Source organism: Thauera terpenica 58Eu, from assembly GCF_000443165.1.
Classification (GTDB): Bacteria; Pseudomonadota; Gammaproteobacteria; order Burkholderiales; family Rhodocyclaceae; genus Thauera; species Thauera terpenica.
Window position 1 is genome coordinate 1 of sequence record NZ_ATJV01000058.1, and the last position, 41,319, is coordinate 41,319.

Consider the following 41,319-nt stretch of genomic DNA (forward strand, 5'->3'; position numbering starts at 1 on the left):
GTTGGGTGAAGGGTTCGGATGCGTAATTATACAATTACATCAATGCGTTAGGATGGAATCCGGGCTGAGCGAACACGGATTCAGGTTAGTCATCTGCAGTTTCCTCAAGGTGACGGAATCGAGCCAATCCAACGTATTGACGCCGGGCGATACGAACATAGGTCGCCCACTGGGTACCAGGCATGACCACTCGCGTGATTCCACACTTGGCAGCACGAAAAAGTCGTCCTGCTGCCAGCTCACGCTCAGGCACGAGCATGGAGGCATCCACAACCACACCTGCTGGGAGGAGCAGCAGCCCGTCCTGCTCGATGTCGAGGGTCGGGGAATTCCAGTGCTGATCCGCGACTGTGAGCGGCATGGAAGTGACCTCGCCTAGCAGTTCCGTGCGGATCATCTTTGGCGTAATCCGTCCAAGGCGATCACGCTGCACCTGGTTGATCATGTTGATACCGTAGGCGAGGTGATTCACCAGAGTCGCCTGCCCTACTCCGAAGTTGCAGGCGATGGCGTACATATCGAGGGCTGTTGCGCGGTTCGGGTCCAAGCCCCGCTTCGCGAAGGCCTCCCGTAGGCCAAGCGTGGGCATTAAAACAAAAGCCGCGAAAGCGTCAGCCAGAATTTCGTTCGGAGGGCGATCGGCGCTGCTGGCCTGATCTTCCCGCAGCTCGTCGATGGTCGAGCCGTGCCCAAAAACGTGATGCCCCAATTCATGCGCGCACGTGAAAGTTCGTCTCGCCAAAGGCCTGAGTACAGAAACATGAATGCGCGGCTTCGGCGTCCGGTCGTACATGCCCTCCATATTGATATCGTTGAAGCGCACTGCGACGTTGTGCGCCTCGCACAAGCCATAAATGCAGGTGGGACTCTTGAGATCCACGCCCGCCTTGACGCGCGCCGCGATTGAAGCCTGCATGCCTTGCATCACCAGGGCTTTTCGGCCGGGGGCCGACGTAACCGAGAGCTGAGCGCTCATTTACTCACCCCTCCCTCTTCGGCATCCGAGCTGCGCATCGACGCCAGCAGCCGCAGCAGTCGATCCAAATCGTCCGGCTTCAGCTTGCTCAGTTCGCGTGCGGCAAGCTGGAGTCGCGGGTCGTTCATCTCGAGCTGATCGGCTGTTTCTCCGAGCAGCCATGAAACGGTGACATCGTAGGTCTCCGCAAATCTCGTCAGTTCTTCTGCAGAAACACGGCGATTGCCGGCCTCGATCTCAGAAACCGTCGGCCGATGCATCTGCAGCACCTTGGCCACCTGGCCTTGCGACAGGCCTGCGGCTTTTCTGGCCTCTCGCAGACGTTCGGCGAGCGCCGAACGATGCGTGTCCGGGCTGTCTGTCATTGCGCGCTCGCCTGCTTAGGTTCAACGACCGCCTGGGCTTCTACCAGGGCTACGACCTTTGCCACGATCTCGTCAATCGTCAGCGCAATGCTGGAATCGTCCTGCCGGAAGATGTTCACATCATTGGCGATGCTGATTCCGAGCTTCGCGCCCAGCATGCCAATGGCGACGGGCCATATCTTGCTGTCGAACTTCGGCAGTTCCTCAATAGGCTTCGTCGCGCCGCCAAGCGGTGGGCACTCAAGCTCACTCGTGGCTTGTATGTTCTGCAGCACTTCCACCAGTGTCGTCTGAACCAGAGCAGCATCCATTTGAACCTCCATGCACGCCATTACGGCCGGTAAGAATATCTTACCACCGCACTGGAATTGCTGCAAGCGGCAACGTGGATGCGTGGCGACGGTCGCAGGTATCCGACTCCGCCCCTGTGCCGCCTGCGCTACGCTTGGCTTGAGGAGATGGGCGCGGCACGCACCCCTTGAGGCGTTGCGTGGCGCTGCTGCCTGCCGCTCAAATCGCGCCGATCGGCCCTAAACCGATTTCCAGAACGTTGGGCGGTAGCTACTTGGCTCCATCGCGTCCACGCTGACGGAGCCGCTTCACGTAAGGGCCATCGACCAGGTCTTCGACGCCCAAGTCCAGCGCGCAGCTCGCGAAGGAAGCGAGAGTGTTATCGGTGGCTTTGAAATCGTTGGGCAGTTGGCCGTGGTTGCGCCCCCTGTTCTCGTCAATGGCTGCGAGCAGCGCCTTGATGAAATCGGCGCGGGACGGACGCGACGCCATGGTAGCGGCGGCGGTCAAGGGGTCTGTGGCTTCCATGACTGCGTCCTCGGCATCGGAGGCCAGCTCTTGCAGGAAGTCGCTCAGCGATGGCCAGTACTTCAGATCGAACTGACCGTGAAGAGCATCGAGGCGCTCCTGGACATACGACGTGAAAAGGTAATTGCTCTTGGCCGCCGCCTCGATCACGTCGCACACGTGGTAGTGGGTGTCGGTGCTGAAGCCGGAGGTGTTGTGCAGATCGGAGCGCTGCTGCAGCAGGTCGGCCAGTTCTGCCGCCCTCCTCGCAATCTGCTGGTTGACGTTGCCGAGAGCGCCGCGTGCGGCACGCGCCTGCGCGATCTTCTCTGGGCTCCAGAACGCGGCGGTGCTGAGGACAAGCCCTAGAAAGACCTGCAGCGCGTGTGGATGCGCGTGGAGCTTGCCGTGCAGTTCGTCGTAGGCCTCGGTCAGCTCAATGCCACGAGCGAGGAGCCGGTTGGCAACAGCGTTCTCGCTGGGCAGGATGCGGTGCTCGATGTTGTAGCGCTTCCCCTCGATGAGGATGTTTTCGCAGATCTGCTTCGGGTTATCGGATTGGGGTGCGCTCATGGCCTGTCTTTGATGGTGACGATGCCTGGCAGCGTATTTGACCAAGCCAGTTCTGTCGGTACCCCGGAGTCCGCCATCGAACAGGTGCTCAGGTACCCGAATGCCAATTCAGGTCTGGGCGTCCCCGGCCAAGAAGCACGGCCGGTCGCGCTGTCGTGCTGCGCATCGAGCCTCGCTGCGCGAGTCTCGCCCCTGGCGGGCTTCCATCGTTCCCTCGCTCCGCTCGGCTGACGCCTTCGGCCCGGCTTCCAGCTTCGGGCCTGCGCGCTTCGCTTGCATGCGGTCGGCACAAAGGGATGGCCGTTGCCTGTCCAGCCATCTTTCCTGACTCCATCACCTTGCTCGCGACTGTAGCCCGCGGCCGTGTGCCGTCAAGGCGCGCAGGGCCGTGTCCTCGGCTGCGCCTGCGGGCCGCACCAACCCTGCGCTTGCCTCCTTGACGGCCCCCGTCCACGAGCTCCCTTCCGTCGCGGGCGATGAACTCAGGGAAGACGGTGGCAACGAGGCCAACCGGGTTCTTCGTGCCGACCGCACCGAACAGCCGAAAGGCTGGGCTCCGAATCTAGGAATCCGGTGTGCGGTTTCTTCAACAGCCACTTTGTCAGGAGAAAGACCATGCAACTCGCATCCCGTTTCGCTTCCCATTCCCCGACGCTGCGCAGCGACTACCCACTGTCCGACGACCAAATCCGCCGCGTAGCCCCGTCCATCTTCGCGGACGCCCCTCACGAAAGCCGTTCCGAACGGTACGCCTACATCCCCACCGCCGCCGTGCTGGCAGAACTGCGCAAGGAAGGGTTTGAACCCTTCATGGCAGCGCAGACCCGCGTGCGCCATGACGAACGCCGCGACTACACCAAACACATGCTGCGCCTGCGCCATGCCAGCCAGATAAACGGCGCGGAAGCCAATGAAATCGTGCTGTTGAACTCCCATGACGGCACGAGCAGCTATCAGATGCTGGCCGGGATGTTCCGGTTTGTGTGCAGCAATGGCCTTGTCTGCGGCGACACGGTGGCCGATGTGCGCGTGCCCCACAAAGGCGACGTGGCCGGACACGTCATCGAAGGCGCTTACGAAGTGTTGAGCGGCTTCGACCGGGTGAAGGAATCCCGCGATGCCATGCGCGCCCTCACCTTGAACGATGGCGAATCCGAAGTGTTCGCCCGTGCCGCGCTGGCCCTCAAGTACGACGACCCCGACAAGCCCGCGCCCATCACGGAATCGCAAATCCTGATGCCGCGCCGCCACGACGACCGCTGCCCGGACCTGTGGAGCGTGTTCAACCGCACGCAAGAGAACCTGACACAAGGCGGCCTGCGCGGGCGCAGCGCCAACGGACGCCGCCAGCAAACCCGCCCGGTGCAGGGCATCGACCAAAACATCCGCCTCAATCGTGCGCTTTGGCTGCTGGCGGATGGCCTGCGCCAGTTGAAGGCCTGAACCCCCACGCGGCAGGGGCAGGCAGCAGCCCTTGCCGCTTCTCTCGCTGCTGCATCCCTAACCGCAAGGAGTTATCACCATGAACGCCGTTACCCAAACCGAAACCCGCGCCATCGAAGCCGCCGCGCCGCTGGAAGTGGCCGACCCGACCAAGAACCTGATTTTGGTTCCGCTCTCGCAGTTGCTGCCGCGCCGCTCCAAGCGCAACGCACGCAAGACCCCGCGCCTGTCCATCCCTGAACTGGCCGCGAGCATTGCTCGCATCGGCCTGCTGCAAAACCTCGTCGTCATCCTCGCCGCCGATGGCGAGCAATACGAAGTGGTGGCCGGCGACCGCCGCCTGACCGCGTTGAAGCTGCTGGCGAAGAAGAAGCGCATCGTCGCCGACTACGAAGTGCCGTGCCTGCTGGTGCCCGATGCCTCGGCCCGCACCGTGAGCCTTGCCGAAAACCTGCTGCGCGAACAGATGCACCCCGCCGACCAGTTCGAGGCGTTCGCCGCGCTGGTCAAGGAAGGCCGCCCCATCGAAGACATTGCCGCCGACTTCGGCGTGTCCCCGCTGGTAGTGCAGCGCCGCTTGAAGCTGGCCAACGTCTCGTCGCGTCTGCTGGCCGACTACCGCAGCGGCAATCCGGGCGCGGTGACGCTGGAACAGTTGATGGCCCTGACCATCACCGACGACCACGCCGCGCAGGAAGCCGCGTTCTACGGAGCGCCCGAATGGCAGCGTGGCGCATCCGCGCTGCGCGAACGCCTGACCGAACGCGAAATCGACGCCACGCATCCGCTGGTGCGCTTCGCTGGGCTGGACGCCTACACGGCGGCGGGCGGCGGCATCCGCCGCGACCTGTTCGCGGAAGGCGATGCCGGAACCTACCTGACCGACGCAGCGCTGCTGGAAACGCTGGTGCGCGGCAAGCTGGATGCGCTGGCCGGGAACGTGCGCGCCGAGGGTTGGGCGTGGGTGGAAGCCGTGCCGCACATGAGCTACGCCGAGCGGCAGGCATTCCAGAACGCGCCGCGCCAGCGCCGCGAACCGACCGCCCGCGAAGCCCGCCGCATTGCCTCGCTGCAAAGCCGCCTCGACAAGATCGACGCCGAACTGGAAGAAGCCTACGACGCCGAGGACGAGGACAAGACCGAAGCGCTGGAACCGCGCCGTGAACAGGTCGCCGGGGAACTGCAAGCCGTAGAGGAAGCCTTGCAGGGCTACGCCCCGGACGTGCGCGCCGTGGCCGGTGCCATCGTCACGCTCGACCGTGAGGGAGAAGCCGTGATTCATCGCGGGCTGCTGCGCGAAGCCGAAGCCAAGGCGCTGCGCACGCTGGAGCGCTTGCGGCAGGGTTTCGGCAGCGCAGAAGGCGAAGCCGGGAACGACGACGAAGGCGAGGACGCCGAGCAGCCCAAGGCCGCGAGCCTGTCCGACCGGCTGGCGCAGCGGTTGAGCGCCCACCGCACCGCCGCGCTGCAAATCGAAGTCGCCCGGCATCCGCACGTCGCGCTCGCCGCGCTGGTGCATGGCATGGTGCAGACCGTCTTGCAGGACAGCCACTACGGCCACGACCTGCCGCTGGGCGTGCGCCTCACGGCGCAAGACCGGCTGGAAGGCATGGCCCCGGACTGGCCGGAATCGCCTGCCGCCGTGGCGCTGCTCGAACTGCAACAGGTAGCCGGCGAAGCCTTGCCGGAGGACAGCGCCGAACTGTTCGCCGCGCTGCTGGCGAAGTCGCAAGACGAACTGGTGCGGCTGCTGGCCGTGTGCGTGGCTTCCACGGTGGACGTGGTGACGCCCCGTGCCACGCCGCACCAGCCCGGCGAGGAACTGGCGCAGGCCGTGGGCCTCGACATGGCCGCATGGTGGAAGCCGACCGCAGAAGGCTACTTCAAGCACGTTTCCAAGGCTGTGATTCTGGATGCCGTGGGCGCGTTTGCACCGGAATCCGTCACCCGGCTGGCGAAACTCAAGAAGGCCGACATTGCCAGCGAGGCCGAGCGGCTGGCCGATGGCACGGGCTGGATGCCCGCTATCTTCAAGGCCGCAAGCCCGCAGGATGCCGCGCAGGAGGAAAGCTCGGAGCAGGAAGCCCCGGAGGATGCCGAAGCAATGGCGGATGAACCCGCCGAGGCGCTGGCCGCTTGACCCGCGCTGAAGGCAAGCGCCCCGGCCTCGACCGGGGCGCTTCGCTTTGTGTGGTGGCGCACCGAGACGAAGGAATAACCGCGATCAGCACCGCGCCCTGGGCGCGGTGGACGCGAAATCCGGGTGCGACAGTGGCCGCGCCCGGTGTTCAAGGCCCAATAGCCGAATTAAAACGCCGCCGCCTTCGCGCTGGCTCAGGCGGCGGCGTTGAAGGCATCGCTGTAGTGCGCGATGCCTTCCGGCACTGTCCCATGCAGGGCCAGCGCCATGAAATAGCCGGGCAGCACGCCCGGCAGTTGCAAGCCCGCATGGGCCTGGAAGCCAAAGCGCGTGTAGTACGTTGGATCGCCCAGCAGCACGCAGCCTGCGGCCTGCATAGCCCGCAGTTCAGACAGCGCCTGTTCCATCAGGCGCGAACCGATGCCTTGCCCCTGCCTTGGCAGCAGGACGGAGATCGGCCCCAACCCATACCAGCCCTCGGTCTTTCGCCCGTGCTCATGGGTGATCGTTACTGGCGACAGCGCGACGTGACCGACGACGCGCCCATGTTCTTCGGCCACGATGGAAAGCGTCAGTTCGTTGGCGGCACGCAAGGCGCGCACGATGAATTGCTCGGTGTGGCTGGTGTGTGGTGCATCAGCGAACGCGGCGATGGTCACGGCCTCGATGGCGGCAATGTCGTCCGGGGTTTCGTGTCGGAGCTGGAGGGTCATGGGCTTGTCTTCGATTGCTTCCTGAAAATATAGAACAGCCTGGGCGTGTCGGCGCACTGCGCCGCCGGGCTTTCGGGCTGCGCCCCGTGCCGCCTTTGCCGTCACGGCCATTCGGCTTCAATCCCTCACGCCTTCGCGCCTGCGGCGCTGCGCGCTTCGCTTGCCTCCAGGGGAAAGTCCTGCGGGCTATCCCCGCCGCGCGATGCTTGGCGCCCCTCGATGACGCCGAACCGGCTGCGCCGGATCGGCCCGGCCAGCGCCCCGCCGCGATGGGCGGGGCGCTGGCGAACACGCTGGCGCTCGCTGCGGCAGGTTGTGCAGGTGCGTGCCGTCCTCAACGCTGGCGGTTCCTGCCCATCACGTCACGAAGGACGGTTCACGGACAACCCGCCCGGCATCGCTATGGAGCTTCCACGCCACGCCTCAAGAGCGGCGCCGCAAGGTGCGGCGGGGGCGTTCTCGCCTGTCGTCGGGTGGTTGACCTGGCCCGCGTCAGTGGGCGAGCCGGAGAAGCCTTCGTGCGGGGATGCCGAGCCGGCCCCATCTCCTTTCGGAGCGGTCCGGCCCAAGGCGTCCTTGTCTCGTTGTGAATCCTGGCGGTGGCGCGGCTGCGCCTCGGGCTTCATGGCTGCAACCGTCCGGCGAAAACAATTTCCCCTGCGCTGCGCGCATTCCTCGCGGGCCAAATTCTTTTCGCCTCCCGGCTCTCCACTGCGTTGCGACCGCAAGCGGTGCAGCCAGCCCGTCCCCCGCCGGCCGGATCACAACAAGGACGCGATGGGCGCGAACCTTGTTCAACCGAAAGGAGAAAACATCATGGCCAACATCGGCACCTTCACCACCGACAAAGACGGCTTCACCGGCACGCTTCGCACCCTGACGCTCAACGTCAAGGTCAAGCTGGTTCCCAACGACAAGGGCAGCAGCGAGAACGCCCCCGATTTCCGCCTCCAGGCCGCCAGCCACGACATCGGCGCGGCGTGGAAGAAGACCAGCGAGGCTGGGCGCGAGTACCTGTCCGTGACCCTCGATGACCCTTCGTTCCCGGCAGCGGTCTATGCCCGCCTGATCGAAGGTGAGGACGGCACGCACGACCTGATCTGGTCGCGCAGCAAGCCCCAAGCGGCGTGACCGCCGCAGCGCCCCGCCCATCGCGGCGGGGCGCTGTGCTGCTAATAGCAGCACATCACCGCATCACGCGCGCGGCTCCGCCGCGTCGCGTTCGCTCAACACCGCCTCCAGCTCTTGGCGCACCTGCGCCAGCAGCTCGTCGGCCTTGCGCGGGCTGTCGCCCGCGTAGGCCAGCGTCAGCAGCGTGAGCGGATGGATCTCCATCACCTCGCACAGCTCGGCCAGCTTGTTCAAGGTGGGGCTTTTCAGGTCGCGTTCGAGGGTACTCATATAGGTGCGGCTGGACACGTCAGAGAAGGCTTCCTGGCTCAAGCCACGCGCCTTTCTGACTGTCTTCAACGCCTTCGCCAATGAGTTCCCAGCCGCCACCTATGGTTTCCTCTCAAAAACCAAGATGACATCCCATTGCACCCTATAGGGCTACAATCTATAGTGTTCATTTGGTGCTCTCCGTTTTTGTGCCTCTACGGAAATCCGTATCGGCGGATTCCGGCAAAGCCATAGAACCGCATCCGTGCTTGCGCACGAAGGCGCAAATCCGGTTTCGTGGTTCTGCGCTTCGACGTGAAACCGCATTCGTGCATCATTGGATTTGTGGGATTGCCGACCATGCCCCAGCCATTCGCCACCGCCCCGGAGCGCGCGCAATTGCTCGCCAACGGCGAGGCCCGCGCCGCTGGCCGGGCCATCGACCCGGTGCCCGTGGTGCGGCTGTTCACCCCGGACGCGCACGTGACCTGGCTGCTGGCCGCACTCGATCCGGCCGATGGCGACACGGCCTGGGGCCTCATCGACCTGGGGATCGGGATGCCGGCACAGGGCACCGTCAAGCTGTCCGAGCTGGCCGGCATCGTTGGGCCGCGCCAGCAGCCCGTGATGCGCGACCTCTATTTCCGTCCCACGCGCACGCTGTCGGAGTACACCCGCGCGGCCGAGCGTGACGGCGCCATCCCGGACTGAACACAGCCTACTGTGACTTTTTCAGTCTGATGTCATGCCGGGCAGGTCTCAATCGGCATTCTTGCAGCGTAGCCCCACCAGTCTGATCCAAATAGACATGATGGCTGGCGCGGGCTGCGGCAGGCTGGCCTGTGCAGCACTCCAACTCGGGGCGCTGCCGCCGCAGCATTGAGACGAATACCGCAACGCATCGGAGCCAATCGGTCTTGACAACCCGATCCATCTTTTTGACCCATAACCTTTTGACGATGGCGATGTAGCGCGTAGTTCTTCCGTGGTGGCGAGTCCTGTTCGCAGGAGGAGGCGTCATGGTCGATCACAGCGCCGAGCCTTGGTATCCGACTGCCGCGTATCTGTACGTGCTGCATCTGGACGGCCTTGCGCTTGCCTGGGAATACCTGCGCCGGCATCCCGACTACCGGCTCGACTGGCTGCGCCGTCATCGTCGGCCACAAGCAGCCCAGCAGGCGGCGCATCACTGGGGCTTGCGCCTGCTGGAAGACCCGGCCCTGGATGCGCGCGACGCGCATCCGGCCTGGCTGCCCGGCCATGCCGCCGTGGTGCAGCTCTACCCCGATGCCGATCCGCCGCTGGACGCGGCGACGTTCGCGTTCTGGCGTATCCCCGGCCACAAGCAACTGCTGCATGACGGCAAAGGGCTGGCGCTAATCGCGCGCAGCCCAGGCCACTGCCTGCGCTTCGCGCTCGCGGCCGGCCTGGAGGACGGCATGGCTGTCGCCTATGCCTATCGCGGCGGCGCTGCCGCGCCTGCACGCGGACAGGTGCCCGGCGCCGCTCTGGCCGATGCCAAACCCAGGCCAACACCTACCGCGCTGCTGGAACTGCACAGCTTGCAGGCGCTCGACGCGACCCTGGCGGGCGCGTCCTTGCGTGAAGTCGCGGAAGGACTGTTCGGCGTGGATGCCGCAGCCGATTGGTACAGCGATGGCGGGCTGCGCTCCAAGGTGCGCCGCCTAGTGCGTCGCGGCGATGCGCTGATGCGCGGCGGCTACCGCCACCTAGCACAGCTTCCGCCGCTTGAGAAGGGTCGTTTTGAAGACCAAGAAAAACGACCCTGAGCAGGAGAGCTTCGTTTTCTGAGACTGCCTCCATCCCGGTTGCGCTGGTGCAGCCGGCGTTTTCAACCGATGGAGGTTCACACCATGCGTCCCGCTCCCTTGCGGCCTGCCGCCACTGTCTCGACCGCTGCTGCGCAGCCCCAACGCTATCTCACCAACGACGAAGCCGCCGAGTACCTGCGCCTGTCGCCGCGCACGCTGGAAAAGCAGCGCGTGATCGGCGGCGGCCCGCGCTTTCGCAAGTTCGGCCGTCGCGTCATGTACGCCGTGGCCGACCTCGATGCCTGGGCTGCCGACCGCAGTTTCGAGACGACTTCCGATCCCGAATACGCCGAGCACCACTCGGCCGACAGTCGTGCGCGCTGATCGGCGGCGCGCGGCAGGCCATCGCCATGTCCAGCACTGCGCTGCCGCCCCGGCAGCGGCCGTTGCAGGAGCGCGAACAGCTCGACCTGTTCCGCGCCTTGCCCGGCGACATGGCGCCGCGCGACAGCCAGGACTTGATGGCCTATCCGTTCTTCTCGCTCGGCAAGTCCAAGCGGGTCAAGCCCATCGACTTCCGTGCGGGCAACGTGACGATCCGCGTGGAGGGAACAGCCGAGCACGGCATCGCCACGATTTGGGATGCGGACGTGCTGATATGGGCGGCCTCGCAGATCGTGGAAGCGAAGGACGCGGGCCTGCGGCCGTCGCGGCTGATGCGCGCCACGCCTTACGAGATCCTGCGCTACATCGGGCGCGGCAAGTCGCTGCGCGACTACCAGCGCCTCAAGGCCGCGCTCGACCGGCTGCAATCGACTACGGTGGCCACGTCCATCCGCGAGACGACCGGGCGGCGCCTGCATCGCTTCTCGTGGATCAACGAATGGAAAGAACTGGCCGATGCCAGCGGCACACCGCTGGGCATCGAGCTGATCCTGCCGGACTGGTTCTATGCGGGCGTGCTCGACGCCGCCCTGGTGCTGACCATCGACCCGGCGTACTTCCGTCTGACCGGCGGCATCGAGCGGTGGCTGTACCGCCTAGTGCGCAAGCATGGCGGCAGGCAGGCGCACGGTTGGCAATTCGACTTCCGCTACCTGCACCGGAAATCCGGCAGCACTGCGAAGCCCTACGACTTCGCCTGCGACCTGCGCGCGCTGGTCGCGCGGCAGTCGCTGCCCGGCTACGTCCTGGGCATCGAGCGGATGCCGGACAGCGGCATGGAGCTGCTGACGTTCCGACCCGTGCCGCATACGGCACGGGGATAACTCCGGGAAAGCCTGTGGATGGTGTCGTGCTATCAGGCGTGCGGGGTATCGTGCTATCAGGCGTGGGACTATCGTGCTATCAGGCGTGCCGATCGGCCGCAAACCCGCTCCAGCATTGGGTTTGCGCGCTCTCTAACTTCCCTAACTTAATTTCTCTAACTTTTAGTAGAGAAACGCCGCTGCGGTGGACAACCACCACGCGGCCACAAGCGCAGCAGCAAAAGCCAGGCTTTCCAACACGGAGGGCCGCGCCATGATCGTCGCTCTGCTCAACCAGAAAGGCGGCGTGGGCAAGACCACGCTCGCCACCCACATCGCCGGCGAGCTTGCGATGCGCGGTCAACACGTCGTCCTGCTGGACGCCGACCCGCAGGGTTCATCGCTGGACTGGACACAGCGCAGAAGCCAGCAAGGCTTGCCAAGGCTGTTCAGCGCCGTGGGCCTCGCACGCGAAACGCTGCACCAAGAGGCGCCAGAACTCGCCAGGCGAACCGATCACGTCATCATCGACGGCCCGCCACGCATCGCGGCACTGGCGCGCTCCGCGCTGCTGGCGGCCGAGCGCGTGCTGATCCCCGTGCAGCCCAGCCCCTACGACCTGTGGGCCAGCGCCGAGATGGTGGCGCTAATCCGCGAGGCGCAGGTGTTTCGGCCTGCGCTGCGCGCGGCTTTCGTCATCAATCGGCGCGTCAGTACCACCGTCATCGGGCGCGAAGCGCGCCAGGCGCTCGCCGACCAACCGCTTCCTGCGCTGCGCTCGGAAGTGCATCAACGCATCGTGTTCGCCGACAGCGTGGCTGCTGGCCGGCTGGCACGCGAGACGGCGCCGGACAGCGCCGCCGCGCGTGAAATCACCGCCCTGGTGGACGAACTGCTGCGGTGGCCGACATGACCGAGAAGCCGCCACCGAACAGCAGAAGCACGGCAAAGCGCGTCGGCATCGGCGCGCGTCCGCCCGCGAATCCGCACGCCGAGGCGTGGATTCGCCAAGGCGACGTCGATGCGCTCAACAAGGGCGACCTCTACACCGCCCGCCTGACCCTCGACATCACGCCCGCGCTGCGCGCGCGCATCAAGGTGTCGGCCTTCACGCAGGGCGTGACCGTGGCCGATCTGCTGCGCGGCCTGCTGGAGCGTGAGTTTCCAGAGCATCGCAGGGAGAACGCACCATGACCGCATCCGCTTCGCCTGCCGCTGGCGCGGCTACGGCTGCGCTCGCAGCGCCTTCCGGCCAGCTTGCCAGCGCGCCGTTGACGCGCGTGGCACTGGCCTACATCGAACCACGCTTCAAGCTCTACCTGCGCTTCGGCGAACCCGCGCGCATGCATCAGCTCGATCGCTGGCGGCGCTGCGCGGTGTTCCAGCCGGGCGCCATGTTTTGCCGCATCCGCTGGCAGGCCAACGACTACGGCACGATTCGCTGGCAGCTCATGGTGATGCAGGCTTGCACGCCGCTCGATGCGGCGCAGCGCATTCCCGGCGTGCAGCCGGGCGCGCGCCTGCTGCTGCACGCCGAGGGCGAGAATCAGGTGCGCGCCGTGCTGGAGCGCATCGACGCCATCGAGGCGCTGGGCATCGCGCCTGCCGCTGCCTCGCCCGTGTACTGGCGCACGCTCGCCAACCGGCTCGCTGCGCGCCTACCGCTGCCCGAATACAACGCCGAGCGGCACGCCGCCTGGCTCATCGGGAGGGCGCTGCCATGACCACCGTTTCGACTGCCGGCACCGCGCCGCGTCCTCGCTCGCCCCGCGCACGTTTGCGCGCTCGCATCGTGCTGGCGGGCCTGTCCGCCTGCGGCCTCGCTGCGTTGGCCTGGGCGTCCTTCGTGCATCCGCTGCCGCGCCTGATCTACAACCCGTCCGACAGCGTGGCGGTCGGCTGGTATCGCGTTGATCCGCTGGGCCACGGCACCGGCTCGCTGCCACGTCCTTTGTCTGTGGACAGCATCGTCCTGACCACGCTGCCGCCAGATGCCGCCGCGCTGGCCGCGCAGCGCGGCTACCTGCCGGCGCGCGTGCCGCTGCTCAAGCGTGTGGGTGCCGTCGCGCCGCAGGAAGTGTGTATCGCGGGCGGCATCGTCCGCATCGACGGCGTGCCTTCGGCCGCCGTGCTGCCTGCTGACCGCTGGGGCCGGCCGCTGCCATCCTGGCAGCGATGCCGCCGCCTCGAACCCGGCGAACTGTTCCTGCTCAGCGTGACCAACCCGGCGTCGTTCGACAGCCGGTATTTCGGGCCGGTCAGCACATACGCCGTGATCGGCGTCGCGCATCCGGTCTGGCTGGATTCCCGCCCATGAAGGCCGTTGATTCGCTGCACGTCGCCGTGCGTCTCATCGTGCCATCGGGCGTGTCGTTCTGCTGTTCGTCGCCGTGTCGTCGCGCGTGCAGTGCTGGTGCATTCGCACCGCACTTCGCGCTGCCTTCGGCGCAGCCGTCCAACGTGCAGGCGTCTTGCCTCGAACGCGCCCGGCCTGCGGCCGTGTCCGCGTTCGCCGGCGCGCTGGCTGCTCGCGCAGCAGCGCCGCCGGGCCGCCGACGCCCGGAGCGTCAGCGAGGGGCAAAGGCGGAAGGCAAGACAAAAGGACGCGGCACCGGGCCGCGTCGAAAGCCAGTCTGCACATGGTGGTGGCGCGGCACACAGCGGCTTCGCCGCCGTGCCGCTTGTGGCGCGAGGCCCGCGCCAATGCGGGTGTGTCCGCGTGCTTTGCACGACCGGACACGCCAGAGCTTGCAGGGAGCACAGCCATGAGTGACCGCCGAGACGACGATTTCCGTATCCGCCCGAACCCTCCAAAGGCCCCGAAGAACCGGGGCCAGGGCTTCGTCTCGAAGGTGCTCAAGCAGGCGGGCAAGGCCAGCGGCGGCAAATCGGCGATGCGCCGTCCTCGCACTGGCGGCAACGGACAGCACTCCGGCCAGCGGCCCGGCTCGCGCCTCGGGCGCGGCCACACGGCGGCGCGCTTCGCGGGCGCGAAGCTCACTCCCATGTCGCGGCGCGTAACCATCAAGACGCTGCTGGTCAATCAGCGCCAGGCCAGCCCGCAGTCGCTCGCCAAGCACCTTCGCTACATCGAGCGCGATGGCGTAGGCCGCGATGGCGAGCCTGGCCAAGCCTACGGGCCACAGACCGATGCTGCCGACCTCGACGCCTTCACGGAGGGCTGCGCCGACGACCGGCACCACTTCCGCTTCGTCCTCTCGCCTGAGGATGGCGCGGAGCTGGAAGACCTGCGCACCTATACGCGGCACCTCATGGGTCGCATGGAGGCCGACCTGGGCACGGGCCTCGATTGGGTAGCCGTCAACCACTGGAACACCGACAACCCGCACACGCACATCGTCGTGCGTGGGCGCGACGACACCGGCAAAGACCTCATCATCGCGGGCGACTACATCGCCGATGGCTTCCGCCATCGCGCTGCTGAGCTGGCGACCGAATGGCTGGGGCCGCGCACGGAGCTCGAAATCCAGCAGACCTTGCAGCGCGAGGTGGAACAAGAGCGGTGGACGAGCCTGGATCGCACCCTGCAACGCGAGGCCGGCGAGGACGGCCGAGTGCAGATCGAACGCTTCAACGAACCGCGGCTGCAACGCCAGCGCCTGTTGCTGATCGGCCGCCTGCAACGCTTGCAGCGCCTGGGCCTGGCCGACGAAATGCAGCCCGGTACCTGGGCTGTCCATGCCGATGCGGAAAAAACCCTGCGCGCCCTGGGCGAGCGTGGCGACATCATCCGTACCATGCAGCGGGCCATGCGCGGCGAGCCGCGCGAGCTGGCGGTGTTCGAGCCTGGCCCGAATGCCCACGGAAGCGGCCACACCATTCTCGGCCGCGTGGCCGCGAAGGGGCTGGCCGACGAGCTGCGCGACCGGGGCTATCTGGTCATCGACGGGGTGGACGGCAAGGCCCACTACGTCGCGCTCAACGCCCATGACGAGCTGGCGAACTACCCGACCGGCGCCGTGGTGGAGGTGAAGGGCTCGGCCGACGTGCGCGCGGCCGACAGCAACATCGCTGCGCTGGCGAGCGATGGCCTGTACCGCACCGACCATCACCTGGCGATTGAGCAAGGTCGGGCCGTGCCCGACCGCGATCCGCGGGAAGTCGTCGCGGCCCACGTCCGCAGGCTGGAAGCCCTGCGCCGGGCCGGCATCGTGGAGCGCGTGGCCGAGGGGCTGTGGAAGGTGCCGGACGACCTACCCGAGCAAGGCCGCCGCTACGACGCGCAGCGCCTGGGCGGCGTGGCGGTGGAGCTGAAATCGCACCTACCCATCGAACGGCAGGCCCACGTGATCGGGGCCACCTGGCTCGACCAGCAGTTGATCGGCGGCGGCTCGGGCCTGGGTGACCTGGGCTTTGGCAGCGAGGTCAAGGATGCGCTGCAAAAGCGGGCCGACTTCCTGGCCGAACAGGGTCTGGCCGAGCGGCGCGGCCAGCGCGTGATCCTTGCACGCAACCTGTTAGGCACGCTGCGCAGCCGAGAGCTGGCGCAGGCCGCGAAGGACATTGCCGCCGACACCGGCCTAGAGCATCGCCCGGTGGCCGATGGGCAGCGCGTGGCCGGTATCTACCGGCGCTCCGTCATGCTCGCCAGCGGGCGCTACGCCATGCTCGATGACGGCATGGGGTTCAGGTTGGTGCCGTGGAAGCCAGTGATCGAGCAACGACTGGGACAGCAGATCGCCGCGACGATCCGGGGTGCCGGTGTGTCGTGGGATGTAGGGCGGCGTGGACGGGGGATGTCGATCGGCTGAATCTACCCCAAGAGAAAGATCACCGCGACATCTCGGAGACATATTGCCGGATAACGCTGTCGGCGCACTTCGTGACTGGCACAGCGCTCGCGTGTCCGACTCACGGGCTCAGCAAATCATTTGGATCACCGGTGCCATCGACAGCAGCGCGCTGTGCGCGGTCGAGCAGCACCTCGCGACTCCAAGCGGCCACGGTCGCTGCTGCATCCACCACATGTGCCCAGGTGCAGCGGTTGGCGAACAGCATGCCAGGGACATCGAAGGTACCGCCGCGGCTGATGTAGCCAAGGGCGCGAGTCTTGGCGGGGCCACTGTCAATGCGGCGCAGAATGCCAAGCATGGGTTCCGGGCGAGTGTGCGTGACAATCACGCGCGGCAGGCCCGATGGGAACAGTGTGCTAACGGTTACGTCGTCATCGACGAATTCAGCTTCGATGGCATCGCGTGGAATACGCAGGCGGCCGGGTTCCAGGACGACGGTGACACAGGCGCACTTGCCCAGCTCAGCAAGGTGCTGCTGTGCCTTGATTGCCTCGTCCAACTGGTAGGCGCCCAGCGCGATGAGTTGCACCTCGGCATTGGCGGGATTGCCTATCAGATGGGCTGCGCCGTCACTGATCAGACGTTGCGCCGATTCGGCGTCGAAGCGATTCTCCACGTCGCGCTTGGAGACGATCAGGCAAGCAAGCTGGCCGTGTCCAGCATAGACGTCACGCAGTGCGGCGACGGCGGTATTGCCATCCACCGGGAACAGCACGCGCGAGGTGTCAGACATTTCGCCCAGCAGGGCTTCACCGATGGTCGGATCTTGGTGCGACTGTTCGTTCTTCGCATTCTCCCAAGTGTGCGAGGTGACGATAAGCGGCACCGACAGCCAGTCGGCTGGCCGGCCGGCCTGACGCTGGTGGCGGGCGAAGATGATTTCCTGCCGTATCAGGCCAAGCATCTTGACCGCGAAGGCCTCGTAGCTGACGACCAGATTCAGTCCGCCTTTGTTGCCGAGTGCTGCCGCAGCCACAGCTTCCTCGTTGAGCGCGGTGATGATGGCGCCGTGCAAATCCTCAGGCACACCGGCTTCGGGCTCGTTGACGCGGTGCTTGAGCAGCGCCAACGTGCCGCCCATTTTGTTGCTGGCCAATTCGTCAGGGTTGCCGATACGCATGCGCATATCGGGATTGGCCTTGGCGAATTCGACAAACCACTGATCCAGAGCCGTCATTGCACTGCCTTCGCTGCCTGGTGTCTCCCAGCATGGCTCGGGCAGTTTGGGCGCGGCGGGATGGCGATGCGCCATCGGATTCGCGCTCTCCAGCGGACGTTGTTGGGCGGCATGGCACGCGAAGGCGTCGAGTGCGGCGTTGAGTTCAACAGGCGGAACGAACAGCGCCGCCGCGCTCTCGTTGAACAGCCCGCGCATGGCGGCATCGGTGTGTGGATTGCCGCTCAGCGGCAGGTTGTGCGCGGCATTGCTGCCTGCACCGGGAAAGCCGAAGCCCTTCTCGGTCTCGGCGATCACGTAAGGCAGAGGCGCCGGATAGCGCCGATCCGGATCGGCGGCGAAGGCATGCAGCGTGTCCTCGGCTTTGATGATCGCCCAGGCGATCGCGGACGGGTCGCGACCATCGACGATCACTGGATCAAAGCCGTTGTGGCGCACGTCTTCAGCCAGCCATTGCGCACCGCCTTCTTGCATGATCTGAGTACGCTGCTCGATGCGGCGGCCATTGAGAATCATCACCGGCACGGCGAAGCCGCTGTCCTGCGCGCGCCACCAGCGTGGTGCCCAGTCCGGGCCGCGCTGTTCCTCGAAGGCACCGTCGCTGAGAAAGGCAACCAGCGATTCGCCAGGCAGCGGCATGTGGATGTACTGCAGTTCGGCAAAGCCGAGGTAGCCGCCTTCGGACACGGCGCCGGCAGTGTTGGGGCCGGCATGGCTGCCCAGCGGCACAGCCGGGAGGCCCTGCGCATTGATGGCATAGGAATAGAAATCAGCGCACAGGCGCGACAGGCCTTCCTCACTGCGGTCGTAACGGCCCCGCTGCGCGGGCGAGATGTCGCCGGTGAGCGCATTGACGGCTTCGATGGCGGCGACGCAGTGGCCTTGGCCCATGATCCAGCCGCGCGTGCTGCCGGTGAGCGCGTTGGCGAGCAGGTAGCCGACGAAGGCCTGCACCATGTTCAGCGAGCCACCGGTGTGGCCTTCTGGCGTCAGCTTGAAGTCCTCCTCAGCCAGTAGCGCGCCGGACAGGTCAATGCGCTTCGCATAGGTCATGTGCGCGACCACGTTCATTGCCACGCAACCCAAGCGGTCGGCGGCAGCAAGGAAGGTGTAGGCCGTCGCCTCATCGGCAACGCGGCCATCGGCGATCAAACCGGCTACCAATGCATCTACACGTGCGACGGTCTCCTCGTGATGGACGATGGGGCCGTGGCCGGCAAACCAGCGCTGGCGAATGATGGAACCGGTGGTCATACGATTGTCCTTCTTTGGTGCCGATGAACCCTGCGTGGGACATCACCCGGCGATCATGAGTTTCTGCGTACAGCGTGCTGCGATCCATTCCTCGTTGGTGGGCTCCAACGCGACACGCACGCGGCTGCCAGTGGTGGCGATGACGGGGGCATTAATGGTGTTGGCATCGGCATCGAGCTTGATGCCGAGGAAGGCCAGGTCGCGGCAGACGCGCTCGCGCACGAAGGCGTTGTGCTCACCGACACCGGCAGTGAACACGAGCAGATCCAGGCCGCCCAGGACTGCAGTCAGCGCGCCGATCTCGCGCACGATACGGCGCACGTAGAGCGCCAGCGCGATGCGGGCGCGTTCGCCAGCCTCACCGGGATCATTCTCGTGCTTCACCACCACGCGCGGTTCGGCCGAAATCCCGGAAACACCGAGCAGGCCGGACTGGTTGTAGAGCGTGCTGCCCACTTCTTCCAGCGAAAGTCTTTCGACCTCCATCAAGTAGAGCAAAGCGCCGGGATCGAGCGAGCCCGTGCGGGTGCCCATCATCAGGCCGTCGAGCGCGGAAAAGCCCATCGTGGTGGCGACGCTTTCCAGGTTCTGCATAGCGCACAAGCTGGCCCCGCTGCCGAGGTGCGCAACAATGGTGCGGCCTCGTGCCAGATCACCATGGCGCTCGGGCAGAGTGTGGCTCATGTAGTCGTACGAAAGCCCGTGGAAACCGTAGCGGCGCAGACCACGTTCCCAGGCCGAATACGGTAGCGGCAGGATCTGCTCCACCTTCGGCAGGCTGTGGTGAAAGGCAGTGTCGAAACAGGCCACTTGCACGATGTCCGGGCGCTGCTCCAGCAAAAGTCCCATCGCCTTCAGCGGGAACGGTTGGTGCAGTGGGGCCAGCGGAATGTAGCTGCGCAGGTCGTCCAGCATCTGCTGGGTGACAAGGGTGGGGGCCCAATAGCGGCTCCCACCATGCACTACGCGATGCGCCACGGTGGTTACGCGGCGGCCATCGAGGCGTTTGCTGATGCGTTCCTGAATAAACTGCAGGGCGGCGGTGTGCGGATGCTCGGCATCCAGTTCCACCGGAAACGGCTCCACGCCGGATTCGCCGAAATTCGGTGCAGGCTCGCCGATACCTTGTACCTTGCCGTTCCAGAGCGGAGTGCGCGGCAATGGGTCGGCATCAACAGGGAATACTGCGAACTTGATGCTTGAGGAACCGCAGTTGAGCACCAGGATGAGGCTCGGCTGTGAGTTGCTCATCGTGACTCTCTCGATCGTGATTTCTTATGCGAACCGGTCTGTGAAAAATCCCTGTCAGTGTTTCCCATAGAACTGCTCCACGAACGATTGCCGGAAACTTTGATGACAGGCAAGGCAGCTTTGTTGCGTTTTGGAGAACGCTGTAATCACGGCCTGGCCGTCGCCCCGCTTCGCGGCATCCCCCATGGCGGTCGCGGCGTCGTGGACGTGGCCATCGAAGTCTCGAAACTTTCCGGCATCAGTGCCAAGCCAGCCGAGGATGCGCATCTTTTCCGAAAGGGGCGGTTCGGCGTGCTTGGCGATTTTTGGCGCCAACTCGGCGACCAGCGCCCATTCTTCCTTGGAAATCGCGCCAGTGACGGCTTGCATGTCACGGCCAAGCTTCTCCATGACGGTGCGCAGTGCCATTGGTTTCGTGGCCTCTACGGACTGTGCGCCAAGTCCTGTTGCGGTAATGGCCAAGGCCACGGACAAGGCGACTGTGAAAAGCGAGCGGGTGTTCAAGGGGTGGCTCACGGGATTCTCCATGGGGGTCGTTGATGAATGTTTTGCAAACGGGCTGATGGTGGCTGGCATGCTCAAAATTCGATGCTCAGGGCAATCGATCCGAAGGCGTGGCGGCCGATCTGCTGGTCGAACTCGCGGGTTCTCCAGACGCGCATGACTGCAAGCCGCACGCCGTGCCCGGCAACAATCCATTGGCTGCTGATGCCGATGGCCGCCTGAACGACCCAGGGCCGACGGCTAACGTGGTGACTGTGGCGAAACAGGTTTCCGTCGAGCGAGAAGTCCCAGGCGACCGCCTTGGCCTCGAGGTTCAGGAAGACATGCGCGCCGGGTTTGGGCGCCAAGGCCGATTGCGGTGTTGTCGTGCGCAAATCGGCAACCGCTGAAGGTGGCCGGTTTTCCGCGCCAGGGCGGATTGGATAGCTGCCGAAGTCGTTCGGAATGTTCCAGCCGGCCCGCCATTCCAAGCCGGTGCTGGCCGCGGTTTCAATGTTTCCGATCCGCAGGGCATAGCTGCCGATCACGTCGCTGTCCCATCCTGGCTGGACGGCACCCTCCGTGTACGACTTGAACTTGCGCTCCATGGCCATCTGGAACGCAGGCTCGTTGCGCAACTGGTTGTCCCAGCCGCGAAATCGCTCGATGCCACGCACCCGATGCACCAGATCCTGCGACTTCTCTGCCAGCGACCAGGGGCCGATCACGCCCAGGGTTAGTTCGCGTACGTCCAGCATTTCATAGCTGGCAGCCTGTGGGTGGATTCGGCGATTCCACGCCAGGCCCAGGTAGAGCAGGCCAGCGTACGGCCGATCGTCGGCAATCAGATCGGTACGCGTCTTGTCCTCGGGTGTGTACATAGACTGGCCAAAGCGAACGACGAGGTTCTGCGATGCCGGTTGGTCGCCGGTATCGCGCCAGAAGCCGGGATCGGCCCAGCCGATGAAGCGGGCGTACAAACCAATCGGCTGTGGCAGGCACTCGGGACGGAGCTCGCCTTGCAGATCACGTGAGACTGCTGTTAGCGCGACACCGTTGGTGTAATTGCGGTCGGAGCCGGTGAATAGATCGTTCTCCAGGCGCAGGGTGCCACCCCGCCAGCGCAGGGATTGCCCTGGCGAGCAGGAGGGAGGATCTGCAGAGAGCGAGAAGTCGGAACCGAAAGCAGAAATCGGGCTGAACAATGCACAGGCAATCAACAAGGTGGCGCACTGCATCGACTGCTGCACCTTGGTGCCGCACAGGCTCCGGCAATACCCGTCGATGCCGATCATGTCGCCCCATCGCCTGCTGCCCTGTTGACGTAAAAGCGTTCGAGGGCACTAACGATTTCCTCGGCTTCGTCTACGCAGGTGAACAAGTCGAGATCGGATGGAGAGACATAGCCTTCGTCGAGCAGAAGATCAAAATCAACTACGCGACGCCAGAATGCACGGCCGACCAGCACCACCGGAATACGCTGCATCTTTCCGGTCTGGATCAAGGTGAGCACCTCGAACAGCTCATCGAGCGTTCCATAGCCACCGGGGAAGGACACTAAGCCCTTGGCGTGCAACAAGAAGTGCATCTTGCGCAGCGCGAAATAGTGGAATCGGAACGCCAAATCCGGGCACATGTAGGGGTTGGGTGCCTGTTCGTGGGGCAGCGTGATGTTGAGGCCAATCGAACGTGCGCCGACCTCGAAAGCACCGCGGTTGGCGGCCTCCATGATGCCGGGCCCACCCCCGGTGACGACGACGAAATCACGGCGGTTTTGCTGCTGGAAACGCGCCGAAATAAGGCCCGAGAAACGCCTCGCTTGCTCGTAGTGACGTGCCTGTTCAACCCGGCGATTGGCTCGGGCAAGCTCTTGCCTCAGCCCGACATCCTCCGGAGTGACGCGCGCCAGACGCTCCAGCGCGCCAAGACGGGCTTCTGCCGTCTCGGCATCGCTCACGCGTGCGCTGCCGAAGACCACTACCGTCGAGCGAATGCCTTGCTCGTGCAGGATGCGGTCAGGCTTGAGCAGTTCGAGTTGTAGTCGCAGAGGCCGCAGTTCTTCCTGGCCAAGCAGCTCGATGTCTTCGTACGCAAGGCGGTACGTTGGCGACTCGCGGATGGCGCGCAGGCGTTCATCGAGATCTTCGGCGGGCTTCATCACTCGTGCGCCAGAAAGTCCGGCCAGCGCAGCGCATGACCATACTCGGGCACCGTGACCTGCCAGCCGAGTTGCTGTTGCAAGAGTTCGGCGAAGGTCTGGGCGGCGGACAGTTCCCCATGCACCACGAAGGTTTGCGCCGGGGGGTGAATAAAACCCCGAGCCCAATCCAGCAACGCCTTTTGATCGGCATGCGCCGAGAGGCCGTCCACGCTGTGGATCGCAGCACGTACCGGAATGTCCTCACCGAAGATGCGCACGCGTTCGGCCCCCTCGATCAGGCGTCGGCCAAGCGTCCCCTGCGCCTGGAAACCGGTAAACAAGATGCTGCATTCCCGGCGCGGCAAGTTGTGGCGCAGGTGGTGCCGGATACGTCCCGCATCGCACATGCCGCTGGCAGAAATGATGATGACCCCGGAGCGGATCCGCTTCAGCGCCATGGACTCCTCAGCGCTCGCTGTGAAACTCAGGTATGGGAGGTTCTCGCCGCGCGCGTGCCATCCTGCCAACCGTTTCGCCTGTTCGTCGAACAATTCGAGATGTTCTCGCGTGATGCGCGTGGCCTGCGTGGCCATTGGCGAATCGACGAATACCTTCGGTTGCCGCAGCCGCCCCTCGCAGGTGAGTCGGTGCAGGTGATAAAGGATTTCCTGGGTTCGGCCGACCGCGAAGGCCGGCACGATGACATTGCCGCCGCGTTCGAACAATGTCTTTTCGACGATGCCGATCATTTCCTCTTCGGTCGCCGAGAAATCCTTGTGCTGGCGGTTGCCGTAGGTGGACTCGATGACGAGGATGTCGGCGTCCTCGATGGTTGTCGGGTCGCGCAGTATCGGGCGCGCCGGTTGGCCGAGGTCGCCACTGAAAACGAGCTTTGTCGGGTAGCCATATTCGGTGACCCAGACCTCGATGATGGCCGACCCAAGAATGTGCCCGGCATCGCGGAAACGGGCGCGCACCCCGACGCGGGGCGCGAACTCCCGGTCGTATTCGATGCCTCGCACCTGCTGCAAGCAGTCGCTGGCATCCTGCAGCGTATACAGAGGCGGCAGTGCGTCCTTTCCGCGGAGTCGCTGCGCATTGCGTTTTGCATCGCTCTCCTGGATGTGGGCACTGTCGGGCAGCATCACGCCCAGCAGATCAACCGTGGCGGGAGTGGCGTAGATGGCCCCCTTGAACCCGGCGCGCGTGAGTTTTGGCAATAGCCCACTATGGTCGATATGGGCATGGGTCAGGAGCACGAAATCAATCGACGCCGGGTCGAACGGGAATGGCTCATGGTTGCGGGCCGCCGCCGTGCGGCCGCCCTGAACCATGCCGCAATCCACCAGGAAGCGTACGTTGAGCCCTTCCACCAAGAAACACGACCCGGTGACTTCGCGCGCAGCGCCCAGAAAATGCAGTTTCATGGGATGCTCACTCCGGTTTTTTCTTTTGTATCGGGCAAGTGCTCAGGCCAAGCAGACGGTAGCCCGGACAGCGGCCAGCCAGGCCGGTGATGAGGGGCATGATTCCGATGAGTCCCAGCCAACGCCAGGATGAATCCAGCCACAGCGGGAGGCTGAGCAGAACCAGTCCGACGACGATGCGGACAATGCGGTCGAGACTTCCAACGTTGATTTGCATGACGGTCTCCTTGTGTTGAGTCAACGGCTTGAAAACGCGAGGGGGGCGGTAGCGCCACGAAGCGAATGGGTTGCGGTCGGTGCCGCCGTGGATACGTCCCAGCCACCACCAAGGGCCTTGTACAGCGCCACCAATTGCACGGCGGCGTTGGTATGTGCCCGCGCGGCTGCGGTTTCGGCCTCGTGCAGGCTGCGCTGGGCGGCCAGCAGTTCGACCAGCGCGATGTCGCCTGCCGCGTAGCGCGTCCTGGCGTGGCCGTAGCTGGTGCGCGCCGCATCCAGTGACATGCCGCGGCGCGCCAAAGTATCCAGCCCGCCGTGGTAGTCGACCAGCGCGCGTTCGGCGTCGCCCAGCGCCGCTAACACGGCCTGCTCATAGGCCAGCGCGGCCTGGCGCTCGGCGGCCTCGCGTGCCCGAATTTCGGCTCGCACGCGGCCGCCGTCGAACAGGCGCCAGGAAATCAGCGGCAGGATGGAGAAGCGCGAACTGGATGCATCGAACCAGTTGCCCGTGCTGAGTGCCTGAAACCCGCCACCCACACCGATGGAGAGTTTGGGAAACAGCTCGGCCGTGGCCACGCCGATGTCGGCGGAACTTGCCGCCAGGCGTCGTTCTGCGGCCAGCACGTCGGGGCGCCGGCGCAGCATGTCGGCGCGCTCGCCCACCGGCAGCGCCCGCAGCGTGCTCGGCGCCAAGGGGCCATCAAGCAGCGCCAACTCCCGCTCCGGCGGTGCGCCCAGCAGCACGCCCAGGCTGAGCACCGCGGCGCGCTGGCGCGCCTCGATATCCGGGATGAGCGCGTTGACTGCCGTCCATTGGGCGTACGCTGCCTCTACATCGGCGGCCGACGCGTCGCCCAGCGCATGCCGCAGGCGCACCAACTCCCAAGTCTGCTGCAGCGTGTCCAGCGTGGCCTGTTGTGCGTGCAACTCATAGCGGGCGCCGACGGCGTTGAACCAGGTGCGCGCGACCTCGGCCACGATGCGCATGCGTACGCCCTGTGCCTCGGCTTCGGTCGCCTGCAGGCGGGCGCTGGCGCCTTCCAGGGCGCGCCGCTTGGCCCCGAACAGGTCGGCCTCCCAGGCCGCGTCGAAGCCCGCGTCGTAGATGGTCTGCGTGGCGTCAAGACCGGGGATGGAGCCTACGGGCAAAGGGCCGTTCTCGCTTTGACGGCGCCGGTTGACGCTCGCGCCAGCGGCGGCGGTGGGCAATGCTTCGCCGGCCACACGATCGCGCAGGGCGCGCGCCTCATCGATGCGTGCCGCAGCCTGGCGCAGATCCAGGTTCTGTGCCAGCGCCGTGACCATCAGGCGATCGAGGACGGGATCATCCAGTGCAGACCACCATTGGCTTAAGTCTGCGGATTGGGATGCGCTTGCCAACGGCAGAGTCCAGCCGCTGCCGATGTCGACCGGCGGTGGCTCGCGGTAGTCGGGGCCCACGGTTGCGCAGGCAGTCAGCAGCACGCAGGACAGTGCCAGCGCGAGGGGACGTACGCGCCCAGGGGTCAGGCCGGTGGCGGTTGCGCGAAGAAAGGGTGTGCGGGTCTTGGATTTCATTGCAGGCGTCCTCGGACGAATACGGTGGCCATGGTCAACGTGGCGAGGGCGATGACCGCCAGCGGCCACAGGCTGGCGAGAATGTCACCGGTCGGCATGGCCTTGAGAAAGCTGCCTTCGACGATGATCAGGAAGTGGGTCAGCGGAATGGCCTGAGCCAGCCATTGCAGGACGACGGGCATGTTTTCCACAGGCGTGGCAAAGCCGGACATCAGCACCGCCGGAATACCGACGGCGAACGCGCCCAGGATGGCCTGCTGCTGGGTCATGCTGACGGCGGAAATCATCAGGCCGATGCCAACCACTGAGGCGATGAACAGCACCAGGCTGGCAAGCAGCAGCGCGAACGAGCCCGTGAACGGGATGCCGAACAGGAAGACGCCCGCGCTGATCATGAACAGGCCCAGTAGCGTGCCGATGGCCAGCGCCGGCAGGGACTTGGAAATGATGATTTCCGGCGTCGAGGTGGGCGACACCAGCAACTGGTCGAAGGTGCCGAGCTCGCGTTCGCGCGCTATCGATAACGAGGTGATCATCAACGAACTGAACAGCGCCAGGATGCCCGTGAGGCCGGGCACGATGTACCAGCGATAGACCAGGTTCGGATTGAACCAGTGGCGCACGACGACCGGCGTCGGCGCTTGCGCGTCGGGCACGACCTCAGCGCCGACCTCAGCAGCGATGGAGGACAGATAGGCCACAGTGATTTGGCCCGAGTTGCTGCGCCGGCCATCGACCAGCACCTGCGCGCGGCCGCTGTCACCGGCGGCGATGGCGCGCGAGAAATCGACGGGAATAGCGAGCGCGGCGATCACCTCGCCGCGGTCGATCAGTTCGTGCAGCTGCAGCTGGCTGTCGACATGCCGGACGTGGGTGATGAAGCGGGCACTGTCGAGGCGCTGCACCAGTTCGTGTGACCAACGCCCGGCGTCCTGGTTGTAGACGGCAATGTCGACGTTGCGCACCTCCAGCGTCGCGGCAAAGGCGAAGACCAGCAGTTGCAGGATGGGCGGCGCGAACACCACCATGCGGCTGCGCGGGTCGCGCAGCACGCTGAGCACTTCCTTGATGAACTGGGCGCGCAGGCGGGTGAACGAGAATGCAGAGAAGAACATCGGTTCACTCCAGGTTTTTGCGCGTGGCGCGCTTGGCGATCACGAAGAACAGCGCACCGATCGCCGCCATGGCCGCCAGGTTGGGCAGGAAGACGGCCCAGATGTCGCCGGCCAGGAACACTGTCTTGAGCGAATCGACGAAGTAGCGCGCCGGAACCGCCCGGGTGATGGCCCGGATCGGTGCGGGCATCGCGTCGATCTCGTACAGGAAGCCCGACAGCATGAAAGCCGGCAGGAAGCCCGAGAACAGCGCGATCTGCGCCGCCAGGAACTGGTTGCGCGCCAGTGACGAGATCAGCAGACCCTGGCCCAGCGCCGGCACCATGAACACCGCCGACAGCAGCAGCAGCGCTGCCAGCGAGCCCCGCATCGGCACGCCGAACACGAACACCGCCAGCGCCGCGGCGCCAAGCGTGGACAGCATGCCGAGCACGAAGTACGGCAGCAGCTTGCCGATCAGGATTTCGGCCACCGAGGCCGGTGTGGACAGCACCGCCTCCATGGTTCCGCGCTCCCATTCGCGCGCCACCACCAGCGCCGTTAGCATGGTGCCGATGATGGTCATGACGATGGCGATGGCTCCGGGAATCAGCGCTTGACGGCTTTCCAGCTCAGGGTTGAACCAGTAGCGCGGCTCCAGCACTACGGCCTGCGGCGGCGCCGCGACATCGAGCCCGGCGCGCCAGGTCTGGACCACGCCGCGCGCATAGTTCTCGACGTAGTTCGCGGTGTTGGGGTAGGAGCCGTCGGTGATGATCTGCACCAGCGGTTCGCTGCCACGCTGCGCCAGGCGCTGCTCGAAGTCCTGCGGGATCACCACGTAGCCGCGCAGGTCGCCGGAGATCAGTTGATCGGCCACTTCGCGCCGGTCATGGGCGAAATAGGCATCCAGGAAGCGCGTACCGGCAAAGGCCGCCGCAAGCTCTTGCGCCGCAGCGCCGGGCGACTCCAGCACCACGCCGACACGGACATTCTTCGCATCCAGCGACACCGCATACGCGAACAGCAGCAGCAACACCACAGGCAGCACGAACGCAATCAGCAGCGTCGAGGGATCGCGCAGCGCCTGGTAGCTTTCCTTGGTGACCAGAGCGATGAGGCGCCGCAGGTCGAAACGGCGCAAATCAGCCTGCGCGGTGCTATCCGCATTTTTGTGAGGTGCAGCGACGCTCATTTGGCGACCTCCATTTCACGTTCGGCGGACTCCACCAGATGAATGAAGGCATCCTCCATGGTCGGATCAGGACGTTCCGAACTGATGGCGATCCGCTTGAGTGCGTCGGGCGTGTCCAGCGCAATCAGGCGCGCGCGCGACAGCATGGCCACGCGGTCGCAATACTCGGCCTCGTCCATGAAGTGGGTGGTGACCATGATGGTCACGCCCTTTCGCGCCAGGCCGTTGATGTGGGTCCAGAATTCGCGCCGGGTGATGGGATCTACCCCTGAAGTGGGTTCGTCCAGAAACAGCACCGGGGGCCTGTGCATCAGCGAGCAGGCCAATGCCAAGCGTTGCTTGTGCCCCAGCGGCAGGGAATCGGGTGTCGAGGACAGCCAGCCGCCCAGATCAAAGGTGGCGATCATTTCCTCGATGCGTTCGCGCCGGGTTTCACCTTCCAGCCCGTAGACGCCGGCCGAAAATTCCAGGTTCTGCCGCACCGAAAGCAGGCCGTAGAGTGAGAACTTCTGCGCCATGTAGCCGAGTCGGCTCTTGGCTGCGCCGGTGGCGCGGCGCAGATCGTGCCCCACCACTTGCGCCTCGCCCGCAGTGGGCTTGAGCAGGCCGCACAGCATCTTGAAGGTAGTGGATTTGCCGGCGCCATTGGGCCCAAGCAGGCCGAAGATTTCACCCTTTTGCACTTCGAAGCTGACGTTGTCGGTGGCCGTGAATTCGCCGAAGCGCTTGGTGAGATTGCGGCAAGACACCGCAATGTCGGAACCCAGCTCGACCGGCGACAGGCGCTCGGCGAGCTGCGATGTACCGCCGGGGCCGCCGCCGAGAAGATCGATGAAGGCGTCTTCGAAGCGGGCCGGCACTTGGGCCAGGCGCACTTGGGCCTGATCCGCCAGCTGTTGTACGTCCTGCACGGTCGCGCCCTCGCGCAGCACCACGCGGACACCAGCGCCCTGAATCACACCATCGCTGACGCTGGGCAAATCCAGGACTTTCGTCAGGACTGCTCGGCGTTCGGTGCCGACATCTTCGAGACGGAAGCTCCGGCCTTTGAGCTGCGCGGTCAGCTCTTGCGGTGGGCCGTCGAAGAGCAACTGGCCTTCGTTGAGCAGAAGCACGCTTTCGCAACGCTCGGCCTCGTCCAGATAGGCGGTGGACCAGACCACCGCCATGCCCTCATCGGTCAGGGCCTGCACCATGCGCCACAAATCCTGGCGGCTGACCGGGTCCACCCCGACTCCAGGCTCGTCCAGCAGCAGCACCTTGGGTCGCGCCATGAGCGCACAGGCAAGGCCGAGCTTTTGTTTCATGCCGCCGGAGAGCTTGCCGGCCAGGCGCTTGGTGAAGGGCGCGAGGCGCGTGAAATCCAGCAATTCGGCGAACAGCGCGGCGTTGCGATCCGCATCCATGCCGCGCAACTGCGCATACAGCCGCATGTTCTCCATCACCGACAGGTCTTCGTACAGGCCGAAGCGCTGCGGCATGTAGCCGCTGGCGACGTGGATCGCGTCGTTGTCCTTGACCACGTCGAAGCCGGCCAGAGTGACACGGCCAGCATTGGGCACCAGGAGCCCGGTCAGAATCCGCATCAGCGTCGTCTTACCGGCGCCATCGGGGCCGACCAGTCCCGTCAGCCGCCCATAGTGGATGCGTGCGCTCAAGCTCCGCAGGGCCTTTACGTCGCCAAAATGCTTGTTCAGGCCTTCGATGACGACGGCGGCGTTATCGGCGCTGGCGCTTGTAGGCGTGGTGGCCATGGCCGTGTTCGCCTGCATCTCAACGCTCCCCCACGCGCGCGCCAGAGACTGGTTTGGCATCGACCGCTATCGTCACCGGCATGCCCTGGCGCAAGGCGGCGTCGGCATCGGCTTCGTCGATGACGATGCGCAGGCGATAGACCAGATCCGTGCGCAAGTCCGTTGTCTCCACCGTCTTGGGCGTGAACTCGGCGCGCGGCGAGATGAAGCCGATCTGGCCGCGATAGACCTTCTCCGAAGAATCGCTCTTGACGCGCACCGCCGTGCCGGGCGCGATGCGCCCCAGATCCGGCTCACCCACGTAGGCGCGCACATACACAGGCTTATCCAGACTCAGGCTGTAGACCGTGCTCTGGCTCGCGACCATGCTGCCGGGTTCGCGCACCCGCGCGATGACGGTTCCGTCGCTGGGCGACGTCAATTCGGTGTCCGCCAGGGACGTAGTGGCTTGCGCTGCTGCTGCCTGCGCGGCCGCCAGACGAGCCTCTGCCGCGGCGATGTCCTCTTTGCGAAAACCTTCGATTGCTTGCGACAAGGCGGCCTTGGCTGCTTCGGCGCCCGCGGCGGCCTGATCCCTTGCGGTGCGGGCGGCATCGACCGTACGCTGGCTGCTGGCGCCCGATGCCAGCAGGCCGCTCTGGCGCTGAAGATTGCGCTCGGCCTCGGTGACGAGCGCCTGAGCTTTCTTAAGCGCCTCGCGCGCCTGGGTGATCTCCTGCGGCCGCAGGCCACGGCGCAGCTTGGCCAGTTCCGCCTGCGCCACCTGCACCTGGGCCTGTGCCGCCACAAGGGCGTCCCGATACGGTTGCGCGTCGAGCGCGGCCAGGCGCGCGCCGGCGCGGACGGCATCACCCTCATCGAAAGCCATCTGCATCACGCGCCCGGGCTGGCGGAAGGCCAGTTGCACCTCGCGGATGTCTACGTTGCCGTAGAGGCGCAACGCATCTTCCTTGTTACGGTCGCGCGATAGCCAGAACGCCAGTGCGCCGCCAAGAGCGATCACGACGACAGCGATCACGGCCCAACGAATTTTTTTGATGGAGAGGTTTGGAGTGGTCATTGAAGGGTTTCCGCTAGATAAATATGTTCAGTGCTCGCGCGCGGTCGGCACATTCGCCGCTGACCGGCGCCAAGCCATGGCCGCTATGCCCGCCCACACCAGCGTGCGCAGCGTCATGGCCGCCGCCGTCCGCCGCTCCCAGGCGCCACCCAGAACCACATGCACTCCGAAAGCCAGGAACACGAGCGCACTCGCCACCGCGATGGCAACCGCCAACCACATAGCCCAGCGCCGGCGCATCCACAAGCCAACGCCCGCGACGATGTAGGCGAAACCGGCCAGAAAATTGAACCAGAGCACGAACGGCACATAGTGGCCGGCTGCCTGGCGCGCCGCACCGTCGACAAACAGCACTGCGCCACCTTCCTGGAGGGTCAGCAGGCCAAATCCGATGGCAATCAAGGAAATCACACGCATCCAGATCGCGCGTCCGCTGTGTGCCGTCATGTTTGTTGCTCCCGATTTATCGAAGGGTTTGGAGGTCGCAGTCGCGCTTGCGGAGCAGACGGATCCTTCATTTGGTGCTTTCGATGCCACGCCGATAGATGGCAAACACGCCCGGCGCGTCTCGCCGAATGCGACTGACCTTGCCGGCCAGCAGCGACTGCATGACGAGTCCCTGGATCGTGCCGATGAACAACACGGCGGCGGCATCCACATTCAGATCCGCATCCAACTCGCCCTGCACCTTGCCGGCTTCCATCAAACGGCGCAGGCGCTGTTCGTATTGACGAATCAAGGTCTGCACCATCCGCTTGGCGAGTGTCTCGCCGGAGCGCTGCAGCTCTCCGAACAGCATGCGCGGCACGCCGGGATGCTTGGCCACGAAGTCGATGTGCGCCATGAACATGGCTTCGAGCGCCGCGGCAGGTGACTTAGCGCCTTCGGCCGCCTTGTCCACGCGTACCAGCAGACGCTCGCCGACCCAGGTCATCGTTGCCTCCAGGATCGCGTCCTTGTTAGGGAAGTGACGAAACAACGCGCCCTGCGTCAAACCCATTCGATCGGCGATGGCCGTGGTCGTGATATCGGCCGGGTTTTGCTCCGCTGCCAAGTCGACCACGGCTTGCACCGTGGCTGCACGCCGCTCTTCGGCGGACAGATATTGAGGACGTTCGCTCATCGCTCAGACTCCATAAAGTAAGTGACCTATTACTATCCTAACACGCAAATTAACCATGACGCAAGATCAGAAAGCAGACAGGCTGTGGCGGTAAGGGCCAGCTCTTGTCCATCCGGTGCGCTCAACGACCGAGTTTGATGAATCTCAAGAAGCGAGCGCGCCATTCAAGCGGTTGACGAGGCATTCGACTGACAAGTCGGCTAGTTCGTTGAGGGTGCGGGAAGTTGATTCGCCGGGGCGCCAGTGGAAATTCATCCCACATGGCCAGCAAGGCTTGCATCTTTTCCTGCAAGCGATAAGATAGTAATAAGTCACTTGCTAAATGAGATGATCAAACATGAACCCCCTTGCCACGTCTGACAAGTCCGTGCCGGCACCATCCGAAATCTTTCACCCCGATGTCCTGGATACGCTGGCGAACGCCTGGCGGGCGCGCGCCACTGGCGGGCTGTCGCCGGCTGCGGGTTTGCTGGCTTGGTACGACTGGGCGCTGCACCTGAGCCTTTCACCGGGCAAGCAGCGCAGCCTGATCGAAAAAGGGCTGCACAAGCAGCAACGCCTGGCGCGCTACGCCGCGCACGCTGCAAGCGCTCAGGGCTGCCCAACGTGCATCGAACCGCTGGAGCAGGATCGGCGCTTCGCGGCTCCGGCCTGGCAGCAGTGGCCGTTCAACGTCATTCACCAAGGGTTCTTGCTGCAGCAGCAGTGGTGGCACAACGCCACCACCGGCGTGCGTGGCGTGTCGCGCCATCACGAGAACATGGTCACTTTCGCGGGGCGGCAGTGGCTGGACATGTGGTCGCCTTCGAATTTCGTCTGGACCAATCCGGAAGTGCTGGAAGCCATCAGAGCCAGCGGCGGCGCCAACCTGTGGCGCGGCGCCATGAACTTCTTCGACGATGCGCAGCGTCTCGCGCTTGAGGATGCGCCGGCCGGGGTCGAAGGCTTCGAGGTTGGCAAGGACGTGGCGGTCACGCCGGGAAAGGTGGTGTTCCGCAACCACCTCATCGAGCTGATCCAGTACACACCCACGACGCCCGATGTGTATGCCGAGCCGGTGCTGATCGTGCCCTCGTGGATCATGAAGTACTACATCCTAGACCTGTCGCCACACAACTCGATGGTGAAGTACCTGGTCGACCAAGGGCACACGGTGTTCATCATTTCATGGAAGAACCCGACCGTGGTCGATCGTGACCTTGGCCTGGAGGATTACCGGTGGCTGGGGGTCATGGATGCGCTGGACACGGTCACGGCCATCGTGCCCGAGCGCAAGGTGCAGGCGGTTGGCTATTGCCTGGGCGGCACCTTGCTGACGATCGCCGCTGCTGCGATGGCGCGCGACGGCGATGATCGGCTGCACAGCTTGACGTTGCTGGCGTCGGAGACCGATTTCCGCGAGTCGGGCGAAATCGCACTGTTCATCGACGACAGCCAGTTGGCTTGGCTAGAAGCCGGGATGTGGGACAAAGGCTATCTCGACGGCAAGCAGATGGCCGCATCTTTCCAGATGCTCAACTCGCGCGACCTGATCTGGTCCCGCCGCGTGCGCGAGTACCTGCTGGGCGAACGCCAGCAGTTCAATGACCTGATGGCCTGGAACGCCGACGTGACGCGCATGCCATATCGCATGCACAGCGAGTACCTGCGGCGCCTGTATCTGAACAACGATCTGGCCGAGGGGCGCTACCAGGTCGGCGGACGGCCGGTGGCGATCGCCGACATCGAAGCGCCGATGCTCATCGTCGGCACGGTGCGCGATCACGTCGCCCCTTGGCCATCCGTCTACAAGATGCACCTGCTCAGTGATGCGGAGCTGACCTTCGTCCTCACCAGTGGCGGGCACAACGCCGGCGTGGTCAGCGAGCCGGGGCACCCGCGGCGCAGCTACCAGATGGCGACTCGCAGCACCGGCGCCCGCTACGTTGATCCACAAACATGGCGCGCCGAAACCCCACTGAACGAGGGCTCCTGGTGGCCGGCCTGGCAGCAATGGCTGGCGCGGCGCTCGACCGGGCGTGTGACGCCGCCTGCGATGAGCGGCACGCAAACACCGCTTGGTGATGCGCCGGGAACCTATGTGGCAATGCGATGACATGACGCCCCGAGGCCTCAATTCAGCCACCCGACTTCGACCGGGACACTCCTGCGGGATGGCCCATACCCGCCCTAATGGGGCATCTCATGACCGTGGAGCAATGAAATGAACAGTGAACTGCCCATCCAACTTTACAAGGCCAATGCCGAACTGCAGCTTCAGATCACCCGTTTGCTGCAAGAAAGCGGCCATCACTGGCTGGAAGCCATGCAACAGCTCAGCGCTGGCAGCATGCTGGAGACCACCTCGCGCATCCAGAACCTCCAACAGGCGGCCGACTGGCAGGCGCTTGCAACCTTGCCGACCGAGGTGTTCTGGCGCCTGTCCCAGGGCCGCATGGGCGATACCCAAGCGGTCGGCCAGGCCGCCGCGAAAAGCCAGGCAGTCTTTGCCGATGGCTTGCGCCAATCGCTCTCGGCCTGGCAGGCATCCGTCTCCGAGGCATTCGGCGCCAGTGGTGACACAGCCTCTTTTGCCCAGCTTTGCCAGCAATGGGCCCAGCCCTGGACCGCGCCATCCACTGCGCCCCAGGGCAAAGCCAAGAAGTGAAGAGGTTGCCATGAGCATCCCTCAACGAACGGCCTTGGTGACCGGAGGCAACCGGGGACTGGGCGCTGCGATCGCCCGTTCCCTGCACGATGCCGGCCACCGCGTGATCGTCACGCATACGCCAGGCAACCCCACGATTGACCAGTGGCAGCACACGCAGGCGGCGCAGGGCTACGGATTTGCGGCCTACGGGGTGGATGTGTCCGACTACGAGTCGGCGCAGGAGCTGGCGCGGCGCATTCATGTCGATGGACATCGTATTGACATCCTGGTGAACAACGCCGGTATCACCCGCGACGCGACCTTGCGCAAGATGGACAAGGTCGGCTGGGATGCCGTACTGCGTACCAACCTGGATTCCATGTTCAACGTCACCAAGCCGTTCATCGATCCGATGGTCGAGCGTGGCTGGGGTCGCATCATCAACGTCTCGTCGATCAATGGCAGCAAGGGCCAGTTCGGGCAGACCAACTATTCGGCGGCCAAGGCCGGGGTCCATGGCTTTACCAAGGCGCTGGCGCTGGAAGTGGCGCGCAAGGGCGTGACGGTCAATACCGTCTCGCCGGGTTATCTGGCCACCGAGATGGTGATGGCGGTGCGTGAGGATGTGCGCCAGAAGATCATCGATGCGATTCCGGTCGGGCGCCTCGGTCAGCCAGCCGAGATTGCGGAGCTTGTCGCCTTCATCGCCAGCGAAGCCGCCGCCTTCATGACTGGTAGCAACGTCGCCATGAATGGTGGCCAGCACATGTATTGAGCGGCCATGGAATCCGCGCCACAAGCAATCAATTTCTGACGCTGCAATCCCCAAGACCAATCGACTTCGGACGGAATGCCATGTATTCACGACTCCTGGTGCCGCTGGACGGCAGTCCCACATCGCTTCTGGCCCTCGATCATGCCCGCGCTTTGGCCCATCTGAGTGGCGGCACGGTGATCCTGCTGCATGTCGTCGAGCCGACCCGACACAGCACGGGTTTCGAGCGTCCGAAGGTCTACATCGAGGACGTCCGTCCGCGCTTCATGGCGGCTGGACAGGCCTTGCTGGATGAGGCCGCCAACGGATTGCGTCAGGACGGACTTGCCGTGGAGACGGTGCTTCTTGAAAGCGGTGCCGAGCGCGTGTCGGAACAAATCGCCAAGCAGGCCGAGGCAAGTGCGTGTGATCTGGTCATCCTGGGCACCCACGGGCGTCGCGGCGTGGATCGGCTGCTGCTCGGCAGCGACGCGGAGCAGATCGCGCGCATCGCGCCGGTTCCCGTGATGCTGGTACGCCAACCGCACCGCAAAGGAATCACATGAACGAACAAACTTCTGAACACTTTAGTGCCGTTGCTCCCAGTGGTGTCGCGCGTCTCATCGCCCATGTCAAAGCCATGGCCCCGGTGCGCACTGCCGTCGTGCACCCCTGCGACGCGCTCAGCCTGGGCGGTGCACTGGACGCACGCGATGCCGGCATCATCACGCCAGTGCTGGTGGCGCCGCTTGCCAAGCTGCGCGCCGTTGCAGCCGATTTCGGGCTGGATCTGGGGGACAGTGAGATCGTTGATGTGCCGCACAGCCACGCTGCCGCGGCCACCGCCGCCCGGCTGGCTGGCAAGGGCGAGGTGCAGGCACTGATGAAAGGCAGCTTGCACAGCGACGAGTACCTGGGCGCCATTCTGGCCCCCGAGGCTGGCCTGCGCACCGAGCGCCGCTTGACGCACTGCTACATCATGCAGACGGCCAGCTACCCCCGGCCCTTCATCCTCACCGACGCCGCCATCAACATCGCTCCGTCGCTTGAGGACAAGGCCGATATCGTGCGCAACGCCATCGATCTGGCACACGTCATCGGTGTGCCCGAACCCAAAGTCGCCATCCTGGCGGCGGTGGAAACGGTGAACCCTCGCATGCGCTCGACGCTGGATGCGGCAGCCCTGTGCAAGATGGCCGATCGCGGCCAGATCACAGGCGGCCTAGTCGACGGGCCGCTGGCCTTCGACAACGCAGTCTCGCCCGAGGCCGCGCAAGTCAAGGGCATCCGGTCGGCCGTGGCAGGGCAGGCTGACGTGCTTGTTGTGCCTGATCTGGAAAGCGGCAACATGCTGGCCAAGCAGCTTGAGTTCCTGGGCGGTGCCGAGAGCGCCGGCATCGTCATGGGCGCGCGTGTGCCCATCGTGCTCACCAGCCGCTCCGACTCGCGCACCACGCGCCTGGCATCCTGCGCCATTGCACTCATGCTGGCCGAACGCAGGCGCGCCGCGCCGCCGTGAGGCGCTTGCGCCACCGATTCAACCCGCATTTCAAAATGGAGTCTTCACCATGAAATACAGCTTCAAGGGCAACAGCGCCATCGTCAGCGGCGGTGGCTCCGGCATCGGCGAGGCGACGGCCCGTCTGCTGGCCGCCAACGGCGTGCAGGTTGTTGTCTCCGACATCGACCTTGAGGCCGCACGGCGCGTGGTGGAGGCCATCGACGCCGCCGGCGGCCGCGCCGTGGCGCACGCCGGCAACACCGCCCGTCCCGACGACGCACAAGCAGCGGTGCAGTGCGCACTCGAACATTTCGGCGCCCTGGATCTGGCATTCAACAATGCCGGTATCAGCGGTACGCTCAAACCTGCGGGAGAACTGGCGGCGGACGAGTGGCAGCACGTCATCGACGTCAATCTCTCTGGTGTTCAATATGCCCTGCGGGCGCAGATTCCGGCCATGCTGGCCGCCGGTGGTGGTGCCATCGTCAACATGTCGTCCATCCTCGGCCTGGTTGGCAGCGCCACCGCCCCAGCCTACGTCGCCGCCAAGCACGGTGTCACCGGCCTCACGCGTTCAGCGGCGCTGGCCTACGCGGCGCAGGGCATCCGCATCAACTCCATCCACCCGGGCTATATCGATACGCCGCTGCTCAAAGTGTTGGACGAGGCGACGTTGGCGGCGCTCAAGGGCATGCACGCAATCGGGCGCCTGGGCCAGTCCGAAGAGATCGCCCACGCTGCCTGCTTCCTGCTCTCCGAGGGCGCCAACTACATGTGCGGCAGCGCGCTGGTGGTCGATGGCGGCTATACCGCCGCTTGAAATTACGGTCGCGGCTGAGGTCGGCAACGCCGGTGCAGCATCAAGGTGTGAGACAGGTGGCCTTTGCATTCTCTTTGCGGTGGTCGATCGTGATCGTTGCCGTGTTCGCACTTGGCGGCTGCGCGATTGTCAGCGAGTTCAAGCCCTCTGTGACTGTACGCGCAATGGCACCGGATGAATACGTTGCGCTACGGCGGGGCGATGTCCTCGGCACGGGAAAACTGAGTGCGTTGACTGTGCAGGCCCTCCGCGTCGCCGAAATTGATGAACGGGCCTGCGCAAAGAGCACCTCACTTGCTTGTATTGCGGCGATAGCCGCGGTCAAGGACATGGACGAAGAGACTAGGACATCGGCTCTGGCTGAGCTTTGGTTGCAGCATGCCGTGTCCATTTCAATTTCGGCTCCTTACACCGAATCCTCCTCCACTTCAGCTTGGATCGAGACGGCACGGTATGCGTATGCCTATCTCTTCTTTACCAGGCGCGCACCCGGCGAACGCGCGTTTGAGGAGCGGCAGACGCAGGTGCGCGACTGGTACAACTACGCAGTACAAAAAACGGTCGCACAGCTGTTTGGCGTACGCCAAGGGAAACCGGATGCGAAGGCTGTCAAGGCCAAAGGTGTGCTGCGTTTGGGTGATTGGACTTTGCGAGTTGACCTGAATGCTCGCCTGCCGAACGGCGCGGCAATGCCGCGCGAGTTGTTGCCTGCCAGCGCGCTGAGATTCCAAGGTCTGCGCGACATCTACCGTAGGGATGGCCTGGGCGCTGAACTGGTGGCCGTAACCGATGCCCAGTCGTTGACCAATCAAAACGGGTTACCCACCGGAGATGATTTTTCGACGAAATCCAACGCCTGGAACGAAATGCCCACCCCCAACGTGACGGTAGTGCTCCGCTTCGACGTGCGCTCTATGGAGGAGCTGCTGGCCTCGCACGAACTCGTCGTTGCGGTATATGACCCGCTGGTGCAAGACTATTTGTCGCTCCATGGGCAACGCGTTCCGCTGGCTGGCAATTTCACAGCGGGCTATGGTCTGTGGCTGGCACGCTCGGAGTTCAATCGGCAATCGTTGTTGGGTCTGCTTGGGCGTGACCGTGGAATCGATCAGCCGCGCCTGTATCTGATGCAGCCATTCGATCCACAGCGGCGCATCATCGTGATGCTGCATGGACTGGCGAGCAGCCCCGAGGCTTGGGTCAACCTGGCCAATGAACTTCTGGCCGACGAAGAACTGCGGTGCGCCTTCCAAGTCTGGCAGGTCTATTACCCCACGAACATGCCGCTGCCAGCCAATCATGCGGCAATCCGACAAGTTCTGCTGGCCGCTTTGCATCACTTCGACCCGGAGGATAAAACTGCAGCTTCACACGGGCTGGTGTTGGTTGGGCACAGCATGGGCGGAGTGCTCGCGCGGTTGATGGTCTCCACGTCGGATCAGCAATTGTTGAAATGGGCCGAATCGGATCCGAGGATCGATCTGAATCGTCTTGGCAAGAGCCGCGCCAAAATTGACCCTCTCCTGCAATTTCAGCCATTTCGAGGTGTTGAGCGGGTGATATTCATCGCCACGCCCCACCGTGGAACCGTGGTTGCCGGCCAAGGGTTTGGGCGCTGGGTAGCCGGATTGGTCCGCTTGCCGCTGACGCTGCTGGAAGCGCTCGCTGGCGCCATTCCGGCTCGCGCCTACACCATGGGAACAACCCAGGAAACGCTCCTGGAGCGCATTCCCAACAGCATTGATCAACTCGACGAAAAGGATCCTTTTGTCAAAGCCGCAGCGGAGCTTCCTATCTCGGGTCGGGTGTTATATCACTCGATTATCGCCAGGCAGAACACCGATGGTTCTCTTGCGGACTCCGACGACGGCCTGGTTCCGTACAGAAGTGCCCATTTGGAGGAGGCCGCCTCGGAAAGAATCATCGTGTCCGGGCACAGCGTGCAGGAGACCGCTGCTTCAATCGCGGAGATCACGCGAATCCTGCGTGAAGACATTGCAAGGCATCAGCTGACAACCGCAGACCTCCCTCCCGCCGAAAGGAGGGGGACTTGCCTCGCCTATTGATCGATTCAGTCATTGTCTTTTGATAATTTAGTGAGTAATATATCACTAGCTTTTGCAATTCGGATTGGACTGCTTGCATCGCAACCGGGACACTTTCGGTTCGGAGGACAGCGTCCCTGGTGTGCTCATATGAATGAAGCATCAGACCGCACCCCATAGAACATGGACGATCTGAAACGCTAGGAAGGGCATAAGTGGAATTGCGCCAACTTCGATGTTTCATCGCTGTCGCGGAGGAGCTTCATTTCGCTCGTGCCGCTGAACGGCTACACATCGACCAATCGCCGCTGTCTCGCACCATCAAGGAACTGGAGGAAGAACTTGGTGCGCGCCTGTTCGTTCGCACTACCCGCAGCACGCAACTGACCCGTGCAGGTCGATTGCTCTTGGAACACGTACCACGCATCTTTACTGCGCTGGAGCAAGCCCGCGATAGCGTCAGGTCTGCCTCCAATGGCTATCACGGGCAATTGCGCATTGCCTTGTCCGATGGCATCACGCCATCACGCTTGCCGGCGCTGCTTGCGCAGTGCCGCGAAGAAGACCCCGAGGTCGAGGTTCGGTTATTCGAGGTTCCGCTTGCCCAGCAGATCAAAGGCTTGCACGATGACCTATACGATGCCGGCTTTTCGATGGCCGATGATGTGGGCGATGGCATCGTGGCCACATCTGCCTGGGAGGACGAATTGATGGTCGCAGTACCTGCTCGCCATCCCGTGCTCTCCTTCAGGCAGGTTCCGCTGGAGGAAGTGCTGCACTATCCGCTGGTGTTGGGCGATCCGGCAATCTGCGAAGGCCATGCGCGTCAGGTCGAGCGCATCCTGCGCAGGCACGAGCAGGAGCCGCTGATAGTCCAGCACGTTTCCACCTTTGACCTCATGATGACTCTGGTTTCCGCCGGGTTGGCCTTGGGCCTGGCTGGCGCGGCGCACATCAGCTCCAGTCGCGAGCTTGGTGTTGTGGCTCGACCCTTGGCGGGTAAACCGCCGATGCTAACAACCTATCTGCTGCGTCGTGATGCGGAGACTCCAGAGATGTTGACCCGGTTCATTGAACGAGTGGCCTTCATTGACTCGGCAGGTAATCTGAGCAATGCCAAAAATTCCCGACCCACCCGATGAAAGGATCGGAACCATGAATAAGGTGATGCTGCTGATGCTGGCTGCCACACTGACTGCATGTGGACCCTCTCAACTTTCAGAAACGGTAGACGCGCTTACAGCCAATCCCGATCGCATCAAGGAGATTCAACGGCTGTGCAAGGAAGATCGCGCGAAGGTCGATGATGAACTTTGCCGACGCGCCGCAGAAGCCGCCAAGCGGCGTTTCTACGGTGATCGGCCGGAGCAGAAACCCAGGTAGTCACCCGCGCAGTCGCTTCGCTTTGGAAAAATCCTTCCGTTACCTCGCCACGCTGAAATGCGCTCGTGGTTGCAACCCCTTTCTTCCCCTCGCTACAGCAAGAACCCCTGCTTTTTTAGCCTCAATTCCTGCCATAACGGCCTTTGACCGTAAGCGCTCCACGAACCCCATCCTTACATAGCCGCGGGTGAGGCGGCATGCTCAGGCTTCCGTTTCTCAGGGAGCACGAACA

41 protein-coding genes are annotated in these 41,319 nt (G+C 64.4%); 21 read left to right on the plus strand and 20 right to left on the minus strand.

The features are described 5' to 3' along the window. Positions 1 to 85 precede the first annotated feature (85 nt). From M622_RS30860 to M622_RS30875, 4 genes are all read right to left on the minus strand, one after another. Positions 86 to 976 (minus strand): ImmA/IrrE family metallo-endopeptidase, encoded by an 891-nt coding sequence (locus M622_RS30860; RefSeq protein WP_021249523.1) that lies wholly within the window; start codon positions 974 to 976, stop codon positions 86 to 88. Next, positions 973 to 1,341, minus strand: coding sequence for a helix-turn-helix domain-containing protein (locus tag M622_RS30865; protein ID WP_021249524.1), 369 nt, complete (start codon positions 1,339 to 1,341; stop codon positions 973 to 975). Before M622_RS30865 ends, M622_RS30860 begins: the two co-directional genes overlap by 4 nt. Next, on the minus strand, positions 1,338 to 1,652 hold the full coding sequence (locus M622_RS30870; RefSeq protein WP_021249525.1) for a hypothetical protein: 315 nt from the start codon (positions 1,650 to 1,652) through the stop codon (positions 1,338 to 1,340). Before M622_RS30870 ends, M622_RS30865 begins: the two co-directional genes overlap by 4 nt. Before the next feature lie 250 nt (positions 1,653 to 1,902). Next, a complete protein-coding gene (locus tag M622_RS30875; protein WP_021249526.1) occupies positions 1,903 to 2,712 on the minus strand; it encodes a hypothetical protein in 810 nt (269 codons plus the stop codon). Between the two features lie 615 nt (positions 2,713 to 3,327). On the opposite strand from M622_RS30875, the gene M622_RS30880 reads away from it, so the two are divergent. After that, the gene (locus tag M622_RS30880) at positions 3,328 to 4,155 is read left to right on the plus strand and encodes a DUF932 domain-containing protein (protein WP_021249527.1); all 828 of its coding nucleotides are present in this window, start codon (positions 3,328 to 3,330) and stop codon (positions 4,153 to 4,155) included. Positions 4,156 to 4,234: 79 nt separating this feature from the next. Further along, positions 4,235 to 6,295 carry a ParB/RepB/Spo0J family partition protein gene (locus M622_RS30885; RefSeq protein WP_021249528.1) on the plus strand — a complete coding sequence of 687 codons (2,061 nt, stop codon included), beginning with the start codon at positions 4,235 to 4,237 and terminating at the stop codon, positions 6,293 to 6,295. 194 nt (positions 6,296 to 6,489) lie between these two features. Here M622_RS30885 and M622_RS30890 read toward each other — a convergent pair whose 3' ends face one another. Continuing rightward, a complete protein-coding gene (locus M622_RS30890; protein ID WP_031346923.1) occupies positions 6,490 to 7,008 on the minus strand; it encodes a GNAT family N-acetyltransferase in 519 nt (172 codons plus the stop codon). 816 nt (positions 7,009 to 7,824) lie between these two features. On the opposite strand from M622_RS30890, the gene M622_RS30900 reads away from it, so the two are divergent. Continuing rightward, complete coding sequence (locus M622_RS30900; RefSeq protein ID WP_021249531.1) at positions 7,825 to 8,139, plus strand: DUF736 domain-containing protein; 315 nt, start codon at positions 7,825 to 7,827, stop codon at positions 8,137 to 8,139. A 63-nt stretch (positions 8,140 to 8,202) separates the two neighbouring features. On the opposite strand, the gene M622_RS0120310 is transcribed toward M622_RS30900, so the two are convergent. Next, the gene (locus M622_RS0120310) at positions 8,203 to 8,508 is read right to left on the minus strand and encodes a helix-turn-helix domain-containing protein (protein WP_023127565.1); all 306 of its coding nucleotides are present in this window, start codon (positions 8,506 to 8,508) and stop codon (positions 8,203 to 8,205) included. A 177-nt stretch (positions 8,509 to 8,685) separates the two neighbouring features. Here M622_RS0120310 and M622_RS30905 point away from each other — a divergent pair, with 177 nt between their 5' ends. The 9 genes from M622_RS30905 (at position 8,686) to M622_RS30945 (ending at position 16,179) form a co-directional block, all read left to right on the plus strand. Beyond that, positions 8,686 to 9,099: a DUF2958 domain-containing protein gene (locus tag M622_RS30905; RefSeq protein WP_021249533.1), complete on the plus strand. Its 414-nt coding sequence runs from the start codon at positions 8,686 to 8,688 to the stop codon at positions 9,097 to 9,099. A 308-nt stretch (positions 9,100 to 9,407) separates the two neighbouring features. Continuing rightward, positions 9,408 to 10,178 carry a DUF2285 domain-containing protein gene (locus M622_RS30910; protein ID WP_021249534.1) on the plus strand — a complete coding sequence of 257 codons (771 nt, stop codon included), beginning with the start codon at positions 9,408 to 9,410 and terminating at the stop codon, positions 10,176 to 10,178. A gap of 84 nt (positions 10,179 to 10,262) precedes the next feature. Then, the gene (locus M622_RS30915; protein ID WP_003107109.1) at positions 10,263 to 10,544 is read left to right on the plus strand and encodes a helix-turn-helix transcriptional regulator; all 282 of its coding nucleotides are present in this window, start codon (positions 10,263 to 10,265) and stop codon (positions 10,542 to 10,544) included. Between the two features lie 26 nt (positions 10,545 to 10,570). Then, positions 10,571 to 11,428: a replication initiator protein A gene (locus M622_RS30920; protein ID WP_021249535.1), complete on the plus strand. Its 858-nt coding sequence runs from the start codon at positions 10,571 to 10,573 to the stop codon at positions 11,426 to 11,428. A gap of 253 nt (positions 11,429 to 11,681) precedes the next feature. Then, positions 11,682 to 12,320 (plus strand): ParA family partition ATPase, encoded by a 639-nt coding sequence (gene parA / locus M622_RS30925; protein ID WP_021249536.1) that lies wholly within the window; start codon positions 11,682 to 11,684, stop codon positions 12,318 to 12,320. Further along, positions 12,317 to 12,601 (plus strand): hypothetical protein, encoded by a 285-nt coding sequence (locus tag M622_RS30930; protein ID WP_031346928.1) that lies wholly within the window; start codon positions 12,317 to 12,319, stop codon positions 12,599 to 12,601. The genes parA and M622_RS30930 overlap by 4 nt, the downstream gene beginning before the upstream one ends. Beyond that, the gene (locus M622_RS30935; protein ID WP_021249538.1) at positions 12,598 to 13,131 is read left to right on the plus strand and encodes a DUF2840 domain-containing protein; all 534 of its coding nucleotides are present in this window, start codon (positions 12,598 to 12,600) and stop codon (positions 13,129 to 13,131) included. The genes M622_RS30930 and M622_RS30935 overlap by 4 nt, the downstream gene beginning before the upstream one ends. Then, complete coding sequence (locus tag M622_RS30940; RefSeq protein ID WP_021249539.1) at positions 13,128 to 13,724, plus strand: S26 family signal peptidase; 597 nt, start codon at positions 13,128 to 13,130, stop codon at positions 13,722 to 13,724. The genes M622_RS30935 and M622_RS30940 overlap by 4 nt, the downstream gene beginning before the upstream one ends. A gap of 448 nt (positions 13,725 to 14,172) precedes the next feature. Further along, positions 14,173 to 16,179, plus strand: coding sequence for a relaxase/mobilization nuclease domain-containing protein (locus M622_RS30945; protein ID WP_021249540.1), 2,007 nt, complete (start codon positions 14,173 to 14,175; stop codon positions 16,177 to 16,179). Positions 16,180 to 16,279: 100 nt separating this feature from the next. Here the strand turns inward: M622_RS30945 and M622_RS30950 are convergent, their stop codons facing one another. The 14 genes from M622_RS30950 to M622_RS31015 all read right to left on the minus strand — a co-directional run bounded on the left by M622_RS30950 (position 16,280) and on the right by M622_RS31015 (position 31,904). Continuing rightward, positions 16,280 to 18,652 carry a phosphoketolase family protein gene (locus M622_RS30950; protein ID WP_021249541.1) on the minus strand — a complete coding sequence of 791 codons (2,373 nt, stop codon included), beginning with the start codon at positions 18,650 to 18,652 and terminating at the stop codon, positions 16,280 to 16,282. A 42-nt stretch (positions 18,653 to 18,694) separates the two neighbouring features. After that, on the minus strand, positions 18,695 to 19,873 hold the full coding sequence (locus M622_RS30955; protein ID WP_245543067.1) for an acetate/propionate family kinase: 1,179 nt from the start codon (positions 19,871 to 19,873) through the stop codon (positions 18,695 to 18,697). A gap of 84 nt (positions 19,874 to 19,957) precedes the next feature. Beyond that, positions 19,958 to 20,479 carry a cytochrome c gene (locus M622_RS30960; protein WP_245543068.1) on the minus strand — a complete coding sequence of 174 codons (522 nt, stop codon included), beginning with the start codon at positions 20,477 to 20,479 and terminating at the stop codon, positions 19,958 to 19,960. Between the two features lie 2 nt (positions 20,480 to 20,481). Continuing rightward, complete coding sequence (locus tag M622_RS30965) at positions 20,482 to 21,681, minus strand: lipid A deacylase LpxR family protein (RefSeq protein ID WP_021249544.1); 1,200 nt, start codon at positions 21,679 to 21,681, stop codon at positions 20,482 to 20,484. After that, the gene (locus tag M622_RS30970) at positions 21,678 to 22,544 is read right to left on the minus strand and encodes an LOG family protein (protein WP_021249545.1); all 867 of its coding nucleotides are present in this window, start codon (positions 22,542 to 22,544) and stop codon (positions 21,678 to 21,680) included. Before M622_RS30970 ends, M622_RS30965 begins: the two co-directional genes overlap by 4 nt. Then, positions 22,544 to 23,953: an MBL fold metallo-hydrolase RNA specificity domain-containing protein gene (locus tag M622_RS30975; RefSeq protein WP_021249546.1), complete on the minus strand. Its 1,410-nt coding sequence runs from the start codon at positions 23,951 to 23,953 to the stop codon at positions 22,544 to 22,546. The genes M622_RS30970 and M622_RS30975 overlap by 1 nt, the downstream gene beginning before the upstream one ends. Positions 23,954 to 23,960: 7 nt before the next feature. Further along, a complete protein-coding gene (locus tag M622_RS30980) occupies positions 23,961 to 24,170 on the minus strand; it encodes a YgaP family membrane protein (protein WP_017244801.1) in 210 nt (69 codons plus the stop codon). Positions 24,171 to 24,190: 20 nt separating this feature from the next. Continuing rightward, positions 24,191 to 25,729 (minus strand): efflux transporter outer membrane subunit, encoded by a 1,539-nt coding sequence (locus M622_RS30985; protein WP_021249547.1) that lies wholly within the window; start codon positions 25,727 to 25,729, stop codon positions 24,191 to 24,193. Then, complete coding sequence (locus M622_RS30990; RefSeq protein ID WP_021249548.1) at positions 25,726 to 26,844, minus strand: ABC transporter permease; 1,119 nt, start codon at positions 26,842 to 26,844, stop codon at positions 25,726 to 25,728. The genes M622_RS30985 and M622_RS30990 overlap by 4 nt, the downstream gene beginning before the upstream one ends. 4 nt (positions 26,845 to 26,848) lie before the next feature. Further along, positions 26,849 to 28,018, minus strand: a complete 1,170-nt coding sequence (locus M622_RS30995; RefSeq protein WP_021249549.1) for an ABC transporter permease — start codon at positions 28,016 to 28,018, stop codon at positions 26,849 to 26,851. Continuing rightward, positions 28,015 to 29,790, minus strand: a complete 1,776-nt coding sequence (locus tag M622_RS31000) for an ATP-binding cassette domain-containing protein (protein WP_021249550.1) — start codon at positions 29,788 to 29,790, stop codon at positions 28,015 to 28,017. The genes M622_RS30995 and M622_RS31000 overlap by 4 nt, the downstream gene beginning before the upstream one ends. A gap of 1 nt (position 29,791) precedes the next feature. Then, positions 29,792 to 30,832 carry a secretion protein HlyD gene (hlyD, locus tag M622_RS31005; protein WP_021249551.1) on the minus strand — a complete coding sequence of 347 codons (1,041 nt, stop codon included), beginning with the start codon at positions 30,830 to 30,832 and terminating at the stop codon, positions 29,792 to 29,794. 27 nt (positions 30,833 to 30,859) lie between these two features. After that, on the minus strand, positions 30,860 to 31,279 hold the full coding sequence (locus M622_RS31010) for a hypothetical protein (RefSeq protein ID WP_021249552.1): 420 nt from the start codon (positions 31,277 to 31,279) through the stop codon (positions 30,860 to 30,862). Positions 31,280 to 31,346: 67 nt separating this feature from the next. Next, complete coding sequence (locus M622_RS31015; RefSeq protein ID WP_442478136.1) at positions 31,347 to 31,904, minus strand: TetR/AcrR family transcriptional regulator; 558 nt, start codon at positions 31,902 to 31,904, stop codon at positions 31,347 to 31,349. A 388-nt stretch (positions 31,905 to 32,292) separates the two neighbouring features. On the opposite strand from M622_RS31015, the gene M622_RS31020 reads away from it, so the two are divergent. From M622_RS31020 to M622_RS31060, 9 genes are all read left to right on the plus strand, one after another. Next, complete coding sequence (locus tag M622_RS31020) at positions 32,293 to 34,050, plus strand: PHA/PHB synthase family protein (protein ID WP_021249554.1); 1,758 nt, start codon at positions 32,293 to 32,295, stop codon at positions 34,048 to 34,050. A 108-nt stretch (positions 34,051 to 34,158) separates the two neighbouring features. Next, on the plus strand, positions 34,159 to 34,602 hold the full coding sequence (locus tag M622_RS31025) for a phasin family protein (RefSeq protein ID WP_021249555.1): 444 nt from the start codon (positions 34,159 to 34,161) through the stop codon (positions 34,600 to 34,602). A gap of 10 nt (positions 34,603 to 34,612) precedes the next feature. Next, complete coding sequence (gene phbB, locus M622_RS31030; protein ID WP_031346930.1) at positions 34,613 to 35,359, plus strand: acetoacetyl-CoA reductase; 747 nt, start codon at positions 34,613 to 34,615, stop codon at positions 35,357 to 35,359. Then, on the plus strand, positions 35,356 to 35,904 hold the full coding sequence (locus M622_RS31035) for a universal stress protein (protein WP_245543069.1): 549 nt from the start codon (positions 35,356 to 35,358) through the stop codon (positions 35,902 to 35,904). The genes phbB and M622_RS31035 overlap by 4 nt, the downstream gene beginning before the upstream one ends. After that, complete coding sequence (locus tag M622_RS31040; protein ID WP_021249558.1) at positions 35,901 to 36,857, plus strand: bifunctional enoyl-CoA hydratase/phosphate acetyltransferase; 957 nt, start codon at positions 35,901 to 35,903, stop codon at positions 36,855 to 36,857. Before M622_RS31035 ends, M622_RS31040 begins: the two co-directional genes overlap by 4 nt. A 49-nt stretch (positions 36,858 to 36,906) precedes the next feature. Then, positions 36,907 to 37,659 (plus strand): SDR family NAD(P)-dependent oxidoreductase, encoded by a 753-nt coding sequence (locus tag M622_RS31045; RefSeq protein ID WP_021249559.1) that lies wholly within the window; start codon positions 36,907 to 36,909, stop codon positions 37,657 to 37,659. A gap of 56 nt (positions 37,660 to 37,715) precedes the next feature. Further along, positions 37,716 to 39,725 (plus strand): esterase/lipase family protein, encoded by a 2,010-nt coding sequence (locus M622_RS40575; RefSeq protein ID WP_052028715.1) that lies wholly within the window; start codon positions 37,716 to 37,718, stop codon positions 39,723 to 39,725. 194 nt (positions 39,726 to 39,919) lie between these two features. Next, on the plus strand, positions 39,920 to 40,846 hold the full coding sequence (locus M622_RS31055) for a LysR family transcriptional regulator (RefSeq protein ID WP_021249561.1): 927 nt from the start codon (positions 39,920 to 39,922) through the stop codon (positions 40,844 to 40,846). Positions 40,847 to 40,859: 13 nt separating this feature from the next. Continuing rightward, on the plus strand, positions 40,860 to 41,087 hold the full coding sequence (locus M622_RS31060) for an EexN family lipoprotein (RefSeq protein ID WP_021249562.1): 228 nt from the start codon (positions 40,860 to 40,862) through the stop codon (positions 41,085 to 41,087). Positions 41,088 to 41,319: the final 232 nt, after the last annotated feature.

Coding starts and splice junctions, on each gene's coding strand:
- M622_RS30860 (WP_021249523.1), bottom strand. CDS start 976: ATGAGCGCTCAGCTCTCGGTTACGTCGGCCCCCGGCCGAAAAGCCCTG.
- M622_RS30865 (WP_021249524.1), bottom strand. CDS start 1,341: ATGACAGACAGCCCGGACACGCATCGTTCGGCGCTCGCCGAACGTCTG.
- M622_RS30870 (WP_021249525.1), bottom strand. CDS start 1,652: ATGGATGCTGCTCTGGTTCAGACGACACTGGTGGAAGTGCTGCAGAAC.
- M622_RS30875 (WP_021249526.1), bottom strand. CDS start 2,712: ATGAGCGCACCCCAATCCGATAACCCGAAGCAGATCTGCGAAAACATC.
- M622_RS30880 (WP_021249527.1), top strand. CDS start 3,328: ATGCAACTCGCATCCCGTTTCGCTTCCCATTCCCCGACGCTGCGCAGC.
- M622_RS30885 (WP_021249528.1), top strand. CDS start 4,235: ATGAACGCCGTTACCCAAACCGAAACCCGCGCCATCGAAGCCGCCGCG.
- M622_RS30890 (WP_031346923.1), bottom strand. CDS start 7,008: ATGACCCTCCAGCTCCGACACGAAACCCCGGACGACATTGCCGCCATC.
- M622_RS30900 (WP_021249531.1), top strand. CDS start 7,825: ATGGCCAACATCGGCACCTTCACCACCGACAAAGACGGCTTCACCGGC.
- M622_RS30910 (WP_021249534.1), top strand. CDS start 9,408: ATGGTCGATCACAGCGCCGAGCCTTGGTATCCGACTGCCGCGTATCTG.
- M622_RS30915 (WP_003107109.1), top strand. CDS start 10,263: ATGCGTCCCGCTCCCTTGCGGCCTGCCGCCACTGTCTCGACCGCTGCT.
- M622_RS30920 (WP_021249535.1), top strand. CDS start 10,571: ATGTCCAGCACTGCGCTGCCGCCCCGGCAGCGGCCGTTGCAGGAGCGC.
- parA (WP_021249536.1), top strand. CDS start 11,682: ATGATCGTCGCTCTGCTCAACCAGAAAGGCGGCGTGGGCAAGACCACG.
- M622_RS30930 (WP_031346928.1), top strand. CDS start 12,317: ATGACCGAGAAGCCGCCACCGAACAGCAGAAGCACGGCAAAGCGCGTC.
- M622_RS30935 (WP_021249538.1), top strand. CDS start 12,598: ATGACCGCATCCGCTTCGCCTGCCGCTGGCGCGGCTACGGCTGCGCTC.
- M622_RS30940 (WP_021249539.1), top strand. CDS start 13,128: ATGACCACCGTTTCGACTGCCGGCACCGCGCCGCGTCCTCGCTCGCCC.
- M622_RS30945 (WP_021249540.1), top strand. CDS start 14,173: ATGAGTGACCGCCGAGACGACGATTTCCGTATCCGCCCGAACCCTCCA.
- M622_RS30950 (WP_021249541.1), bottom strand. CDS start 18,652: ATGACCACCGGTTCCATCATTCGCCAGCGCTGGTTTGCCGGCCACGGC.
- M622_RS30960 (WP_245543068.1), bottom strand. CDS start 20,479: ATGCCAGCCACCATCAGCCCGTTTGCAAAACATTCATCAACGACCCCC.
- M622_RS30965 (WP_021249544.1), bottom strand. CDS start 21,681: ATGATCGGCATCGACGGGTATTGCCGGAGCCTGTGCGGCACCAAGGTG.
- M622_RS30970 (WP_021249545.1), bottom strand. CDS start 22,544: ATGAAGCCCGCCGAAGATCTCGATGAACGCCTGCGCGCCATCCGCGAG.
- M622_RS30975 (WP_021249546.1), bottom strand. CDS start 23,953: ATGAAACTGCATTTTCTGGGCGCTGCGCGCGAAGTCACCGGGTCGTGT.
- M622_RS30980 (WP_017244801.1), bottom strand. CDS start 24,170: ATGCAAATCAACGTTGGAAGTCTCGACCGCATTGTCCGCATCGTCGTC.
- M622_RS30985 (WP_021249547.1), bottom strand. CDS start 25,729: ATGAAATCCAAGACCCGCACACCCTTTCTTCGCGCAACCGCCACCGGC.
- M622_RS30990 (WP_021249548.1), bottom strand. CDS start 26,844: ATGTTCTTCTCTGCATTCTCGTTCACCCGCCTGCGCGCCCAGTTCATC.
- M622_RS30995 (WP_021249549.1), bottom strand. CDS start 28,018: ATGAGCGTCGCTGCACCTCACAAAAATGCGGATAGCACCGCGCAGGCT.
- M622_RS31000 (WP_021249550.1), bottom strand. CDS start 29,790: ATGCAGGCGAACACGGCCATGGCCACCACGCCTACAAGCGCCAGCGCC.
- hlyD (WP_021249551.1), bottom strand. CDS start 30,832: ATGACCACTCCAAACCTCTCCATCAAAAAAATTCGTTGGGCCGTGATC.
- M622_RS31010 (WP_021249552.1), bottom strand. CDS start 31,279: ATGACGGCACACAGCGGACGCGCGATCTGGATGCGTGTGATTTCCTTG.
- M622_RS31020 (WP_021249554.1), top strand. CDS start 32,293: ATGAACCCCCTTGCCACGTCTGACAAGTCCGTGCCGGCACCATCCGAA.
- M622_RS31025 (WP_021249555.1), top strand. CDS start 34,159: ATGAACAGTGAACTGCCCATCCAACTTTACAAGGCCAATGCCGAACTG.
- phbB (WP_031346930.1), top strand. CDS start 34,613: ATGAGCATCCCTCAACGAACGGCCTTGGTGACCGGAGGCAACCGGGGA.
- M622_RS31040 (WP_021249558.1), top strand. CDS start 35,901: ATGAACGAACAAACTTCTGAACACTTTAGTGCCGTTGCTCCCAGTGGT.
- M622_RS31045 (WP_021249559.1), top strand. CDS start 36,907: ATGAAATACAGCTTCAAGGGCAACAGCGCCATCGTCAGCGGCGGTGGC.
- M622_RS31060 (WP_021249562.1), top strand. CDS start 40,860: ATGAATAAGGTGATGCTGCTGATGCTGGCTGCCACACTGACTGCATGT.